General features: G+C 70.8%; 51 protein-coding genes and 1 pseudogene (2 of these 52 cut by a window edge). 22 read left to right on the forward strand and 30 right to left on the reverse strand.

Annotated elements, in window-relative coordinates:
- The 9 genes from QWU11_RS13035 to QWU11_RS13075 form a co-directional block, all read right to left on the reverse strand.
- Positions 1–856, reverse strand: partial view of an ABC transporter family substrate-binding protein gene (locus QWU11_RS13035; protein ID WP_290105468.1) — the 5' portion only. The gene continues 875 nt to the left of window position 1, outside the view; 856 of the gene's 1,731 nt are visible here — the first part of the coding sequence; the start codon lies at positions 854–856; its stop codon lies off the left edge, out of view.
- A gap of 386 nt (positions 857–1,242) precedes the next feature.
- Complete coding sequence (locus QWU11_RS13040; protein WP_290105469.1) at positions 1,243–3,498, reverse strand: ABC transporter ATP-binding protein; 2,256 nt, start codon at positions 3,496–3,498, stop codon at positions 1,243–1,245.
- Positions 3,495–4,280, reverse strand: coding sequence for an ABC transporter permease (locus QWU11_RS13045; RefSeq protein WP_290105470.1), 786 nt, complete (start codon positions 4,278–4,280; stop codon positions 3,495–3,497). Before QWU11_RS13045 ends, QWU11_RS13040 begins: the two co-directional genes overlap by 4 nt.
- On the reverse strand, positions 4,277–5,215 hold the full coding sequence (locus QWU11_RS13050) for an ABC transporter permease (RefSeq protein WP_290105471.1): 939 nt from the start codon (positions 5,213–5,215) through the stop codon (positions 4,277–4,279). Before QWU11_RS13050 ends, QWU11_RS13045 begins: the two co-directional genes overlap by 4 nt.
- Positions 5,216–5,444: 229 nt before the next feature.
- The gene (locus QWU11_RS13055) at positions 5,445–5,675 is read right to left on the reverse strand and encodes a leucine zipper domain-containing protein (RefSeq protein WP_290105472.1); all 231 of its coding nucleotides are present in this window, start codon (positions 5,673–5,675) and stop codon (positions 5,445–5,447) included.
- A gap of 58 nt (positions 5,676–5,733) precedes the next feature.
- Complete coding sequence (locus tag QWU11_RS13060) at positions 5,734–6,762, reverse strand: acyl-CoA dehydrogenase family protein (protein ID WP_290105473.1); 1,029 nt, start codon at positions 6,760–6,762, stop codon at positions 5,734–5,736.
- 4 nt (positions 6,763–6,766) lie between these two features.
- Complete coding sequence (locus QWU11_RS13065) at positions 6,767–7,936, reverse strand: acyl-CoA dehydrogenase family protein (protein ID WP_290105474.1); 1,170 nt, start codon at positions 7,934–7,936, stop codon at positions 6,767–6,769.
- A gap of 25 nt (positions 7,937–7,961) precedes the next feature.
- Positions 7,962–8,555: a TetR/AcrR family transcriptional regulator gene (locus QWU11_RS13070; RefSeq protein WP_290105475.1), complete on the reverse strand. Its 594-nt coding sequence runs from the start codon at positions 8,553–8,555 to the stop codon at positions 7,962–7,964.
- Positions 8,556–8,598: 43 nt separating this feature from the next.
- A complete protein-coding gene (locus QWU11_RS13075; RefSeq protein ID WP_290105476.1) occupies positions 8,599–10,050 on the reverse strand; it encodes an MFS transporter in 1,452 nt (483 codons plus the stop codon).
- A gap of 101 nt (positions 10,051–10,151) precedes the next feature.
- Here QWU11_RS13075 and QWU11_RS13080 point away from each other — a divergent pair, with 101 nt between their 5' ends.
- On the forward strand, positions 10,152–10,745 hold the full coding sequence (locus QWU11_RS13080) for a TetR/AcrR family transcriptional regulator (protein ID WP_290105477.1): 594 nt from the start codon (positions 10,152–10,154) through the stop codon (positions 10,743–10,745).
- A 3-nt stretch (positions 10,746–10,748) separates the two neighbouring features.
- On the opposite strand, the gene dapF is transcribed toward QWU11_RS13080, so the two are convergent.
- Positions 10,749–11,543: a diaminopimelate epimerase gene (gene dapF / locus QWU11_RS13085; protein ID WP_290105478.1), complete on the reverse strand. Its 795-nt coding sequence runs from the start codon at positions 11,541–11,543 to the stop codon at positions 10,749–10,751.
- Positions 11,531–12,433, reverse strand: coding sequence for a tRNA (adenosine(37)-N6)-dimethylallyltransferase MiaA (gene miaA / locus QWU11_RS13090; protein WP_290105664.1), 903 nt, complete (start codon positions 12,431–12,433; stop codon positions 11,531–11,533). The genes dapF and miaA overlap by 13 nt, the downstream gene beginning before the upstream one ends.
- A 122-nt stretch (positions 12,434–12,555) precedes the next feature.
- Here miaA and QWU11_RS13095 point away from each other — a divergent pair, with 122 nt between their 5' ends.
- Entirely contained in the window at positions 12,556–12,744 is a 189-nt protein-coding gene (locus QWU11_RS13095; protein ID WP_290105479.1) for an antitoxin, read from the forward strand.
- Here QWU11_RS13095 and QWU11_RS13100 read toward each other — a convergent pair.
- On the reverse strand, positions 12,741–13,415 hold the full coding sequence (locus QWU11_RS13100; RefSeq protein WP_290105480.1) for a class III extradiol dioxygenase subunit B-like domain-containing protein: 675 nt from the start codon (positions 13,413–13,415) through the stop codon (positions 12,741–12,743). The two genes, QWU11_RS13095 and QWU11_RS13100, sit on opposite strands and share 4 nt — an antisense overlap.
- A 10-nt stretch (positions 13,416–13,425) precedes the next feature.
- Positions 13,426–14,907 carry a tRNA (N6-isopentenyl adenosine(37)-C2)-methylthiotransferase MiaB gene (miaB, locus tag QWU11_RS13105; protein ID WP_290105488.1) on the reverse strand — a complete coding sequence of 494 codons (1,482 nt, stop codon included), beginning with the start codon at positions 14,905–14,907 and terminating at the stop codon, positions 13,426–13,428.
- 163 nt (positions 14,908–15,070) lie between these two features.
- On the opposite strand from miaB, the gene QWU11_RS13110 reads away from it, so the two are divergent.
- The 5 genes from QWU11_RS13110 to QWU11_RS13130 all read left to right on the forward strand — a co-directional run bounded on the left by QWU11_RS13110 (position 15,071) and on the right by QWU11_RS13130 (position 20,584).
- Complete coding sequence (locus QWU11_RS13110; protein ID WP_290105489.1) at positions 15,071–15,853, forward strand: amino acid ABC transporter ATP-binding protein; 783 nt, start codon at positions 15,071–15,073, stop codon at positions 15,851–15,853.
- A 55-nt stretch (positions 15,854–15,908) separates the two neighbouring features.
- Positions 15,909–16,766: a glutamate ABC transporter substrate-binding protein gene (locus QWU11_RS13115; RefSeq protein ID WP_290105490.1), complete on the forward strand. Its 858-nt coding sequence runs from the start codon at positions 15,909–15,911 to the stop codon at positions 16,764–16,766.
- A 128-nt stretch (positions 16,767–16,894) separates the two neighbouring features.
- Positions 16,895–17,527 carry an amino acid ABC transporter permease gene (locus QWU11_RS13120; RefSeq protein WP_290105667.1) on the forward strand — a complete coding sequence of 211 codons (633 nt, stop codon included), beginning with the start codon at positions 16,895–16,897 and terminating at the stop codon, positions 17,525–17,527.
- On the forward strand, positions 17,524–18,465 hold the full coding sequence (locus QWU11_RS13125) for an amino acid ABC transporter permease (protein ID WP_290105491.1): 942 nt from the start codon (positions 17,524–17,526) through the stop codon (positions 18,463–18,465). Before QWU11_RS13120 ends, QWU11_RS13125 begins: the two co-directional genes overlap by 4 nt.
- 103 nt (positions 18,466–18,568) lie before the next feature.
- A complete protein-coding gene (locus tag QWU11_RS13130) occupies positions 18,569–20,584 on the forward strand; it encodes a prolyl oligopeptidase family serine peptidase (protein WP_290105492.1) in 2,016 nt (671 codons plus the stop codon).
- A gap of 58 nt (positions 20,585–20,642) precedes the next feature.
- Here the strand turns inward: QWU11_RS13130 and rny are convergent, their stop codons facing one another.
- From rny to recA, 3 genes are all read right to left on the reverse strand, one after another.
- Positions 20,643–22,238 (reverse strand): ribonuclease Y, encoded by a 1,596-nt coding sequence (gene rny, locus QWU11_RS13135; RefSeq protein WP_290105493.1) that lies wholly within the window; start codon positions 22,236–22,238, stop codon positions 20,643–20,645.
- Positions 22,239–22,852: 614 nt separating this feature from the next.
- Positions 22,853–23,326 carry a regulatory protein RecX gene (locus tag QWU11_RS13140; protein WP_290105671.1) on the reverse strand — a complete coding sequence of 158 codons (474 nt, stop codon included), beginning with the start codon at positions 23,324–23,326 and terminating at the stop codon, positions 22,853–22,855.
- Between the two features lie 494 nt (positions 23,327–23,820).
- Positions 23,821–24,939 carry a recombinase RecA gene (recA, locus tag QWU11_RS13145; protein ID WP_290105494.1) on the reverse strand — a complete coding sequence of 373 codons (1,119 nt, stop codon included), beginning with the start codon at positions 24,937–24,939 and terminating at the stop codon, positions 23,821–23,823.
- 196 nt (positions 24,940–25,135) lie between these two features.
- On the opposite strand from recA, the gene QWU11_RS13150 reads away from it, so the two are divergent.
- The 4 genes from QWU11_RS13150 (at position 25,136) to QWU11_RS13165 (ending at position 28,029) form a co-directional block, all read left to right on the forward strand.
- Positions 25,136–25,996: an ATP-grasp domain-containing protein gene (locus tag QWU11_RS13150; protein ID WP_290105495.1), complete on the forward strand. Its 861-nt coding sequence runs from the start codon at positions 25,136–25,138 to the stop codon at positions 25,994–25,996.
- A gap of 98 nt (positions 25,997–26,094) precedes the next feature.
- Entirely contained in the window at positions 26,095–26,412 is a 318-nt protein-coding gene (locus tag QWU11_RS13155) for a hypothetical protein (RefSeq protein WP_290105496.1), read from the forward strand.
- A gap of 4 nt (positions 26,413–26,416) precedes the next feature.
- On the forward strand, positions 26,417–27,559 hold the full coding sequence (locus tag QWU11_RS13160) for a glutathionylspermidine synthase family protein (protein ID WP_290105497.1): 1,143 nt from the start codon (positions 26,417–26,419) through the stop codon (positions 27,557–27,559).
- Positions 27,560–27,585: 26 nt separating this feature from the next.
- Entirely contained in the window at positions 27,586–28,029 is a 444-nt protein-coding gene (locus tag QWU11_RS13165) for a DUF350 domain-containing protein (RefSeq protein ID WP_290105498.1), read from the forward strand.
- Here the strand turns inward: QWU11_RS13165 and QWU11_RS13170 are convergent.
- Both QWU11_RS13170 and QWU11_RS13175 read right to left on the reverse strand, forming a co-directional pair.
- Positions 28,022–28,435: a rhodanese-like domain-containing protein gene (locus QWU11_RS13170; protein ID WP_290105499.1), complete on the reverse strand. Its 414-nt coding sequence runs from the start codon at positions 28,433–28,435 to the stop codon at positions 28,022–28,024. The two genes, QWU11_RS13165 and QWU11_RS13170, sit on opposite strands and share 8 nt — an antisense overlap.
- Positions 28,432–28,626, reverse strand: a complete 195-nt coding sequence (locus tag QWU11_RS13175) for a DUF3046 domain-containing protein (protein ID WP_290105500.1) — start codon at positions 28,624–28,626, stop codon at positions 28,432–28,434. The genes QWU11_RS13170 and QWU11_RS13175 overlap by 4 nt, the downstream gene beginning before the upstream one ends.
- A 56-nt stretch (positions 28,627–28,682) precedes the next feature.
- On the opposite strand from QWU11_RS13175, the gene QWU11_RS13180 reads away from it, so the two are divergent.
- Entirely contained in the window at positions 28,683–33,158 is a 4,476-nt protein-coding gene (locus QWU11_RS13180) for an ATP-dependent helicase (RefSeq protein ID WP_290105501.1), read from the forward strand.
- A gap of 762 nt (positions 33,159–33,920) precedes the next feature.
- On the opposite strand, the gene QWU11_RS13185 is transcribed toward QWU11_RS13180, so the two are convergent.
- Positions 33,921–34,223, reverse strand: coding sequence for a hypothetical protein (locus QWU11_RS13185; protein ID WP_290105502.1), 303 nt, complete (start codon positions 34,221–34,223; stop codon positions 33,921–33,923).
- Positions 34,224–34,679: 456 nt separating this feature from the next.
- On the opposite strand from QWU11_RS13185, the pseudogene QWU11_RS13190 reads away from it, so the two are divergent.
- From QWU11_RS13190 to QWU11_RS13205, 4 genes and pseudogenes are all read left to right on the forward strand, one after another.
- Positions 34,680–34,754 (forward strand): annotated as a pseudogene (locus tag QWU11_RS13190) (hypothetical protein); the annotation flags it as partial.
- A gap of 77 nt (positions 34,755–34,831) precedes the next feature.
- On the forward strand, positions 34,832–35,146 hold the full coding sequence (locus QWU11_RS13195; protein WP_290105503.1) for a MerR family DNA-binding protein: 315 nt from the start codon (positions 34,832–34,834) through the stop codon (positions 35,144–35,146).
- Between the two features lie 983 nt (positions 35,147–36,129).
- Positions 36,130–38,598, forward strand: coding sequence for a serine/threonine-protein kinase (locus QWU11_RS13200; RefSeq protein WP_290105512.1), 2,469 nt, complete (start codon positions 36,130–36,132; stop codon positions 38,596–38,598).
- 117 nt (positions 38,599–38,715) lie between these two features.
- Positions 38,716–38,865 carry a hypothetical protein gene (locus QWU11_RS13205; RefSeq protein WP_290105525.1) on the forward strand — a complete coding sequence of 50 codons (150 nt, stop codon included), beginning with the start codon at positions 38,716–38,718 and terminating at the stop codon, positions 38,863–38,865.
- A gap of 212 nt (positions 38,866–39,077) precedes the next feature.
- Here QWU11_RS13205 and QWU11_RS13210 read toward each other — a convergent pair whose 3' ends face one another.
- The 3 genes from QWU11_RS13210 to QWU11_RS13220 form a co-directional block, all read right to left on the reverse strand.
- Entirely contained in the window at positions 39,078–41,090 is a 2,013-nt protein-coding gene (locus QWU11_RS13210) for a hypothetical protein (RefSeq protein WP_290105552.1), read from the reverse strand.
- Positions 41,091–41,158: 68 nt separating this feature from the next.
- A complete protein-coding gene (locus QWU11_RS13215) occupies positions 41,159–41,479 on the reverse strand; it encodes a hypothetical protein (protein ID WP_290105563.1) in 321 nt (106 codons plus the stop codon).
- 118 nt (positions 41,480–41,597) lie between these two features.
- Positions 41,598–42,785: an ROK family transcriptional regulator gene (locus tag QWU11_RS13220; RefSeq protein WP_290105565.1), complete on the reverse strand. Its 1,188-nt coding sequence runs from the start codon at positions 42,783–42,785 to the stop codon at positions 41,598–41,600.
- Between the two features lie 192 nt (positions 42,786–42,977).
- Here QWU11_RS13220 and QWU11_RS13225 point away from each other — a divergent pair, with 192 nt between their 5' ends.
- The 6 genes from QWU11_RS13225 (at position 42,978) to QWU11_RS13250 (ending at position 48,910) form a co-directional block, all read left to right on the forward strand.
- Positions 42,978–44,267, forward strand: a complete 1,290-nt coding sequence (locus QWU11_RS13225; protein ID WP_290105568.1) for an extracellular solute-binding protein — start codon at positions 42,978–42,980, stop codon at positions 44,265–44,267.
- Between the two features lie 13 nt (positions 44,268–44,280).
- Positions 44,281–45,255 (forward strand): sugar ABC transporter permease, encoded by a 975-nt coding sequence (locus QWU11_RS13230; RefSeq protein WP_290105571.1) that lies wholly within the window; start codon positions 44,281–44,283, stop codon positions 45,253–45,255.
- Positions 45,252–46,094 carry a carbohydrate ABC transporter permease gene (locus QWU11_RS13235; RefSeq protein WP_290105574.1) on the forward strand — a complete coding sequence of 281 codons (843 nt, stop codon included), beginning with the start codon at positions 45,252–45,254 and terminating at the stop codon, positions 46,092–46,094. The genes QWU11_RS13230 and QWU11_RS13235 overlap by 4 nt, the downstream gene beginning before the upstream one ends.
- Before the next feature lie 76 nt (positions 46,095–46,170).
- Entirely contained in the window at positions 46,171–47,652 is a 1,482-nt protein-coding gene (locus QWU11_RS13240) for a glycoside hydrolase family 3 protein (protein WP_290105577.1), read from the forward strand.
- 7 nt (positions 47,653–47,659) lie between these two features.
- A complete protein-coding gene (locus QWU11_RS13245; protein WP_290105580.1) occupies positions 47,660–48,127 on the forward strand; it encodes an Rrf2 family transcriptional regulator in 468 nt (155 codons plus the stop codon).
- A 3-nt stretch (positions 48,128–48,130) separates the two neighbouring features.
- Positions 48,131–48,910, forward strand: a complete 780-nt coding sequence (locus tag QWU11_RS13250; protein WP_290105584.1) for a DNA-formamidopyrimidine glycosylase family protein — start codon at positions 48,131–48,133, stop codon at positions 48,908–48,910.
- Positions 48,911–48,913: 3 nt separating this feature from the next.
- Here QWU11_RS13250 and QWU11_RS13255 read toward each other — a convergent pair whose 3' ends face one another.
- The 8 genes from QWU11_RS13255 to QWU11_RS13290 all read right to left on the reverse strand — a co-directional run.
- Positions 48,914–49,381 carry a DNA starvation/stationary phase protection protein gene (locus QWU11_RS13255; RefSeq protein WP_290105586.1) on the reverse strand — a complete coding sequence of 156 codons (468 nt, stop codon included), beginning with the start codon at positions 49,379–49,381 and terminating at the stop codon, positions 48,914–48,916.
- Between the two features lie 169 nt (positions 49,382–49,550).
- Complete coding sequence (locus QWU11_RS13260; protein WP_290105590.1) at positions 49,551–49,919, reverse strand: helix-turn-helix transcriptional regulator; 369 nt, start codon at positions 49,917–49,919, stop codon at positions 49,551–49,553.
- A 112-nt stretch (positions 49,920–50,031) separates the two neighbouring features.
- On the reverse strand, positions 50,032–51,312 hold the full coding sequence (locus QWU11_RS13265; RefSeq protein WP_290105592.1) for a CinA family nicotinamide mononucleotide deamidase-related protein: 1,281 nt from the start codon (positions 51,310–51,312) through the stop codon (positions 50,032–50,034).
- The gene (gene pgsA / locus QWU11_RS13270; protein WP_290105673.1) at positions 51,278–51,880 is read right to left on the reverse strand and encodes a CDP-diacylglycerol--glycerol-3-phosphate 3-phosphatidyltransferase; all 603 of its coding nucleotides are present in this window, start codon (positions 51,878–51,880) and stop codon (positions 51,278–51,280) included. The genes QWU11_RS13265 and pgsA overlap by 35 nt, the downstream gene beginning before the upstream one ends.
- A gap of 17 nt (positions 51,881–51,897) precedes the next feature.
- Positions 51,898–53,322: a 30S ribosomal protein S12 methylthiotransferase RimO gene (gene rimO, locus QWU11_RS13275; protein ID WP_290105595.1), complete on the reverse strand. Its 1,425-nt coding sequence runs from the start codon at positions 53,320–53,322 to the stop codon at positions 51,898–51,900.
- An 88-nt stretch (positions 53,323–53,410) separates the two neighbouring features.
- Positions 53,411–54,205, reverse strand: a complete 795-nt coding sequence (locus QWU11_RS13280) for a helix-turn-helix domain-containing protein (RefSeq protein ID WP_290105597.1) — start codon at positions 54,203–54,205, stop codon at positions 53,411–53,413.
- Between the two features lie 139 nt (positions 54,206–54,344).
- Positions 54,345–56,894 carry a DNA translocase FtsK gene (locus QWU11_RS13285; protein WP_290105600.1) on the reverse strand — a complete coding sequence of 850 codons (2,550 nt, stop codon included), beginning with the start codon at positions 56,892–56,894 and terminating at the stop codon, positions 54,345–54,347.
- Positions 56,895–56,988: 94 nt separating this feature from the next.
- On the reverse strand, positions 56,989–57,671 hold the 3' portion of the coding sequence (locus QWU11_RS13290; RefSeq protein WP_290105603.1) for a ribonuclease J. It continues 997 nt past the right edge of the window; the window shows 683 of its 1,680 coding nt (coding positions 998–1,680); the start codon falls outside the window, past its right edge — the gene reads right to left on this strand; its stop codon occupies positions 56,989–56,991.

The following is a 57,671-nucleotide window of genomic DNA, read 5'->3' on the forward strand; positions in this document are numbered from 1 at the left end:
GCCGCGCCCGCCGGTACGCGGCGGCGTCGGCCCCCGTGTCGAAGGAGTCGATCTCCCCGCTGGCGAACGCCCCGGGCATGGCGTCGCGAGCGAGGTACCGGAACACGACGCGGTCGAGCCTGGCAGGCCGCCCCCACCAGCGCGGATCCCTGACGATCGCGACCGTACGCGCGGTCCGGTCGATCCGCTCGGGCCGGAACGGGCCTGCCGTGATCGGGATGCGGCCCACCCAGGCGTGACTCCACGCGGCCGGGCCGCCGATCCCCTTCGCCGGGTACAGCGGGCTGAACAGGCCGCGCCATTCGCCGAACGGCCGGGCGAAGGTCACGACGACCTGCCGGTCGCTGGTGCCTCGCCGTACGCTCTCGATGCGCTCGTACCCGGCCGACGTGGTGATCGGGTACGCGGGGTCGCGGCCACGGCAGGCGCGCCAGAGGGCCTGGAAGTCGCGGAAACCGAGCGGCGTGCCGTCGGACCAGCGGGCCTTCGGGTGGAGGTCGTACGTGATGACCTGCCGGGAACCGGCCCGGGTGACCGCGGCGCGGGTGAGGTAGGCGGGGTCGCGAGTGACTCTGCCGTTCTGGTCGCTGCGGAACAGCCACGGCATCATCGCGCCGAGGATCCGGGCGGTGTCCAGGTCGGCGCCGCCCAGGTACCAGTAGTTCCACTGCGTACGGAACTCCGTGGTCGCGAGCCTCAGCGTGCCGCCGTCTCGCACCCGCTCGTACGGTATGGGCGCGATGTCGTACGCGGCGATGGTCTGTGCCGTCGCGTCGCGATGTGGTGTCTCGTTTTTCGGCCCGGCGCATCCGCTCAGGAGCGACAGCACCGCCAGCAGGGCGACGTAGAGCCTCATCAGCGACTCTTTCGGGGGACGACGTCCCGATCGGGAGGCGCCTCGTTTGCCCGGTGACCGGCGGACGCCGGGTATCGGGCGCCTCACTGCCAACGACGCCGCGACCGTCCGTCGCCAACGACACAGCCACGTCAGAACCGCCCGCAGCAACGTCACGTACGCCCTCATCAGGGATCCGTCGCGGGGACGGTCCGCTCTGGGCACGAGGGACGCGGTTCGCCCGCGCAGCCGACTGACGCCGGGTATCGCGAGTAATGCGGCGAACAACCTCATCAGGGACTCCTTGGGAGGGAAGCGGCGGTCTCAGGGGCTCACCGGAGTTCGGGTCGGCCGTCCGTAACAGGGCGGCGTGGTCGCACCGGCCGGTGACACGGTGTGCGGCCTCATCAGGGGCTCCTCAGGGTGAAGTGGCAGGCGACGGCCTGGTCGGGGCCGACGGGGTGGAGTTCGGGTTGCTCGTCCGTGCAGCGGTGGCGGTCCCGGGCGGGGCGGGTGGCGAACACCGGGCAGCGAGTGCGGAACTGACAGCCGGGCCGGTCCTGGGCGTCCAGGACCTCCCGGGGTGGGGACGGGAGCGGTGTGGCGGGACGGGGTCCGATCGATACCGCCGTGCGGCGCCGCGGCGCCGCCGCCTGTCGGCAGCCCGGCGGGGTTCGTTCGTGGTGGTCGAGCAGGGGGACGGCGGCGAGCAGCGTCTCGGTGTAGGGGTGGGCGGGTGTCTCGTAGACGGCGTCGGCGTCACCGATCTCCACGATCCGGCCGAGGCGCATGACGGCGACGCGGTCGGCGAGTCGCCGTACCGCCGCGAGGTCGTGCGCGGCGAGCAGGTACGACAGGCCCAGGCGTGTCTTCAGCTCCTGGAGCAGGGCGATGATGCCCGCCTGGACCGAGACGTCGAGTGCGGAGAAGGGTTCGTCCATCAGGAGGAGCCTGGGTTCGAGCGCCAGCGCGCGGGCGATGCCGACTCGCTGGCGCTGGCCGCCGGACAGCTCGCCCGGGCGGCGGTTCGTGTGTGCGGGTTCCAGGCCGGTGAGGCGCAGCAGCTCCTGCACGCGGGCGGCGATGCCGGGCCGGCGGTGGGCACGCAGGGGTTCGGCGATGAGGGCGCCGGCCGTCATACGCGGGTCGAGCGCGGCGAGCGGGTCCTGGAAGACGAACTGCAGGTCGCGACGGAGCCTGCGGCGTTCGGCTCCGGACAGCGTCGCGGTGTCCCGGCCGAACACGGTGATCCGCCCGCCCTGGACACTTCCGAGCCGGAGGATCTCCATCAGCAGAGTGGTCTTGCCACATCCGGACTCACCGACGAGCCCCAACGTCTCGCCCGCGCGGATGTCGAGGCCGGCCCCGTCGACGGCCTTCACCACACCGCGCCGACGCGGGACCGGCCTTCCCCCGCGCAGCGGGTAGTGCTTGACGAGCCCGCCCACCTCCAGCACCACCGCCCGGCCCGAACGCGCATCGGGCGGGAGGTCACCCGCCACCTCCGGCAACCCGATCCCGGCAACGTGCCCCTCAGCCGCCCGTGTGGAAGGACACGCGACGCAGCGACCTGGGACGCCGGAACGCTCGTCGGCACGACGCCCACCGGCGATGGGCGGGCGATCGGGCGCTGGGAGGGGGCTGACCGGAGCGTCGCCGGTCCCGGCCGGCCGCGTGCAAGGGGAGGTGGCACGGCGTTCAGGGTCTCTGGGGGACTCGCCGCCGTGGGACCTTCCGGCGACGGTCGGGCGTCCGGATGAAAGCAGAGGGCCGGCCGAGGAATCGGTCCGCCCCGCCCCGAGCGCCGGAGGACGCGTGGCATCGAGACTCGGGCCGCCTGCGGATTCGCCGGGTTGGCGCGCTTCGGCCGCCGGCGGACGGTCGGGTGGGCGGGGGCGCGTCAGAGTTGGGGCGGCGGTGAGCAGGGCTCGGGTGTACGGCTCGTTCGGGTGGGTGAAGACCTCCTCGGTGCGGCCGGTCTCCACGAGACGGCCTTCGCGCATCACCAGCACGCGGTCGGCGTAGTTGACGGCCATGCCCAGGTCGTGGGTGATCAGCAGGAGGGCCGCGCCTGTGCGGCTTCGGTAGGACCTCAGGGACTCAAGAACATTCGCCTGGGTCGGGGGGTCCAGGCCGGCGGTGGGCTCGTCGGCGAGGATGACCGCCGGGGTTCCGGCGATGGCCATGGCGATCATCGCTCTTCGCAGGAGGCCGCCAGAGAGCTCGTGGGGGAAGGCGCGGGCGACGCGAGGGGCGTCCGGGATCTCGGTGGCGCGTAGCACGCCGATCGCGCGTCCGGTGGCCTCGCGGCGCGACATCTTGGCTCGCAGGCGGATCGCCTCGGCGATCTGGGGGCCGATTCGGTAGACCGGGGTGAACTCCTGGTCCTGGCAGATCAGGGCGAGGTCTCCGCCGCGGATCTTCGCGAGTGCCCGGTCGCCAAGGCCGAGGAGCTCGCGGCCCCGGAGCCTCACCGATCCCTCGACCCGCACACCCCCGGGCAGCAGGCCGACCATGGCCAGGGCCGTGGCCGACTTTCCGGCGCCGGACTCGCCCACGACCGCGAGCGCCTCCCCCGGCTCCAAGGCCAGGTCCAGACCCCGGACGGCTCGCACTCCGCCCGGGAAGGTCACGTGCAGGCCCGATACCTCCAGAACGTTCATGCGGCCGGACCCAGCACGTCGCGCAGGCCCTCGCCCAGCAGGTTGGCGGCGACGACGACCGCGGCCAGGGCTGCCACGGGTGGCGCGAACAACCACGGGAACGTCGTCGCGGAGGACGCGCCGTCCGCGATGACCGTGCCCAGGGACACGTCCGGGGGGCGGACGCCCAGGCCGAGATACGACAGGCTGGTCTCGCCGATCACTGCCGTGCTCACGTTGAGCGTCGCGTCGACGGCCAGCAGCGAGGCCAGGTGCGGGACGATGTGCCGGACCACGATCGCCGGCGGCCGTACTCCCAGGTGGCGCGCCGCCACGACGAACTCCCGCTCCCGCAAGGACGCCGTCATCGCCCGGACGACCCGCGCGGTGACCATCCACAGGAACGCCGCGAGCACCAGGACCCCGCGCAGGGCGGGCGACACGGTCGCCACGGCGAGGAGCGGCGGGAGGACCAGCAGGACGTCCGCCAGGAACATCAGTGAACGGTCGGTCCGGCCGCCGAGGTAGCCCGCGACCGTGCCGGTGACCGCCGCCAGGCCGGTGGCGCACACCGCGACCACCAGACCGCTCACGAGCGAGAATCGCAGACCGCGCAGCGTCAGCGCGTACACGTCGCGCCCGGTCGGCGTTGTGCCGAGCCAGTGACCCGCGGACGGTGGCTGCCGGAAGGCGCTCAGGTCGACCCCCGCCCAGCTCCACCGTGCGCACAACGGCCCGGCGTACGCCAGGACCAGCAGCGACACGAGACCTCCGGTCCCCACGGCGAGACGGGCCCGGGTCACGACCGCACCCGCGGGTCGAGCACGACGCGGCACAGGTCGGCCAGCAGGCCGGCCAGGGCGATCGCGATCGCGGCGGCGCAGCCGCAGGCCGCCACGGCGTTCACGTCGTCGGCCTGGATCGAGTCGATCAGCCACTCCCCCAGCCCGTGCCAGGCGAAGGCCTTCTCCGTGATGGCCGCGCCCGCCAGCAGGCCCGCCAGGGAGTACGCCGCGAACATGGGCATCGGCAGGACGGCGACCCGCAGGCCGTGCCGCAGTAACGCCTGCCGTCGCCGCAGGCCCTTGGCCATCGCCGTGCGCACGTAGCCCGCGTTCAGCACGTCGAGCATCACGCCGCGCTGGTAGCGGGCGCAGACCGCCGCCTGCCCGAGCGCCAGCGTCGCGGTCGGCAGCACCAGATGCCGCAGCCGCCCGCCGAGGCCGGGCGGTGCGCCCGGGGTGTATTCGCCCGTCCAGTCGAAGACCCGCATGCCCGCGCGGGCGTTCGCCCACTGGGCGGCGGCCTGGAGCAGGACGGCGAGGGCGAAGACCGGCATCGACACCAGGGCCAGCGTCGCGGCGGTGAGCAGGCGGTCGCCCGGACCGTGCCGTGCGACCGCCGCCGCCGACCCCAGCAGCACTCCCCCGGCGGTGCCGAGCGCGAAACCGCACGCCACCAGCCGCAGGCTCACCCCGGCCCGCCGCCACAGCTCGTCACCGGCCGGAGCGCCCGAGAGCGTCTCGCCGAAGTCGCCCCGCGCCACGCCCGAGACCCAGCGCGCGTAACGCCGCGGGACGGAGCCCGCGAGCCCCAGCTCACGCAGCCGGGCGTCGACGGCGGCCCGGGGCGGGCGCGGGCTCCGATCCGACAACGCCGCGCGCGGGTCGAGCGCCACGGCGGCCAGCAGGTAGGCGAGACTCGCCCCCGCCACCACGAGCAGCAACCGCAGAACCATGCGATCAACCTCCAGCAACCGACTGCGGAAAGTTATCGCAAAGTCACGTCAGGTAACCAGATCCGGAAGCACTCTGTGGAAAACCTGACGCCTGGTCTCCGTGGCGAGCGGTGTCGCTGAGGAGCGGTGACGGTGTACGCGTCGGGGCCGGTGACCGGGATGCGGCGCGCGTTCGCGGCGGATATAGCGGAGGCGGCATGGGGTTCGAGCCGAGGCGTTTGAGGATGTTTCAGACCGCGGAGTGGCCGATGTGGTGGCGCTCGGCGTGGGTGGCGTTCGGGCTGTGGCGGGGTCGGCTGGAGCGGTCACGCAGCCCGTCGATGCCGTCGTCTTGAGAGCGGCTGATCCCGTCGTAGCGGCAGGTCAGCCCAACGTTGCCGGTGACTTCCCCAGCGTGGTGAAGGACCGCCAGGCGTCGCCGTGCCTGGCGGTCGAGCCGCTGTGCAGATGACGGCGGCATGGCAGATCTCCGTAGTGATCGGAGACCCGAGTGCCAACAACGTCCGCCGGTTTCATCCCTAATCCAAGAGGAACGCCGCGACCTCCGCGCGCTGGCTACGAGAGGGCCCGTCGAACGCCGCCAGCCACTGCGCGCGCTTGTAGTAGCGGTGCAGCACGTGCTCCCAGGTGAACCCGATCCCGCCGTGTCCCTGGATGGCGTTCTCGCAGGCGAAGACGGCCGCGTCGCCCGCGAAGGACTTGGCGGCCAGGCACGCCTGGCGCACCATCTCATCGTCCGACGACACGCACCACGCCGCCCAGTACGCCAGCGACCGCGCCTCCTGCAGCCGTACGTAGACGTTCGACGCCTTGTGCGAGACCGCCTGGTACACGCCGATCGGCTTGCCGAACTGCTCCCGCTCCTTCGCGTACGCGACGAGCAGGTCCAGCGCCCGCTGGGCGACGCCGACGCCCTCCAGCGCCAGTGCCGCGTACGCGCGGTCACGGATGCGGCCCAGAAGCGCTCGCGCCTCCTCGCCGGAGACCAGGAGCCGCGCCGGCGCGTCCGGGAAACGAACGTCCGCGACCCGCCGCGTGCCGTCCAGCGTCGAGCGGGGTGTCACGACCGCGTCCGCCGCCTCGACCGCGTACAGCCCGGAGTCCGCGACGACCACGAACAGGTCGGCCGACGCCCCCTCGGGCACGAGGACCTTGTCCCCGCGCAGCCGCCCATCGGAGAACGACGTGGCCACCGGGTCCAGGATGCCCTGCGGCCGTCCGGCCTCGGCCCACGCGAGCGTCGCCTTCAGCGAACCCGAGGCGACGCGCTTGGCCGCCTCTTCGTCCAGCGCCGGGGCCGCGAGGGCGAGCGTGGAGAAGAACGGCGCCGGCAGCGGCCGGTAGCCGGTCTCCTCGAACAGCACGGCCTGGTCGAGGAAGGTCAGCTCGGCGTCGAGCCAGCCCATCTCGGCGAGCTTGGGCCACACCGAGGGGTCGCCGCCGGCGTCGGCGTACGACGCCAGGGCCGCGTCGTCATAGCGCGAGGCGAGGAACGAACGCGCGAAACCGCGCAGTTCGGACTGTTCTTCGGAGAACGCGAAGTCCATGGGGTCAACGTCCCTTCGGCAGGCCGAGGACGCGCTCGGCGATGATGTTGCGCAGGATCTCCGACGTCCCCGCCTCGATCGTGTTGCCGCGCGACCGCAGCTGCCAGTACTGCCAGAAGCCGTTCCACGGCGCCTCGTCGCCGGTGACCTGCGCGTGCAGGCCGAACACCGACTGGGCCAGTGAGGTCAGCCGCTGGTTCGCCTCGCTCCAGGCGAGCTTCACGCCCGAACCCTCCGGGCCCGGGATGCCCGTCTCCAGCAGCGCGGTCAGCGACCGGTAGTTGGTGAAGCGCAGCGACTGCATCTCGATCCACTCGCTCGCGACGGCGTCGCGGATCACCGGGTCGTCGGCGGGGCGGCGCCCGTCGGGCCCGGGCTGCTTGACCAGCGCGATCAGCTGGTTGACCATGCGCTCCAGCTCGGCGGAGAGCGCGAAACCGAGCGTGCCGCGCTCGTGCAGCAGCGTGGTCATCGCGACCTTCCACCCGTCGCCCGGCTCGCCCAGGATCGAGTCGCGCGGCACGCGTACGTCGTCGAAGAAGATCTCGTTGAACTCCGGGTCGCCGGTGATCTGGTGCAGCGGCCGTACGGTCACACCCGGGGCGTGCATGTCGACGATGAGGTAGGAGAGCCCGGCGTGTTTGGGCACCGACGGGTCCGTGCGGACCACGAGGATGCAGAAGTCGGCCTTGTGCGCGTAAGAGGACCAGACCTTCTGCCCGTTCACCACCCATTGGTCGCCGTCGAGGACCGCGCTCGTACGGCCCGCGGCCAGGTCGGAGCCCGAGCCGGGCTCGGAGAAGCCCTGGCACCAGATCTCCGTGCCGTCCAGCAGCGGCTTGAGGTAACGCTGCTTCTGCTCGTCGGTGCCCCACGCGATGATCGTCGGCCCGGCCATGTTGAGGCCGATGACGCCGGGGTGGCCCGGGGCGTTCACACGCGACATCTCCTCCAGGAAGATCGCCTGGAACGTCGGCGACAGCCCGCGGCCACCGTACGCGGCCGGCCAGGTCAGCCCGACGTACCCGGCGTCGTACAGCTCACCGCCCCAGCGGCGCAGCGCGTCGAAGTCGCCGCGGCCCCCTTCGAGCGGCCGGCCGGACCAGTGTTCCGAGAGCCAGGAGCGAAGCTCCGTACGGAACACGGCCTCCTCCGGTGTGTCGTGAAAGTCCACACTGACCTCCCATAAGAGAACCCGACTAGATCCCGATCGCCCGGCAGTAGAGCCGGGTGAGTTGCTCCACGTCGCCGTCGTCATGCGGCCGGCCGAGCACGAACCAGGTGTACGCGGTGCGCCCGATCATCGTGGAGAGGGCCACCGCCGCCATGCGGGGGTCGACGTCGGCCGGGACGAGCCCGGCCTCCTGCCAGCCGCGGATCGCCCGTTCCTGGCGGTCGTAGAAGACTCCCCAGGCCCGCAGGTAGGTCTCCCGCATGGCCGGTGAGAACGTCGCGACCTGCTCGAACACCGCCATCAGGCGGGCACTCCGCTCGTACGCGCGCAGGTAGGCGCGGTTGGCGCTCGCGATGAGCGCCCGCGGCCCGTCGCCGTGCAGCGGCTCGGCGCGCATCACGGCGAGCAGCCCCCGCAGCATCTCGTCGATCAGCTCGGCGAAGACCGCGTCCTTGTCGGCGAAGTGCGTGTAGAAGCTGCCGTACGCGACGCCGGCCCGGTCGCAGATCTCGCTGATCTTGGCGTCGAGGAAACCGCGCTCCTCGAACACCTCGCGGGCGCCGCGAAGGAGCGCACCTCGGGTGCGCTCCGCTCGCGCCTGGCGCCTGACCTCGGTCACCGGGACATCGTAACCGAAACCGATTCGGTCATCAGCCAGGGGATCAGCCCCGCTCCGGGCGGCCGGTGTTCATCACCACCCCGACGACGACCGCGCCCACCGCGAGGATCACCGCCGCCGTGGCGAACCCGTGCGTGAACCCCCGTACGAGCCCCTCCTTGAGAGCGGACCGCTGCCGCGTGGCCATGTATCCGGCGGTCGCGCCGGTGGCGATCGTGTTGAGCAGGGCGACGCCGATCGAGCCGCCGATCTGCTGGGCGGTGTTGGCCATGGCCGAGGCGACGCCCGCGTCGCGCCGGTCCACCTCGTGCGTCGCGTAGCTCATCGCCGGCGCCATCACCACACCCATACCGAGACCGATCAGGATCTGGGCGGGCAGCACGCCCGAGGCGTACGAGGAGCCGGCGTCCAGCCGTACCAGCCAGGCCAGGCCGGCGGCGGCCACGAGCAGGCCGGGCGCCACGAGGACGCGCGGCGGCACGCGAGGCAGCAGCCGGGCGGCGATGCCGCCGCCCGAGACCAGCACGCACGCGGTCAGCGGCAGGAACGCCGCCCCGGTGCGCACCGGGGAGTATCCCTTCACCACCTGCAGGTCGTACGTGAGCAGCAGGAGCAGCCCGAACATCGCGATGATCGCGATGGCCACGGCGAGGTACGCGCCGCCGCGCGTGCGGTTCAGCACCACGCGCAGCGGGAGCAGCGGGCTCGCGATGCGGCTCTCGACCGCGGCGAACACCGCGAGCAGGACGACGCCCCCGACGAGCAGGCCGAGGACCGGCCCCGAGCTCCAGCCGTCGGACTCGGCCCGGCTGCACCCGTACACGATCGCGACGAGCCCGCCCCCGCCCAGGATCACGCCGGCGAAATCGAACCGCGCCCGGGTCCCGGTGCGGTGGTCGGCGGGCAGGAAGTACCAGCCGAGCGCGGAGATCACCGCGATCGGCACGTTGACGTACAGGCACCAGCGCCAGTCGAGGTACTCCGTCAGCAGCCCGCCGAGGATCAGCCCGATCGCGCCGCCACCGGCGGCGATGGCCCCGAACACGCCGAACGCCTTGGCGCGGTCGGCCGGCCGGACGAAGGTCACCGAGAGCAGCGACAGCGCCGCCGGGGCGAGCAGCGCGCCGAACGCGCCCTGCAGCGCCCGCGCCGCGAGCAGCACTCCGAAGCCCGGCGCCGCGCCGCCCAGGGCGGAGGCGCCGGCGAAACCGAACAGGCCGACGAGGAAGGCGCGGCGGCGCCCGGTGTAGTCGGCGATCCGCCCGCCCAGCAGGAGCAGGCCGCCGAACGCCAGCGTGTACGCGGTGATCACCCACTGGCGGCCGCCGTCGGAGACGTCGAGGGCGCGCTGGGCCGAGGGCAGCGCGATGTTCACGATCGTGGCGTCCAGGACGATCATGAGCTGGGCCAGGCAGATGAAGACGAGGGCGATCCAGGGGCGGCGGACGGCCGGTTCGGCCGGGGCCTTCTCCAGGGTGGGGCTCGTGGGTTCCACGAGGACCTCCGTAAATCGGATGTTCGTTCTATTTATTGTCCCTCACGCTCGCACCGGCCCGCCGACTTGTCAAGAACGAACATCCGTTTTAGCTTGAGGTCATGCCTCGAGTCACCGATGACCACCTGGAACGCCGCCGGCAGCAGATCCTCGACGCCGCACGGATCTGCTTCCTCCGCAAGGGCTTCCACCGGACGTCGATGCAGGACGTCTTCGCGGAGTCGGGGCTGTCGGCGGGCGCCGTGTACCGCTACTTCAAGAGCAAGAACGAGATCATCCACGCGATCGCCACCGAGCGGCAGAGCGGCGCGATCAAGCTCCTGGAGACGATCGTCAAGGAGGACCCCCTCCCGCCGTTCGAGGAGATCATCGAGCGGTTCTTCGGGTTCGTCCAGACGATCCTCGACGAGGACGGCGCGCTCCGCGTGGCGCCGCAGGTCTGGGCCGAGGCCCTGCACGACCCGGTCTACCAGGCGATCGTCGCCGACCTGTTCAAGGGCGTACGCGGCTCGTGGGCCGCGCTCGCCACCCGCATGCGCGACGCCGGGCGGCTGCCCGAGGACGCCGACCCGGAGGCCGTGGGCGTGACCCTGATGTGCACGATGCCCGGCTTCGTCCTGCAGCGGATGCTGAACGGCGACATCGACGCCCGCACGATCCGCGCGGGGTTCCACGCGCTCGGCGGCGCGCGCTGACGCTCAGAGGCGCAGCTCTCCCTCGGCGACCAGCACCGCCGGGCCGCGCAGGAAGCTCGTCCGGCCGTCCAGGATCACCGTGACGACGCCTCCGGGCACGGCGATCTCCCAGGTGCCCCCGGTCCGTCCCTCGGCGTGCGCCGCGGCGACCGCGGTCGCGACCGCCCCCGTGCCGCACGAACGGGTCTCGCCGACCCCGCGTTCGTGCACCCGCATCTCGACCCGGCCCTCGCCGACGGCGCGGAACAGCTCGAGGTTGACGCCGTCGGGGAACACGCCCGCGTCGATCTCCGGCGCGCGGGTCAGGTCGAGCCCGGTCACGGGCTCGGTGATCACGCAGGCCAGGTGCGGGTTGCCCATGGAGATGCCCAGCCCCTCGTACGTCCGCCCGCCCAGGACCGCCCGGCTCTCGCCCAGCACCGCCGGCGCGCCCATGTCGACCGTGACGTCGCCGCTCGGACCGAGGTGGACGTCGCGCACGCCGCCGCGCGTGGCGATCGGCAGGTCGCCGGGGGCGGCCAGCCCGGCCTCGACGAGGTAGCGGGCGAACACCCGCGCCCCGTTGCCGCACATCTCGGCGACGCTGCCGTCGGCGTTGCGGTAGTCCATGAACCACTCCGGGGCGCCGTCGTGCCCGAGCGCCTTGGACCGTACGACGCGCAGGACACCGTCCGCGCCGATGCCGGCGCGCCGGTCGCAGATCACGGCGACCATGGCCGGGGTCAGCTCCAGCGACCCCTCGGGGTCGGGCAGGATCACGAAGTCGTTCTCGGTGCCGTGCCCCTTCACGAATCGCATGGACCGATCGTATCCAGGGCCTGGTCCGCGGTCGCGCGATAATCGATCCAGCGTACGCGCGGGTCGCGGCGGAACCACGACTCCTGGCGGCGGGCGAACCTCCGCGTCAGCCGTACGGTCTCCTCGCGGGCCCGGTCCTCGGTCCACTCCCCCGACAGGAATCTCAGCACCTGGGCGTAGCCGAGCGCGCGGCTCGCGGTCAGGCCGTCGCGCAGCCCCTGCGACTCCAGCCGCCGCACCTCCTCCACCAGCCCCGCCGACCACATCCGCTCCACCCGCAGCGCGATCCGCTCGTCGAGCTCGGGGCGCGGGACGGTGAGACCGAGCTGCGTGGCGTACTCCTTCGCGTCCTCATAGGAGGGCATCGACGCGCTGAACGGCCGCCCCGTCATCTCGATCACCTCCAGCGCGCGGACGATCCGCCGCCCGTTGCCGGGCAGGATCGTGGCGGCCGCCACCGGGTCGAGGCCGGCGAGCCGCTCGTGCAGCACCGCGGAGCCCGCCTCGCCGAGCTCGGCCTCCAGGCGCGCCCGCACCTCCGGGTCGGTGCCGGGAAAGTCCAGATCGTCGATGACGGCGCGGATGTAGAGCCCCGAGCCGCCGACCAGCAGCGGCATCCGGCCACGCCCATGGATCTCCGCGATCGTCTCCCGCGCCGCGCGCTGGTAGTCGGCGACGCTCGCGGTCTGCGTGATGTCCCAGACGTCCAGCAGATGGTGCGGAACGCTCCGGCGCCCGGCGAGGTCGATCTTCGCCGTGCCGACGTCCATGCCCCGGTAGAGCTGCATGGAATCGGCGTTGACGATCTCGCCGCCGAGGCGCAGCGCGAGCTCGACCGCCAGGTCGGACTTTCCCGCCGCGGTCGGCCCGACGACCGCGACGATGGCCATGCCGGCCAGGTCGCCATGCCTGATCGTTGCGCTCACAGGCTTAATTCTGGCCCCACCCCGGGTATGGCTTCGCACAACGGGCACCGGTGCCCGGTGCCCGTGTGGCCCGATTGGGGAGTCCGATGTCCATTGTGGACAAGATGAAGGAATTCCTCGGCCAGCACGGCGACAAGGTCGACAAGGTCGTCGAGAAGGCCGGGGACATGGTCGACGAGAAGACCGGCGGCAAGTACGCCGACAAGGTCGACAAGGCCCAGGAGCAGGCCAAGAGGTCCGCCGACAAGTGGGGCGAGGAGGGCCGCCACCCCTAGGGGCGCGTCCAGCTCGCGACGAGGTAGCCCACGCCGTACGGGGCCTCGTCGGCGAGGAGCTCTCCGGCGAAGCGACCGTCGCGGGCGGCGCCCGCGAGCACCTGCCAGGGGGCCCGGCCGGCGGCCAGCAGTTCGGCCGCGAGGGCCGGGTCCAGCCGGGCCAGCGCGTTCGCGTCGGCCCCGGCCAGCGCGCGCGCCACCTCGGCGTCGAAGCCGGCCGACCGCTCGTCGAGGTAGCCCGGCGCCCGCTCGGTCCGGCAGGCGCTGCCATCGCCCATGACCAGAAGCCCCAGGCGGCCGGCCGACGCGCCGAGCTCGGCTCCGAGCCGGCCGCACGACTCCGCCGGGGCGTCCTGCGCGACGGCCCGGTAGCCGGCCGGGCTCGTGCCGAGCAGCCAGCGCCCGATCGTCAGGGACAGCGGAAGCACCGCGGGACCGTCCCCGACCACGACGTCCACGCCGTACGGCAGCAGGCCGCCCGCGGCGTCCGGGCCGTACTCGCGGGTCTCGGGCCCCGAGCCCACCACCACGATCGCGTCACAGGCCCCGGCCAGGCGGCGTACGGCCTCCGCGCACGCCGCGCGCAGGGAGTCGAGCTCCGGCGCCGCGCCACAGGCGACCTCGGGGACGAGCAGCGGCGGATGCGGGCAGACGGCCGCCGCGCTCAGCACGGCGCGGGGCTCACCGGCAGGACGGCGCGGCCGGCGCCGCGACCGGCCGGCCGATGCCGGGCATGCCCAGGGAGACTCCCTTGGCGGACGCGGCTGGTTCGGCGGCACGCCGCTCCCACGCGTCGCCCGCCGCCGTACGCCGTACGCCGCGCACCGGGCCGTCTGCCACCAGGTGGTGCGGCGCGGCGTAGGTGACGTCGACGGTGACGACGTCGCCGGGGCGCGCGGTCTCGGCGGCGGTGAAGTGGACGAGGCGGTTGTCGGGCGCCCGCCCGGACATCCGGTGGGTACGCCCGTCCTTGCGGCCCTCGCCCTCGGCGACCAGGACGTCGAGCGTACGGCCGAGCTGGCGTTTGTTCTCCGCCCAGGAGATCTCCTCCTGCAGCTCCACCAGCCGTTCGTACCGCTCCTGCACGACCGGCTTGGGCACCTGCCCCTCCATGTCGGCCGCCGGCGTGCCGGGGCGCTTGGAGTACTGGAAGGTGAACGCGCCGGAGAACCGCGCCTCGCGTACGACGTGGAGGGTCTGCTCGAAGTCCTCCTCGGTCTCGCCGGGGAAGCCCACGATGATGTCGGTGGTGATCGCCGCCTCCGGGATGGCGGCGCGGACCCGCTCGATGATGCCGAGGTAGCGCTCCTGGCGGTAGGAGCGGCGCATCGCCTTCAGCACGGTGTCCGAACCGGACTGCAGCGGCATGTGCAGCGACGGCATGACGTTGGGCGTCTCGGCCATCGCGGCGATCACGTCGTCGGTGAAGTCGCGCGGGTGCGGCGAGGTGAAGCGCACCCGCTCCAGGCCCTCGATCCGGCCGCACGCGCGCAGGAGGTCCGCGAACGCCCCCCGGTCGCCGAACTCAGCGCCGTAGGAGTTGACGTTCTGGCCGAGGAGGGTGACCTCCAGGACGCCCTCGCCGACGAGCGCCTCGACCTCGGCGAGAATCTCCCCCGGGCGGCGGTCGGTCTCCTTGCCGCGCAGCGACGGGACGATGCAGAAGGTGCAGGTGTTGTTGCAGCCCACCGATACCGAGACCCACGCGGCGTACGGGGACTCCCGGCGCGTCGGCAGTGTGCTGGGGAACGTCTCCAGCGACTCCTTGATCTCGACCTGGGCTGCCTCCTGCACCCGCGCGCGTTCGAGCAGGACCGGCAGCGAGCCGATGTTGTGGGTGCCGAACACCACGTCCACCCAGGGCGCGCGCTTCACGATCGTGTCGCGGTCCTTCTGGGCGAGGCAGCCGCCGACGGCGATCTGCATGCCGGCGTGGCCCTCCTTGACGGGCCGCAGGTGCCCCAGGTTGCCGTACAGCCGGTTGTCGGCGTTCTCGCGCACCGCGCAGGTGTTGAACACCACGACGTCGGGCGTCGCGTCGTCGCCGGCGCGGGCGTAACCGGCGTCTTCGAGCAGGCCGGCGAGTCGTTCGGAGTCGTGGACGTTCATCTGGCACCCGTACGTGCGTATCTCATAGGTACGGGCGGCGGCGTCGAATGTCATGGGCGCGTTCATCTCAAGAAGAAAGGGTACGCGCGCCCGGCGCCCGTACGGCCATCGCCGATCCGGCAATCACCCCATCAGGCCTTAGACCTGAGCGCAACGTGATCGGATCGGTATACCAGATGACTGTTTGTGTTCTTCGGATGACGTACGCTTTGCGGGCATGACCGACAGCGGCAAGGCGGCCCAGGAGGCCGAGGTGAGTGGCGGCGGACCGCTCGTGGTGCTTGAGAACGTCAACAAGTACTTCGGTGAATTGCATGTCCTCAAGGACATCGATCTGACCATCCACCGCGGCGAGGTCGTGGTTGTGATCGGCCCGTCGGGCGGCGGCAAGTCGACCTTGTGCCGCACGATCAACCGGCTCGAGCCGATCGACGACGGCAGCATCCGCATCGACGGGCAGCCGCTCCCGGAAGACGGTAAGGAACTCGCGAAGCTCAGAGCCGACGTCGGCATGGTCTTCCAGTCGTTCAATCTGTTCGCGCACAAGACGATTCTCCAGAATGTCACCCTCGGCCCGACAAAGGTGAACAAGGTCGGCGCCGCGGAGGCGGAGCAGCACGCGATGGAGCTCCTCGAGCGCGTCGGGATCGCCAGCCAGGCGGAGAAGTACCCGGCGCAGCTCTCCGGCGGACAGCAGCAGCGGGCCGCGATCGCACGCGCGCTCGCGATGCGGCCGAAGGTGATGCTCTTCGACGAGCCCACCTCCGCGCTCGACCCCGAAATGATCAAAGAAGTGCTCGATGTCATGACCAATCTGGCCGCCGAGGGAATGACCATGGTCGTGGTCACCCACGAAATGGGATTCGCCCGGGCGTCGGCCAACAAGGTCGTCTTCATGGCCGACGGTCAGATCATCGAGGAGAACACCCCGGAAGAGTTCTTCACAAACGCCCGAAGTGATCGCGCGAAGGATTTCCTTTCCAAGATCCTGACGCACTGAATGTAATGAACTCGCCGGCTTTTTCTCGGTGCCGGCTTGATAGCAGAGGAAGATCATGCGAGTACGTCATTTCGGCGTTGCCGTCGCCGCTCTGGCCGTCGCCACGATGGGCCTTTCAGGCTGTGGCGCCAAAAAGGCCGATTCTGTCGTCGACAAGGCCAAGAACGACAAGAAGCTCACGATCGGCGTGAAGTTCGACCAGCCGGGAATCGGCCTGAAGAAGCCGGACGGCACCGTCGAGGGCTTCGACGTCGACGTCGCCAAGTACATCGCCGGCAAGCTCGGCGTGACGGAGAAGAACATCACCTGGAAGGAAACGATCTCCGCGAACCGCGAGTCGTTCCTGAAGAACGGCAGCGACGACCTGGTGCTCGCCAGCTACTCGATCACCGCGGCGCGCCTCCCCCTGGTCACCTTCGGCGGCCCGTACATCATCCCTCACCAGGACATCCTCGTCCGCGGCAACGACACGTCGATCAAGACGTTCGCGGACCTCAAGGGCAAGCGGGTGTGCCAGGTCTCCGGGTCCAACTCCTGGAAGAACCTCACCGAGGGCACCAACAAGTTCAACCAGAAGATCGCGGTCAAGCTCGTGCCGGCCAACGCGTACGAGGAGTGCATCACCAAGCTCAAGGGCGGCTCGCTCGACGCGGTCTCCACCGACAGCACCATTCTCGCCGGTTACGCCGCCCGTGAGGGCAGCGCGGTGAAGGTCGACAACGTGCCGTTCACCGACGAGAAGTACGGCGTCGGCATCAAGAAGGGCGACACGAAGACCTGCGAGGCCGTCAACAAGGCGATCACCGAGATGTACACCGACGGCACCGCCAAGAAGCTCATCGACAAATGGTTCACGCCGGAACACCTGACGTTCGACACCAGCAAGCCCCCGGCTTTCCAGGGCTGCAGCTGAGCCGAAGCCCGCTGATAGCGCGCCGGTGAGCCTCCGGGCTCACCGGCGCCGTCTCGATCCGGTGGAGACCCATGAATTTCCACGCGCTGTTGGACTTCAGTCCGCTGCAGCAAGAATTCGGCACGATCATGAAGGCGTTCTGGGGGACGATCCGGCTGTCCCTCGTGACCGCCGTCGGCGCGCTGATCTTCGGCACCGTGCTCGCCGCGATGCGGGTGTCGCCGACCCCGGTGCTGCGCGCGGCCGGCGCCTTGTACGTCTACATCTTCCGTAACACCCCGCTGACGCTGATCCTGCTGTTCTGCAGCCTCGGCCTGAGCGACACGCTCCACCTGCAGATCTCCCAGGATCCGGGGACCAACGGCTTCTGGCTGGCGGCCATCGGCATGACGGTCTACACGGCGTCCTTCGTCTGCGAGTCGCTGCGGGCGGGCATCAACACCGTCCCGATCGGACAGGCGGAGGCGGCCCGGTCGATCGGCCTGACCTTCACCCAGACTCTGCGGCTGGTCGTGCTGCCCCAGGCGTTCCGCGCGGTCGTGGCGCCGCTCGGCAGCGTCTACATCGCGATGATCAAGAACACCACGATCGCGCTCGCCGCGGGTTACTTCGAGGCGTCGGCCCAGATGAAGCAGATGTTCGACACGTACGGCGGCACCATCCCGATCTTCGTCGGGTTCGCGGTCGGGTTCATGGTGCTGACCCTCCCGACCGGCTTCTTCTTCGGCTGGCTCTCCAAGCGACTGGCGGTGGCGCGATGACGATGACGGACACCCAGGACGCTCCGGCGCGGCGGCCCACCAAGAACAAGCCCTCGGTCCTGTTCGACGCCCCCGGCCCGCGTGCCCGGCTGCGCAACAACATCCTCACGCTCGCCGCGGCCGTCGTACTGCTGGTCGTCGCCTACCTGCTGATCGCGCGGCTGAGCCAGCAGCACCAGTTCGCCGGCAAGCTGTGGGAGCCGTTCACCAGGAAGATCGTCTGGACCAGACTGATCATCCCCGGCCTCGGGGGCACCCTCAAGGCCGCCGCGGTCGCCGCGGTGTTCGCCCTGATCATGGGCGTGATCCTCGGCCTCGGCCGGCTGTCGGAACACAAGTGGATCAGCGTTCCCGCCGGGGCCGTCGTGGAGTTCTTCCGTGCCATCCCGCTGCTGATCATGATCTTCTTCGCCCAGGCGGGCCCACCGGCGATCATGGACTCGTTCGGACGGGTCCTGCCACCGGTGTCGGCGTTCCTGGCCCTCGTCATCGGGCTCACGCTGTACAACGGGTCGGTGCTGGCGGAGATCTTCCGTTCGGGCATCAACTCGATCCCGAAGGGCCAGTCGGAGGCGGGCTACTCGATCGGCATGCGCCGGAGCGGCGTCATGCTGCGCATCCTGGTGCCGCAGGCGGTCACCGCGATGATGCCGGCGGTCATCAGCCAGCTCGTCGTCCTGCTCAAGGACACCGCGCTGGGCTACATCATCGCCTACTCCGACCTGCTCAACGCGGGTCTGCGCGTGATCCCGGGCAACTTCGGCAACATCATCCCGTCGGCGATCGTGATCGCTGTGATCTACATCATCATCAACATCCTGCTCGGCCTGGCCGCGACGTGGCTGGAGAAGCGCAGCCGGCGAAGCCGCAAGACTTCGGCTCGCACTCTGAGTACGGGCGCGGGCGCTCCCCCGGCCGTCGGCATGGGCTCTTTGTGATCCGCGAGGCCGGGGACCGGAGGGTTCCCGGCCTCACATCTTTTGCGACCTCAAGTGACGGTTCGTGGCCCCATTGTCCCCCGGTATGCGAGACGATTCCGATATGACCGCTCGTGCGACCGCTCCCTATGGCTCCTGGCCCTCTCCCATCTCCGCCGCCGACGTCGCGAGGGCACGCCTCCGCCTCAGCTATCCGACCATCCACGGCGATCAGGTGTGGTGGCAGGAGACGCGACCAGAGAGGGGCGGGCGCACCACGATCGTGCGGTCCGGTACCGACCTGCTGCCCGCGCCGTGGAACGCCCGTACGCGGGTGCACGAGTACGGCGGGCGGGCCTACCTCCCGCTGCCCGACGGCGACCTCGTCTTCGCCAACTACGCCGACCAGCGGCTCTACCGGCTCACCGAGGGGCAGACGCCGCTCCCGCTGACCCCGGAGCCCGCCGAGCCGGCGGGCCTGCGCTACGCCGATCTCACGCTGTCCCCTGACGGGCAGCACCTGTGGTGTGTCCAGGAGGCACACGCGGGCGGCGCCGTACGGCGCGCGATCGTCGCGATCCCGGTCACCGGCGCCGCCGCGCAGGACCCCGGCGCGATCCGCGAGCTGGTCAGCGGCGCCGACTTCTACGCGTTCCCGACGCCGTCCCCCGGGGGCGGCCATCTCGCCTGGGTGCAGTGGAGCCATCCCCGGATGCCCTGGGACGGCACGGAGCTGCGCGTGGCCAACTTCGACCCGGCGGGCACGATCGAACGCCCCCGTACGGTCAAGGGCGGCCTGAGCGAGTCGGCGCTGGCGCCCACGTGGATCGACGACTCCAGCCTGTACGTCGTCTCGGACTGGCCCGGCTGGTGGAACCTCTATGAGGTCGGGCTGGCCGGCGGGTCGCCGCAGGCGCTCTACCCTGCCGAGGAGGAGTTCGCCGGGCCGCTGTGGCAGCTCGGCGGCCGGCCGTACGCCGTGCTGGACGACGGGCGCATCGCGGTGCTGCACGGGCAGGGCGACCAGCGGCTGGGCCTGTACGACCCCGAGACCGCCGAGCTGACCGACTTCGAGCTGCCCTACACCGACTGGAAACTGGAGCTGTCCGCCGACGGGACGACGATCGTCGGGGTCGCGGGCGCACCGGACATCCCCTGGTCCGTCGTCGCGGTCGACGCCGACAGCGGCGAGGCCAAGGTGCTGCGCAGCGAGATGGAGTCCCTGCCCGACTCGGCGTACCTGCCTCTGCCGCGCGCCCAGGAGCTGGAGGGGCCGTTCGGGCGGCCGGTGCACGCGTTCGTGTACCCGCCGTCCAACCCGTCCGCCCAGGCGCCCGAGGGCGAGCTGCCGCCGTACATCGTGTTCGTGCACGGCGGGCCGACCGGGCACTCGACCAGCGTCCTCGACATGGAGATCGCCTACTTCACCAGCCGGGGCCTCGGCGTCATCGACGTCAACTACGGAGGTTCGACCGGCTACGGCCGCTCCTACCGCGAGCGGCTCCGGCGGCAGTGGGGCATCGTCGACGTCGAGGACACCGTGGCGGCGGCCGAGGCGCTCGTACGCGGTGGCGTGGCCGATCCCGGGCGCCTGGCCATCCGCGGGGGCAGCGCGGGCGGCTGGACGACTCTGTGCGCGATCACGGGGAGCACGCTGTTCAAGGCGGGCACGTCCTACTACGGCATCGCCGACCCGCAGAACTGGCTGAAGGAGACCCACGACTTCGAGTCCCGGTACCTCTACGGGCTGATCGGGCCGATGCCGGGGTTCGAGCGGGCCTACGAGGAGCGGTCCCCGGTCGCGCGGGCCTCCTCGACGGCCTGCCCCGTACTCCTCCTGCAGGGCCTGGACGACCCGATCGTCTCCCCGCCGCAGTCCGAGCGCTTCGCCGACGCGGTGGCCGGCAAGAACATCCCGTACGCCTATCTGACGTTCGAGGGCGAGTCGCACGGCTTCCGGCGGGCCGAGACGGTCATCGCCTGCCTGGAGGCCGAGCTGGCGTTCTACGGGCAGACGCTGGGGTTCGACCCCAAGGACGTGGCGCCGGTCCAGCTGACCGTGGAGCGCCGGCGGATACCGCCGCCTCCGCCGCCCGCCCCGCCTGCCGCTCCGCAGCCGGCCGCCGCTCCCGAGGAGTGATCTCATGGCACGGTACGGCCGGGCGGCCGTACCGTGCTGCCGATCCGCAGGCTGCCGGTCAGCGGGCGAACTCGGTGGCGCGCGACTCCCGTACGACGGTGATGCGGATCTGACCGGGGTAGGTCAGCTCCTCCTCCACCTGCTTGGCGATGTCGTGCGCGATGACCTGGGCCTGGATGTCGTCCACCGAGTCGGGCCGGACCATGACGCGGATCTCGCGCCCGGCCTGCATCGCGAAGACCTTCTCCACGCCCTCGCGCTCGGTGGCGATCTCCTCCAGCCGCTCCAGCCGCTTGACGTACGCCTCCAGCGACTCGCGCCGGGCGCCCGGCCGACCGCCGCTGATGGAGTCGGCGGCCTGGGTGAGGACGGCCTCGACCGTACGGACCTCGACCTCGTTGTGGTGCGCCTCGATGGCGTGGACGACGTCCTCCTCCTCTCCGTACCTGCGGGCGATCTCCGCGCCGATCAGCGCGTGGCTGCCCTCGACCTCGTGGGTCAGGGCCTTGCCGATGTCGTGCAGGAGGGTGCAACGCTTGAGGAGAACGGTCGGCAGGCGCAGCTCGGCCGCCATGATCCCGGCGATGTGGGCGGACTCGATGAGGTGCTTCAGGACGTTCTGCCCGTAACTTGTGCGATACCTCAGCTGGCCGAGGAGGGCGATCAGCTCGGGGTGCATCTCGGTTATGCCGAGCTCGACGAGAGCGTCCTCGCCGGCCCGTACGCACAGCTGCTCGACCTCGGTCTTGCTGTGCTCGTAGATCTCCTCGATGCGCTGCGGGTGGATCCGGCCGTCGAGGACGAGCTTCTCGAGCGTGAGCCGGCCGACCTCGCGGCGTACGGGGTCGAAGCAGCTCAGGAGCACCGCTTCGGGGGTGTCGTCGATGATCAGGTTGACGCCGGTGGCCGTCTCGAACGCCCGGATGTTGCGGCCCTCGCGGCCGATGATCCGGCCCTTCATCTCGTCGCTCGGCAGATGCAGCACGGACACGACGGACTCGGCGGTCTGCTCGGTCGCCACGCGCTGGATGGCCAGCGTCACGATCTTCCGGGCGCGCTTCTCGCCCTGCTCGCGGGCCTCGGTCTCGATGTCTCGTACGATCAGCGCGGCCTCGCGCTTGGCCTGGTTCTCGATGACGGCGACGAGCTCGGTCTTGGCCTGGTCGGCGGTGAGCCCGGCGGTCTGTTCGAGGACCTGCTGGCGCTCCTCGTCCACGCGCTCCAGCTCGGCCTTGCGCTCCTTCAGCGATTGCTTGACCTCGTCGAGCTTCTGGCTGCGCTCCTCGAGCCGCCGCACCTCGTCGTCCAGCCGCTGCTCACGCTCGGCGAGCCTGATCTCCCGGCGCTCCAGATCCTCACGTACCGGGCGGAGGTCGTCCTTGAGCGCCTTGACCTCCCGCTCGGCATCGGCACGTGCGTTCGTGGAGACGTCCTTGGCCTTGCCCTCGGCTTCGAGAACGATCTCCTGCGCCTGGGCCTTCGCCCGCGCTACGATCTCGTCCGCGTCCCGATGAGCGTTGGTCTCCTCTTCGCTCCGCACGGTGCTCTTGGTCGCCGCGACCACCCGGCCGAGAATCCGCCGGAGCGCGACGATCCCGAGGATGACCAGCGCGACGATGATGAGCAGTGCCGCTCCAATGACAACCAAGATCACGGCACTGACCCCTTTCCTCGACGCGTAGACCGCCGCCCAACACCAAGGCAGCGCGCGAGGGGCTACGACGCGCCACGATCCCACCGGACCGCCGACGGATGCCAGCCGGGGCACAACCATCCAGGGCTCCGGACTTCCCCGAAACCCTGCATTCCGAACCGACCGGCCTATGGGGGAGCCGGTCAGGACACCTTTCAGGTCGTCAAAGTCTGCGGTCGTATGGCAATCCGCACTGCGCGGAGTAACTCCTCACTGCCGTAACCGTAAGCGTCGGGGAGGTAATGGGCAAGGAAAGACTCCGCGTTCCGGACGATTCGTTGCATGCGGCAAGCAGATACTCATTTCACCCCTGCCGCAGGTGGGAGCCAAGCCGCCATGTGCTATGGAACGGTGTGGCCGATGTCACAGCGAACCGGTACCGGGACCGCACACGCCGACCCGCCCTGCGGCGACCGCCAAGGTGGTCGCCGCAGGGCGCATGGCTCGGGTGCCGGTCGGGGACGCGCGCGGCTCTGCGGCCCGGACCCCGCGCCACCTTGACCCCGTCCCGCGCCGGGCGGCAGAGACGGTCGGCTGTTCGCCGGGGTGGTGGCGTCGGGCCGTCGGGGTGGTCGTCAGTCGTCCACGGGGATGTCGGGGAGTTCTTCGGTGCCTTCGGCTTCAAGGGCTTCGCGGACGAGGCGGTAGGAGAGGCTGCCGGGGTAGCCCTTGCGGGCGAGTACGCCCACGATGCGGCGGGTGCGTTTGGTCGGGTCGAGGCCGCGGGTGGCGGCCATGCGTTTCGCGATGAGTTCGCGGGCGGCGGACTCCTCCTGTTCGGGGGCGAGTTCTTCTACCGCGTCCTTGACGGTCTCGTCCGCCACTCCGCGCTGGCGCAGCTCGGCGGCGAGGGCGCGGCGAGCGAGCCCGCGGCCGTTGTGCCGTGACTGCACCCACGCCCGGGCGAAGGCCTCGTCGTCGATCAGGCCGACCTCGGTGTACCGCCCCAGCACCTGCTCGGCCACCTCGTCATCCACCCCTTTACGACGCAGCGCGTCGGCGAGCTGGGCGCGTGTGCGGGGCGAGAAGCTGAGCAGACGCAGGCAGATGTCCCGTGCCGCCGCCTCCGGATCGGCCGGCGGTCCCTCCGGCTCCCGAACGCCCCCGGATTCCCGAGATCGTCGGCGGCCCTCTCCGGCCGAGCCGGTACCTCCGAATCCGCCGGCACTCCTACGCCTCGTCATCACACCTCCGAACTCCCGCCGAAACCGGCGGATCGAGATCAACGACCAGGACCAACAAGGCAGGCCACAGGCCTGAAGCAACCAGATACCCGGCTCCGCAGCGCCAAGCTCAGACGAACCGCTTCCCGGCCGGACCAAGGCCAAGGCCAAGGCAGCCCGTGAACGCGGCGATCGCACCGTACGGTGCCGTGAACGGCCGCCCGGACCGGCCGCTCGGACCGGCCGCTCGGCCGGCGGACCCGTCGGCCGGATGACTCCTGGGCGGGGGCGACGCCACCGGGGAAGGTTCCCGCGCCGGTCTCGGTCCGGCGCGGGATGCGGCGCCGCCGCCCGCCAGGAGGGCTCGATGAGGAAAGAGGTCAGACGTCGCCCGGCTTCGGGGTCTTGGCTCCGCGCTTGGCCGACGTCGACTTGCCCGATGCCGCTGCCGCGGCCACCGGCTCGGCCGGCGGGGCGGCCGGGGACGTCGGGTCGGCGTCGAGCTTCGGGCCCACCCCGAGCTTTTCCTTGATCTTCTTTTCCAGCTCGTTGGCCATGTCCGGGTTTTCCTTGAGGAACGTGCGGGCGTTCTCCTTGCCCTGCCCGAGCTGGTCGTTCTCGTAGGTGTACCAGGCGCCGGACTTGCGGACGAAGCCGTGCTCGACGCCCATGTCGATGAGGCCGCCCTCGCGGCTGATGCCCACGCCGTACAGGATGTCGAAGTCGGCGACCTTGAACGGCGGCGCCATCTTGTTCTTCACGACCTTGACGCGGGTGCGGTTGCCGACCGCGTCCGTGCCGTCCTTCATCGTCTCGATGCGGCGGATGTCGAGGCGGACCGAGGCGTAGAACTTCAGCGCCTTGCCGCCCGTGGTCGTCTCGGGCGAGCCGAACATGACGCCGACCTTTTCCCGCAGCTGGTTGATGAAGATCGCGGTGGTCTTGGTCTGGTTGATGGCGCCGGTGAGCTTACGGAGGGCCTGCGACATGAGGCGCGCCTGGAGGCCGACATGGCTGTCGCCCATCTCGCCCTCGATCTCCGCACGGGGCACGAGGGCCGCGACGGAGTCGATGACCACGACGTCGATCGCGCCGGAGCGGATCAGCATGTCGGTGATCTCCAGTGCCTGCTCCCCCGTGTCCGGCTGGGAGACGAGGAGCGCGTCGACGTCGACGCCGATCTTCTTCGCGTACTCCGGGTCGAGCGCGTGCTCGGCGTCGACGAACGCCGCGATGCCGCCGTTCTTCTGCGCGCTCGCGACCGCGTGGAGCGCGAGGGAGGTCTTACCGGAGGACTCCGGTCCGTAGATCTCGACGACTCGGCCGCGCGGGAGACCGCCGATGCCGAGGGCCACGTCGAGGGCGATCGAACCGGTCGGGATCACCTCGACCGGGGGGCGCCCCTCCTGGCCCAGCCGCATGACGGAACCCTTGCCGAACTGCCGCTCGATCTGGGCGAGCGCCGCCTCGAGGGCCTTCTCGCGATCGTTTGCTGCCATGTGAGGTGTCCCTGTGAAATCGGTGACTGTTGCTATCGGGTGCGACGTTACGGGGCTGCACTGACAGTTTTCGAGAGCCCGGGCCACCGTTGTGGATTACGCCGCTCGTTGCGTCCAACTCTAGCCGAACACGTGTTCGATCATGCTAAGACACTCCGAAACCTCGAGCGACTTGGCTTACGCTGAGCGCAGGATCATGCCGGTGACCATTCTCATGTGCGCCGACCCGCTCAGTCCCCGGCGGGTCGATGAGCACTTCACGCGGGAGGCCGAGGCCGTACGCGCGCTCGGCGGCTCCATCGCGCTCGTCGACCATGATGCCCTCCAGCGCGGTGAGGCCGCCATGGCCGTCCACCGCGTGCCCCGCGACCTCGGCACGGTCTGGTACCGCGGCTGGATGCTCACGGCCGCGGAGTACGCCGCGCTGACCTCCGCGCTCGACGCCCGGCGGGTAACGATGGCCGTGCCGCCGGACGGCTACCAGAAGGCCCACGAGCTGCCGGGCTGGTACGAGACGTTCGCCGGCGTCACTCCCGCGAGCGTGTGGCTGCCGCTCATCCCCGGCACGCCCCCGAGCGAGAAGCGGCTGACCCAGCTCGTACGCCCCCTGCCCAAGGGGCCGGTCATCGTGAAGGACTACGTCAAGTCGCGCAAGCACGAGTGGGACGAGGCGTGCTTCGTGCCGGACGTCACCGACACCGAGCGCCTGCACGCCGTCGTCTCGCGCTTCGTCGAGCTGCAGGGCGACTCCCTGACCGGCGGAATCGTCATCCGCGAGTACGAGACGTACGAGGGCGGCGAGGCGCGCGTGTGGTGGGTCGACGGCGAGCCCGTGCTGGTCGGGCCCCATCCGGACACCCCCGACCGGCACCCGCGCCCGCGTACCGAGCCCACCGCGCCCTGCGTGCGCGCGCTGGGCTGCCGGTTCATCACGACCGACCTCGCGCGCCGCGCCGACGGGACCTGGCGCGTGGTCGAGATCGGCGACGGACAGGTGAGCGACCTCCCCGCCGGCGCCGAGCCCGCCGACCTCTACCTGAGTTTCCCCATACGATAGGGCTGCTGACCTGATCGTTTACCCTCTACACTGACCGGGCATCTACCCCGGAATCGGAGGGCGTCGGGACAATGCACCCCCAGAAGGCCAGACGCCGAATGCGTTCCAGCGCCGTACAGCTCAGCGCGATGAGCGTGTTGTCACTGAGCCTCGTTTCCTGCTCCTCGAGCACCAGCGCGTCCTGCGTGGACGGCCAGGCCCCACGCTCCGGTTCGTACCGCGTCGTACCCGACTACTACTGCGACAACGGCGGTTCGTACGGCCGTTATTACTGGTACTACGGCGGCCGCACTCACGGCGGGTACATCTCGCGGGGCAGCACGATCCGCCCGCGAGGCAGCAAGATCACCTCCAGAGGTGGCCGGGTGATCTCCCGCGGCGGTTTCGGCGGTCACTCCGGCTCGCACGGGGGCTGAGCGCGTGCGCCGGGAGTTCTCCGACCCTCGGGGGGACTGGCCCCAGATCATCGAGTCCCAGGGCCTCGCGTACCACCGCACCTCCCACCCCGAGCACCTGACCCGCCCGTACTGGGACGAGTCGGTGCACTACGTCTTCAGCATGGACGAGGTCCTCGCGCTGGAGACGGTCGTCGAGGAACTCCATCGGATGTGCCTGTCCGCGGTCGAGCACGTCGTGACGACCGGCCGGTACGACGTGTTCGGCATCCCGCCCTGGGTGCGCCCGCTGATCGAGGCGTCCTGGCGGCGGCGCGACCCGCACCTGTACGGGCGGTTCGACCTCTGGTACGACGGCGAGGGCCCGGCCAAACTGCTGGAGTACAACGCCGACACCCCGACCGCCCTGGTCGAGAGCTCCATCGTGCAGTGGTACTGGCTGCAGGACGTCTATCCCGATGACGACCAGTGGAACTCCGTGCACGAGCGGCTCGTGGACCGCTGGAAGGAGATCTCCCCGCCCGGCCCGGTGCACTTCGCCTGGACCACCGAGGACGAGAGCGGCGAAGAGCTGATGACCGTCGCGTACCTCCAGGAGACCGCCGAGCAGGCCGGCTTCCGCGGCACCGCGATCGCGATGGAGGACGTCGGCTGGCACGCGCGGGACGAACGGTTCGTCGACCTGGACGAGGCGGAGATCCGCACGCTCTGCAAGCTCTACCCGTGGGAGTGGCTCGTCGCCGAGCCGTTCGGCCGGTACGTCTCGCGCGCGTCCTGGATCGAGCCGATCTGGAAGATGCTGCTGTCGAACAAGGCGCTCCTCGTCGTGCTGTGGGAGCTGTACCCGAACCACCCCAACCTGCTGCCGACCTTCTTGGGCACGCCGGCCTCGCTGACGTCGTACGTGAGCAAGCCGCTGCTCGGCCGCGAGGGGGCGAGCATGAGCATCGTGACGCCCGACGGCGTGCAGACCAGGACGTCCGGTGAGTACGGGGCCGAGGGGTTCGTCTTCCAGGAGTTCTGCCCGCTGCCGGACTTCGACGGCGAGCACCCCGTCCTCGGCGCCTGGGTCGTCGGCGACGAGTCGGCGGGGCTGGGCATCCGTGAGACCACCGGTCTCATCACCGATGACACCTCATCCTTCGTACCCCATCGCATCGACGACTGAGTCATCACAGGGAGACCGATATGTACATGGCGTTCTCGCAAGGCTTCGGCACGGCTCTGGGCAAGGGCGCCGGCGCGATCGCCGCGTACACGGCCCTGGGCCTGGTCCTGCTGATCATCGGTTTCTTCGCGGTCGACCTGGCCACGCCGGGCCGGCTCACGGCGATCATCCGGACGAACCGCAACGGCAACGCGACGCTGCTGGCCGTCTGCGGCATGGTCGGGGTGGGCCTCGTGGTGGCCTCCTCGATCTTCGCCTCCGGCGGGAAGCTCCTCGAAGGGCTCATCGCGACACTCGTGTGGGGCCTGGTCGGCATCGTGGCCCAGCAGATCGCCACGATGATCGTCCGCTACCTGCTGAGCATCGACGTGGCCGGGCTGATGGCCAAGGAGAAGCTCGAGCCCTCGGCGATCCTGCTGGGCGCGACGCAGGTCACGGTCGGCCTGATCACCGCCGTCGCCGTCATCTGAGGTCGTACGGGGCGAGCCGCGGGCGTACGCCGCCGGGCGTCACGGGAAGGCCCGCCGCCCGCCACTCCTGGAAGCCGCCCACGACGTCCGTGGCGTTGACCAGCCCGATCGCCCGCAGCGACGCGGCGGCCAGCGACGAGGAGTAGCCCTCGTCGCAGATCACGATCCAGTGGACCCGCTCGTGCGCGGCCTCGGGGACACGGGAGCCGCTGCGGGGGTCGAGCCGCCATTCGAGGTGGTTGCGCTCGACGACGATGGCGCCGGGGATGTCGCCGTCGGCGCGCCGCTGGTATTCGGGCCGCGTGTCCACCAGGAACCCTCCGGCGCGTACGGCCTCGGCGGCGTCGTGGGGCTTGAGCCGCAAGAGGCCGGACCGCGCCCCGGCCAGCAGCCGGTCGACGCTCACCGCAGTTTCTGGGGAACGTCGAAGGTGGCGCAGACCGCCTGCCAGACGGTCTTGGCGGCGGCGCCCTCGGCGAGCGCCTGGTCGATGGTACGGCCGCCGAGCTCGGCCAGGACGTAGTCCTTGGCCACACTCTCGGCGTAACCCTCGCCGAACTGCTCGTTCATCCGAGCCCAGAACACGGTCAGTCGCACCCCCCAACGCTACCGGCCCACGGGTTCTGTCAGTGCCGCGAGGCATGATGGTCGGCATGAGGCCGCTGGACCGTTTCTCCGACGCCGCCCGGGCGTGGTTCGCCGGGGCGTTCGCCGCGCCCACGGCGGCGCAGGAGGGCGCGTGGGAGGCCATCGCCCAGGGCGACAACACCCTGGTCGTGGCCCCGACCGGTTCGGGCAAGACCCTGGCCGCGTTCTTCTGGTCGCTGGACCGGCTCGCCACCGCTCCCCCGCCCGAAGATCCCAAACGGCGCTGCCGGGTCCTCTACGTCTCCCCGCTGAAGGCCCTGGCCGTCGACATCGAGCGCAACCTGCGCGCCCCGCTGACCGGTCTGCGGCAGACCTCGCAGCGCCTCGGCCTGCCCGAGCCCGACGTGGGCGTGGCCGTACGCTCCGGCGACACGCCCGCCGACGAGCGCCGCCGGTTCGCCGCACACCCGTCCGACATCCTGATCACGACGCCCGAGTCGCTGTTCCTGATGCTGACCTCGCAGGCGCGCGACGCGCTGCGCGGCGTCGAGACCGTGATCATCGACGAGGTGCACGCGGTCGCGGCGACCAAGCGCGGCGCGCATCTCGCGCTGTCCCTGGAGCGGCTCGACGCCCTCTTGGAGCGGCCGGCCCAGCGCATCGGGCTCTCGGCGACCGTACGGCCGGTGACGGAGGTCGCGACGTTCCTCGGCGGCACCCGTCCGGCGACGGTGGTCCAGCCGCCGCACCAGAAGGAGGTCGACCTTGAGATCGTCGTCCCGCTGGAGGACATGACCGAGCTCGGCCGGCCGACCGACGACCTGTCCGGGGCGGCCGCCGGAGAGCCCAACCGGGCCTCGATCTGGCCGCACGTCGAGGCGCGGGTCCTCGACCTGGTCGAGGCGCACCGTTCCACGATCGTCTTCGCCAACTCGCGGCGCCTGGCCGAGCGGCTGAGCGGCCGGCTCAACGAGCTGTCCCGCGAGCGTGCCGAGGAGGAGCTTCCCGAGGACCACGCGCCCGCCGAGACGATGGCCCAGGCCGGGGCCTCGCGCGGGGCGCCCGCCGACGTCGTACGCGCGCATCACGGGTCCGTCTCCAAGGAGGAGCGGGCCGCGATCGAGGAGTCGCTCAAGGCCGGGCGGCTGCCCGGCGTGGTCGCCACCTCCAGCCTGGAGCTCGGCATCGACATGGGCGCGGTCGACCTCGTCGTCCAGGTCGAGTCGCCGCCGTCCGTCGCGGGCGGCCTGCAGCGCATCGGCCGCGCCGGGCACCAGGTCGGCGCGGTCTCCAAGGGCGTCATCTTCCCCAAATACCGGGGAGACCTGGTGCAGACCGCGATCGTGGCCGAGCGCATGCGCGACGGCGAGATCGAGGAGCTGCGTTACCCGCGCAACCCGCTCGACGTGCTCGCCCAGCAGGTCATCGCGATGGTCGCCATGGACGAGTGGCCGGTCGACGAGCTGGAGACGCTCGTACGCCGGGCGGCGCCGTTCGCGACGCTGCCGCGCTCGGTGCTGGAGGCCACGCTCGACATGCTCGCCGGTCGCTATCCGAGCGACGAGTTCGGCGAGCTGCGCCCACGGCTGGTGTGGGATCGCGTCGCCGGGATCCTGCGGGGGCGCCCCGGGGCGCAGCGGCTCGCCGTGACCAGCGGCGGCACCATCCCCGATCGCGGCCTGTTCGGCGTCTTCCTCGTGGGCGAGAAGTCCTCGCGGGTCGGCGAGCTGGACGAGGAGATGGTGTACGAGTCGCGGGTCGGCGACGTGTTCGTGCTCGGCGCGAGCTCGTGGCGCATCGAGGACATCACGCCCGACCGGGTGCTGGTCTCCCCGGCGCCGGGCCGGCCGGGCAAGCTGCCGTTCTGGCACGGCGACGCGCCCGGGCGGCCGGCCGAGCTGGGCCGTGCCCTCGGCGCGTTCAGCCGCGAGCTGTCCGCGCTGCCGCCGGAGGAGGCGCGCACGCGTGTACGGGCCGCGGGGCTGGACGAGTGGGCGGCGGGCAACCTGCTCGCCTACCTCACCGAGCAGCGTGAGGCGACGGGTTACGTGCCCGACGACCGCACGCTGGTGGTCGAGCGGTTCCGCGACGAGCTGGGCGACTGGCGGATCGTCGTGCACTCCCCGTACGGGGCGCTCGTGCACGCGCCGTGGGCGCTGGCGATGACCGCCCGGTTGCGCGAGCGCTATGGCGTCGACGCGCAGGCCGCCCACTCCGACGACGGCATCGTCCTGCGCGTTCCCGACACCGGCGAGTCCGACGTGGCTCCGCCGGCGAGCGATCTGGCGCTGTTCGACCCCGAGGAGATCGCCCAAATCGTCACCGACGAGCTGGGCGGGTCGGCGCTGTTCGCCTCACGGTTCCGCGAGTGCGCGGCGCGCGCGCTGCTGCTGCCACGCGCCCGTCCGGGCAAGCGCATGCCGCTGTGGCAGCAGCGTCAGCGGGCCGCGCAGCTGCTGGCGGTGGCCGGCAAATATCCCTCGTTCCCGATCGTGCTGGAGACCGTGCGCGAGTGCCTGCAGGACGTCTTCGACGTGCCCGGGCTGGTCACGCTGATGCGCGACCTGGCGGGCCGCAAGGCGCGGCTGGTCGAGGTCGAGACGCCGGTGCCCTCGCCGTACGCCCGGTCGCTGCTGTTCAGCTACGTCGGCGCGTTCATGTACGAGGGCGACGCGCCGCTCGCCGAGCGGCGGGCGCAGGCGCTCGCGCTCGACTCCACGCTGCTCGCCGAGCTGCTCGGCCAGGCCGACCTCCGCGAGCTCCTCGATCCCGAGGTGGTCGCCGAGGCCTCACGCGAGCTGCAGCGGCTGCCCGCCGACCGGCACGCCCGCTCTGTCGAAGGAGCGGCGGACCTGCTGCGCGAGCTGGGTCCGCTGACGACGCCCGAGCTGACCGCGCGGGGCGCGACGGCCCGCTGGCTGGCCGAGCTGGAGGAGACGCACCGGGCCATCCGGGTGCGCGTCTCCGGTGAGGAGCGCTGGGCGGCGATCGAGGACGCCGGGCGGCTCCGCGACGCGCTCGGCGTGCCGTTGCCGGTCGGCGTGCCGGAGGCGTTCCTTGAGCTGGTCGCCGATCCGCTCGCCGACCTGCTGAGCCGTCACGCCCGCACGCACGGGCCGTTCCACGCTTCGGACGTCGCCGCGCGGTTCGGCCTCGGGGTGGCGGTGGTGAACGAGGGCCTGCGCCGGCTCGCGGCGGAGGGCCGGATGTCGGAGGGCGAGTTCACGCCGGGCGAGCGGGGCACGGAGTGGTGCGACGCCGGGGTGCTGCGGATGCTGCGCCGCCGGTCGCTGGCCCGCTTGCGCGCCGAGGTGGAGCCGGCCTCCCGCGATGCCCTGGCGCGCTTCCTGCCGGCCTGGCACGGGATCGGCTCGACCCGGCTACGCGGTCTCGACGCGCTGGTCCAGGCGATCGAGCAGTTGCAGGGCGCCGCCGTGCCGGCGTCGGCGCTGGAGTCACTGGTGCTGCCCGTGCGGGTGCCCGGCTACTCCCCCACGATGCTGGACGAACTGACCGCCTCTGGTGAGGTCGTGTGGGCGGGCCAGGGCGGCCTGCCGGGCGGCGACGGGTGGGTGTCGTTGTACCTCGCCGACACCGCTCCCCTGCTCATGCCCGAGCCGGCGGACATCACCCTGACCCCGCTGCACGAACAGATCCTGGCGGCGCTGGGCGACGGCGGCGCGGTGTTCTTCCGCACGCTGTCCGACCGGGTGGGCTCGCTGAACGACCAGGAACTGGTCACGGCACTGTGGGACCTGGTCTGGGCCGGCCGGCTCACCAACGACACGCTCGCCCCGCTGCGTTCCAAGCTCGGCTCCAGCCGCACCACCCATCGCCCGCGCACCCACCGCCGCCGTCCGGTCATGCCGTCCCGCACGGGCCCCCCGACGGTCGCGGGCCGCTGGTGGCTCCTGCCCGCGCGGGATTCGGACACCACCCGCCGAAGCCACGCGCTGGCGGAGACACTGCTCGACCGCCACGGCGTGGTGATCCGCGGCGCCGTCATGGCCGAACGCACCCCGGGCGGCTTCGCCGGGGTGTATCCGGTGCTGCGAGCCTTCGAGGAGACCGGCCGATGCCGACGGGGCTATTTCGTGGAGGGCCTGGGCGCGGCCCAGTTCGCCCTACCGGGCGCCGTGGACCGCCTGCGCGCGACGGAACGCACTGATGCCGGACGGGCCCTGGTGCTCGCGGCCACGGACCCGGCCAACCCGTATGGCGCGGCCCTCCCCTGGCCCGAACGCCCTGGAGAGGCGGCCAGCGGTCATAAGCCGGGCCGAAAGGCGGGCGCGCTCGTGGTGCTGGTGGAGGGCGAGCTGGTGGTGTACGTGGAACGCGGCGGGAAGACGTTGCTGTCGTGGGGAGAGACGGACCTCCAGCCGGCTGTGGACGCGCTGGCACTCGCGGTCCGGGAGGGCGCACTGGGCCGCCTCACGGTCGAACGAGCAGACGGCGGCGCGATCGTCGACTCGCCCATGGCGGCGGCCCTGGAGGCGGCAGGCTTCCACCCAACCCCCCGCGGCCTGCGGCTGCGATCGTAGATGGGTTGAGCGGACGGATCGCAGACGCTGTCGACGTCCGCCCGCGGGCCGCCGGACGCCCTCCTTGCGAGCTGAGGTGAACGGACAACGGTGCCACCATCGACGCACCGGCTCCATCGCAAAGTCCCGCACCGCACAGACCACCACGGCCCGTCGCCGCGGCCGGTCGCCCGGTCATAGCCGTCCAGCCACGGGCCCCCGCTGGCGCCGGTGGTGGGCCGGCACGCCCTCGCCGATCGGGTCGATGGACGACCGTGCCGTTCGACGCCCCAGCCGGCCCGGCCGACGAACACCGGTGCGACCATCGACACACCGGCTCACCACAGGCCCGCTGACCTGCGGACTCCGTGTGGACTGCGGTTGCGTTCCGAGGGGACCGAGCGGACGGATAGCGGTACCACTGCCGCCGCTCCGGCTCCCGCACAAGCTTCGACCCGGCTCCGAACGACCTACGCCCGCACGCGCGGCGAGCGGACTGAAAGCACACCACCGGCCCTCACAAGCCGCCAGACGGCTGGTGCCGATCGGCTGCGAAAGCTCCCGGCCTGGTGGAATCCGGTCCCCCGGTACAGGCTTACCGTCGAGTCACCAACGCCGCTGGAGGTGTTCGATGACCGAACCGACCTGGGTGCCCAGGGCGTGCACCCTGCCTTCCAGGGAACGCCCGCTACGCGTGGCAGAGTTCGACGCGTTGTTCACCAGAGCGTTGCGCTCCTGGCAACGACCTGGCGCGCGGCGCCTGCGACTGTCCCTTGACCCGGGTCACGAGGCCGAACTCCGCGACCTGACCACGCGCGAGACGACCTGCTGCTCGTTCTTCACGTTCACCATCGGTACGGAGAAGGACCTTCTGACCCTGGAAATCTCCGTCCCGACAGCGCACAAGCCGGTGCTGGACGCGCTCGCCACCAGACTCACGGACGGAACGAGCCCACGACGGGTGACCGGCAGGCCCTCGGCCGCGTCCTCCAGCGCGCCGGTCACGTCGGTGCCGTCGCGCGGCGTGACGTAGTCGACCTCGGCCATGCCGTTGCGGACCAGGCCCTGGACGGCGGCGGTCAGCACCGGCGCCGAGCGCCCGCGCGGAGCGGAATCGGCCGAACCGGAGCGCGGGGACAGCCCGCCGCCAACGACTGCCGTCGCACTCTCCGACGTCAACTCCGGTACGCATGGCGCAGGCCGGGACGTATGACGGCAACGGCCGGGCGGCACCGAGACTTCCCGCACGCCGCCGGCTCTCCCGTCCGGAAACAACGCCACCCATCCCGGAGCGCATCACGCAGGTTGGGACCCTACGACCGGAACGGCCGCGGCTTCCTGCACGCCGCGGGCCCCCCTTCGGACACGACGACGCCCTCTTCGACGTACAACCGAGACGACCTCGCATCACCGGGCAGGGTGCTTCTGGAACGTCCTCCAGCCTCCCCTCTCGCGACGGTGAAGCGGCGCGTGACGGTTGGCTGATCTCGGACGCCGCCCGCGTGCTGTGTCGATCCAACCCTTCTCTGAAATGGGGCAATAGTGGCAGAACGGACTCTGCGTACCGAAGAGGTTGCCAGGTTGGCTGGGGTTAACGTCCAGACCCTGCGATACTACGAGCGGCAGAAATTGTTGCCTCGGCCGGAGCGGAGTTCCGAGGGCATCGGGCGTACCCGCAGGACGCGGTCACGCTCGTGCGGACGATCAAGGGGGCTCAGCGGCTCGGGTTCAGTCTTGGAGAGATCAGGGCCCTGCTCGCCGCGGGTCACCGGCGCGCGGGGTTGCGCTCCCAGGCCGTCGCCAAAATGGCCGAGGTGGACGCGGAGATCGTGGGTCTCGCCGCCGTTCGTACCGCGCTCGCGGCCGTCGTGGCCGCCGGATGCGATGATCTGGCGAACTGCACCTCCGCGGACTGTCCGGCCGGGCCCGGCTCGCCGCTGATGGTCAGCCGACCGGGCCCGAACTTCTCCGCGGCGCGCTCGCCCAGTCGGCGTACCGCGTCCTCGTAGTTACCCCGGGAGGGGAAACGATCGGCGCGCCGCGGTCCTCGTAGTCGCCCGGGTAGGGCCCCCGCGACCGGCTCTCCGCCGCCTCCGGACTGTCAGTGGTCCTGGTTACGGTGAGGTTGTCAGCATCTTCACCCAGGTCAAGGTGTACTCAAGGGTCCTCACATCGGTTCCGCGACCGCGAGTCCGTCAATCGACCCCAAGAGGGGCGACTTACCCTCACCGTCGGGTCCAGCGACACGTCCCACGCCGCCCCAGTGCGGTGGCCCTCCTCCAGATGGCAAAGCCCGGCACGGCCGTACGGCGCCATGGAGGGTGGACAGATGATCCTCGCCCGAAGGACACGTAAGGCGCGCCGCAGCAGTTGGTGTCCCCTGTGCCGTGCTCCGGTACTCATCGGCCAGTACATCGCCCGCCTCGGTCTCACCTGGGTCCACACCAAATGCGCGGTGGCGCGCATGTAGACCGCCCGCGTCCTGGAGGACGCTGCTTTGGTACGGCCGCGCGTACGGGCCTGGGACACGGCCGCCCGCCACGCAGTCGAATCCGGTGCAGCAGACGGGGAGCTCCCCTCCGATACCGCCGGGCGAGCGTGCCCGGGACAGGGCACGCCTACCGCACGGTCGGCATCGGAGCAGTGGGCAGGAGCCTCCCTTCCGGCACGACCGCGCGAGCGGGCCCGAGACAGGGCACGCCCTCAGCACGGCCGAGTCCGGCATCGCGGACGGAGTCCCCCTCCGGCACGGCTGCGTGAGCGGGTCCGAGACGGGCACGCTCGTCGTGTGGTCGAGTTCGGCGTAGCCCGTGAGGTCTTCCCTTGGACCGCTGCTCCGCCTATGGGCGCGGCAGTGGTTCGCCCGCCGTGCCGAGTCGCAGCATGGGTCGTCCTGGGCCTGACATGCGTGGCGTGCCTCGTCGAAGGTGGCGGATTCCTCCTGCGTTGATAGGTTCTGCGGCGTCCGCTGTCATGTGATCGGGAGGCCGCCGTGGTGAACGTCCAGCCGCTCAGTGACGGGGATCCCCGTCGGCTGGGGGACTACGACGTGACCGGACGGCTGGGCGAGGGCGGGCAGGGCGTCGTCTATCTGGGCAGCGGTTCTGGCGGCTCGGCCGCCATCAAACTGCTGCACGCCCAGCTGATCGAGGACGAGCCGGCCCGCGCACGCTTCGTACGGGAGGTGGAGGTCACCAAGCGGGTCGCGCGGTTCTGCACCGCCCAGGTGCTCTCCGCCGGGACAGCTCAGGGGCGGCCGTACATCGTCAGTGAGTACGTCCCGGGGCCTTCGCTGCACCAGCAGCTCCGTGAGGAGGGACCGCGGCACGGCTCGGCGTTGGACCGCCTGGCGATCAATACCGCGACGGCGCTGGCAGCGATCCACCAGGCGGGCGTCGTGCACCGCGACTTCAAGCCCGGCAACGTGCTGATGGGGCCGGACGGCCCGGTGGTGATCGACTTCGGCATCGCCCGGGCCCTCGACACGACCGGGGCCATGGCGAGCGCGGTGAGCCAGGTGGTCGGGACGCCGGCGTTCATGGCGCCCGAGCAGCTTTCGGAGGGCCCGATCGGGCCCCCGACGGACATGTTCGCGTGGGCCGTGACCATGGTCTTCGCCGCCAGCGGCGTGCCGGCCTTCGGCCACCGCTCCATCCAGCAGGTGATCAACCGGATCCTGCACGAGGAGCCCGACCTCGGCGCCCTGGACGGCCGCCTGCGCCCGGTGGTCGCCGCATGCCTGAACAAGGACCCGTCTCGCCGGCCGACGGCACGCAGCCTGATGGACGAGCTGATGGGCCACCACGAGGCGGCCATCTCACCCGCCGCTCACCCCCCGAGCGCACCGGCTGCTCCGGCCGGTCCGGCCGCCGGTGCCTCCTCAGCATGGCCCGGCAGGTCCGGCAGGTCCGGCTTGGCCGCCGCAGCTGCGGCAGCAAGGCCGGCGGACACTGACGGCGCGCCGGACGCGAGCAGGTCCGACGATCCGTCTTCGTCGGCGGAGAGCGCAAGCCCAGTCGGCATGCCGGGCTCGGACGGCTGGGGGGCCGCGGCCGGTTCGAACAGCGCGGCGGGCGTGAGCCGACCCGATGGTTCATATCTCAGCGACGCGCCGCAAGGCGGAGAAGGGGGTCGGCCCGATTCGGCCGGCGACCGACGACAACGCGGCGAGGCGCCGTCCCGGCGTCGCGCAGCCGGACGGCGGGACCTCGAGACAGGCTCTGGTGAGCGGGACGTCACCGCCACGGGCGCGTCCTCGCTCCCGGGCCGATCGCCTTCTGGCGAGGCCGGTTTTGGGACGGGCGGGAGCCCACCCGGCGGTTCGCTGCTCAGCGACGTACCCGGTCCGTACGGGGCGGGGAACTCGGCTGGTGCGGCGGCGCACCCGTCTGCGGGGTATCCGGCGGGCTGGGGCGCGGGATCGGGCGCTCGTGCAGGAGCCGGTACGGCGGAGGCGGCGACGGCGCACATTCCGGCGGGTATGGCGGCCGGTGGGTGGGGGGCGCCGGGTTCCCCGGATACTGCGACTACCCATCCGCCTGCCGGCAGGGCATCGGTGAATTCGGCCGGCGGAGCGGGGCGCTCCGACGCGTCGGGCTCCAATACACGGGAGACCGCGACCACACGGCTGCCACTGGACGGCTCGGCATCCGCCCACCCACCTGCCGGCACGGCATCGGCGAACTCGCCCAGCGGAGCGGGACGCTCCGACGCAACGGGCTCCGGTACGCGGGAGGCCGCGACCATGCGGCTGCCTCTGGACGGCTCGGCCTCGTTCGCCGGGTTGCCGGACTCGGCTGCGTCTGGGGAGGCGGGCACCAGGCGTATGCCCGTATCAGGCCCGCCCTCCTTCGGTGGATATCCAGGCTCGCCGGCCCCTGGGCCGATGGCCGGACCGCCGGCGCGGCGAAAGGGTCGTGCGGTGTTGATCGTCGCGGTCGTGGCCGCCGTACTCGTTGCCCTGGTCGCGGGAATCTCCGTGCTCGCCGCGTCGAAGGATGACGGAAAGGGCGGAAAGGGCGGAACGGCAGCCGCCCCACCGCCTTCGCCAAAGCGTGCGCACCATCCGGTCGAGCACCGCACGCCGTCGGCGTCGCACCACCCGGCAGCGTCGATGCCGGTCAAGACCAACCCGTACACGCCGCAGCGCCTCTGCGGCGGCGGCTACCGCGTCGTCGACCGGCACGGCTTGGGTGGGGCCAGGGTCTACCTGCTCTACAACAGCAAGGCGGGCGCCAACTGCGTTGTCACGATGGTCCCCAGGTCGAGCGGAAAGGTTCCCCTGAGCACGTCCCTCGCGGTCAAAGGCGGCGGCCGGGGGAGCCGCTCCGGCGCATATCCGTTCTACGCGGGCCCGATACGCCTCCCCGCGAGGGGCAAGTGCGTGATGTGGGGCGGCTCATCGAGAACAGCCAGGTGGACGAGCGGCTGGAGCCACTGTGCAAGTGACCGTACGGCCTGAGTTCTCGGCCCGGTCAACGAGCAGGCCACGGACCTGAGCCCCGGGGCAAAGACCTCGTCCCGAACGTGGTGGTGACCATCTTGACCCTGCCGGGTGGCTCGCCGAGCAGATCGGGGCGTGTCTGCTCAGGAACGCATCACCTGCGAGAACCTTCTGGCCAAGGTGCCCGAGTCCGCTCACCGGCGGGTCGCCACGCCGGCCCGGACGATCTTCGACCAGCCCGCTGCCGAGGAAGCCCGGCACGCCCGTGCGCGGAAGGACAGCTGACGCGGCGTGCGGCCGGAAAGACCCCCGCAACCACGGCGCGGACCGGAGCTGTCGCCTGCCGTGGATGCGCCGGCGTCGGCCGTCCGCATGGAGGGCCGTCTTACGGCCGAGCGAGCGGGCGGCGGCGTAATCATCGACGAGCGGCGCATCGACCCTCACCCGTGAGTGACCCCGAGCCCAGCTCAGGAACGGCATCCCGCGCAGGCTGGGTTTCAGCGTTCAGGACGGTGGGTCTGGCGGTCCGGCGCCTTTCCAGGGACGGCCGGGACATAGATGGGTTCGCCCTGGTCGATACGGTCGATGGCGCCCGGGTCGCCGTTGAACAGCGCCGCGTTGCGTGGATCGTTGACGATGTAGGGGTACAGATCTGGATCGCCGTAGACCGTGCGGGCGATGTCCGACAGCGAGTCATAGACGCCGTCGTGCCACTTCGTCGTGATGATCGGTTTCTCGGCTCGCGCTGGATCCCAGCCGCCGATGTAGTGGGTGGCCGGAGGCGGAGGCGGTGGTGGCGGCGGAGGTGAGGCCGGCGTGACCGGCAGCGGAGGCGTCACCGGCGAATCGAACGGCATCGTCTGCCGGCCGGCCGGATGGCCGGGTGGCAGGTTGCCCGGCAGACCTCCCGGCGGTCCGTACAGCGACGTCGTGGCGGGTGGCGTGAACTGCTGAGGCGGAACCACGCTGACGGCGTGATCCTGCGGGAACGGGTAGAACGCCCGGTAGGCAGTGGTGTGGCCGATGTCCAGAAAGGAAACCTTGGTATAGCCATCAAAGTTCTTCACCATCTGCACGAACTGACCGACCCCCGGAACGCTCTGCACCGCGTCGATGGATTTCGCCACCAACGGCGGGGCCTGCGACTTCACCCAGAGACCGGACTCCGCTCGTTGGTAACCCGCCGCCGCCGGGTCGCTGATGACCTCGAGTCTGCGCGGGGTGTACACCGTCCCGTTCTGAGAGGTCTTACGCCAGCCGAATGAGTCTGACGGCACCACGGAGCCGTCCGGCGCCTTCGCCACGCGCATCGGATCGGCGGCCCGCCATTGCCTGGGATCGACCTTGACCGGGACCAGCTCCCCGGTCAGCGGATTGTGCCACACGCCGAACTTCTGCGGATTCTCCATCGCTCGGGCAGCGACGACGTCGTCTCGCGGAAGGATTTTTCCGAGGCCGCCCAGATAACCGCCAAGGGTGACGACGTCGACGCCGGCGGCTGCCAGCGACTGGCCCCATGACTTGCCATCCCAATAATGGTTCGCGTAGAGCACCGGAGCGCCGATCGTGGCCGGAACGACCACGCCGACGTCCCAAGCCGTGCTGAGCCGAGTGCCCAGGAAGTACTTGGTCGGATCAGAGAAGGGCTTGGTCCATGCGGCATCGGCGACTGGAACGTTGAGCCCGGCGCCCATTACGGATATGGCCACGGTGTCCACGAGGGCGGCCGGTGAATTCTCGAAGGGGTTTATACCTTCATGGTGGATCAAATTGCTGGAGACCTCTTTGGCTGCGGTGGTGCCCCACATGACCCCGCCGATGGCCCAGCTGGAGGACCGCGCCTGACTGACTCCCAGCCGCGCCATTGCCTTCAAGAAGGTGGGCTGACCTGCCACGTCCTCGACGACGAACGGCTTGAACGCCGGCCGGGCGAGGCGCAACATCCGTATGCACCGATCGCAGAACCATTTCCATGCCTGCATGATGCGGCCGCCGGCGCGAAGCGCGGCAGCGATGGCCTCCCGCCGGGCGAGCATGCCCTCGAAGGCGTTGATCATCATCATCGCGGAAAGGAGTGCGAGGTAGGCGATGAGGAACTGAATGAGGTGCCGCAGCGCCTCTTGGGTTTCCTTGGACTGCTTGATGGCCAGGTCCAGGAACTCGGCCATTGCCTCGCATCGGGCGGTCAGATATTTCTTGTATTCGGCACCGAGATTATGCCGATTGAACCAGTCCTGAAAGGTCCGCGCCGTAAGTCCATCCCATGTGTCCTGCTGCACGAGTTTCGCGTAGGCCCCGTCAATGGGCGACCACAACGTCTCGAGCTGCTGTTGCAGACCGGCCGGCGCGTCACCGGATTTCGTCGCGAAGCCGGTGGCCAGGCGCATCTGCGTCAGCTTGTTGATGTCCACGGTCGCGCTGCGGTGGGCACGCCACAGCATCTCGATGGAGTCCCAGTCTTCGTAGATGAAGAGGCCATACGTCAGCCCCCCCAAGGCCAAGCTACTCATGGCGGGGGCTCTGATGACCGGGGGGACGCCCATTAGTTACTCCTCACGGTGAGCCGGGGCATCACGCGTCAATGGTTGGCGAGTAGCGACTGCCATTCGGCATCCTCGTACGTAGCATGATTGGCCGCGAAGGCCTCAGACGCGTATCCCAGGGTCTGGTGGAGCGTGGCCACCGCCTGACGCATGGCGTCATAGAAGGCCTCGTACTCCTTATAAAGCTCATCGGAGGCGCCCGAGACCAGCCCGAAACAGCCCTGGGCGTCTTTGGCGTCCGCGCCCTCATAGGCCTTCTCGGCATCCTTCATATCGGCCGCCGCCCCGGCGAAGATCTTACTCGCATCAAGGAGCGCATCGCGCCTGACCTGCAAGAATGCTGGATCCGGACTCATGGACGGAGTATAGGACTCAAAGGATTGGAATGGCAAACACCAAAACCCCAAGAAACGCCGCCGAAATCTACCGGACACATTGGGGTATTCACCGGAGGCGGTCCGGCGTCCGGACAGGTCAGCTTGAGCTGGAGAATACCTCGTCGCGGGCGTGGTCCAAGGCCGCGAACAATGCCCCCCTCAGCACCGGATTGCCCACCACCTCGCTCAAGGCGACCCGAGGGCGGGTCGGGCAGATCCGGCCCACCGCCTCCTGGATGCGGCGGATCAAGCGCTCTCCCCCCGCTCTCCCCAGCTCACCCGAGATCAAGACCAGTTCGGGGTCCAGCACGATCGTCACCGACGCCACCCCGTACGCCAGCCGCGTCGCCAGTTCGTCCAGGAACGGCCCGCCCGACTTGCCCGAGGACGCCGCCGCGCGTACGCACTCCGTCGCCGTCGGCTCGTCGAAGCCGTGCGCGCGGGCCAGGTCGCGGACCGCGTCCGCGCCCGCCAGTGCTCCCAGGCCGCCCGCCAGCGCCGGCATTCCCCACGTCACCGACTCGGTGTCCTTCTCCGGCAGCGCGGCGCCCGGCACCGGCAGGTAGCCGATCTCGCCCGCGCCACCGGAGGCGCCGCGGTGCAGCCGGCCGCCGAGAACCACCGCCAGGCCTAGGCCCCGGTCGGCCCACAGCAGGGCGAAGTCGGACACGTCCCGGGCGGCTCCGCACTCCTTCTCCGCCAAAGCGCCCAGGTTCACGTCGTTCTCTATCGTGACCGGCATCCGCAGGTCGCGGCGGAGGGCCTCCAGGATGCCGGCGTGCCAGTGCGGCAGGTCGTAGATGAACTCCACGTCGCCGCTGCGCGGGTCGACCACGCCCGGGGTGCCGATCACCAGGGCGCGCAGCCGGGACAGCGGTACCTTCGCCGACCTGCACGCCTTCACGACCGCGTTGTGCACCAGGGTGACGGCGTCCTCGGTGTCGCCGGGCGAGACCGTGATCTCGGCGGCGATGTGCCCCGTGATGTCGGCGATGCCGGCCGTCACGGAGTTGGGGCCGACGTCGAGACCGGCGACGTACGCACTGGAGGGCACCACGGCGTACAGCGCGGCGTTCGGGCCCCTTCCGCCCGCCTGCTCCCCCACGACGGCGACCAGGCCGCGGTCCTCCAGACGCGCCAGCAACTGCGACGCCGTCACCTTCGACAGGCCCGTGCGCTCGCCGATCTGCGTACGCGTCAGCGGGCCCGAACTCACCAAAAGATCAAGTGCGGATCGGTCGTTCAGCTCGCGCAGGAGTCTTGGCGTCCCCGGGCGACTCGCCATCTCCGGCCACCTTCCATCTCGATCCGCTAACGGGTCTTCTTGGTTAGGAAACTTTCCTGTTAGTTTAGTCCAAGCAGTCCGCCACCCCATAATCCACAGCCCCGACTGTAGGCAGGCGCCCAGCGACCGTGCTTACGACATGCCGCATCAATACCAGTAAGCCGGTCGGGCGGTACCGAAGGGAGTTCCATTGTGAGGTACACCAGGGCCGCCGCGGCGGCCGTCGCACTCGCTGTGGCCGTTACCGGCTGTGGCAGCAATGACAAGAAGAAGAGCGACTCCGCGAAGGCGGCCGACCCCGCGAAGATCGTTGTCTGGCAGATGGGCGACGGCAGTCCCGAGCAGACCAAGTTCCTTGACGGGGTGACCGCGGAGTTCCGCCAGAAGCACCCGAACACCGCGGTGCAGGTCCAGTACATCCCCTGGCCGCAGGCCACCCAGAAGTTCCAGACCGCGATCGCCAGCGGATCGGGCCCGGACGTGACCGAGGTCGGCAACACCGATGTGCAGTCCTGGGCCGAGCAGGGCGCCTTCGCCGACATCTCCGCCAAGATGAGCTCCTGGGCCGAGGGCAAGACCCTGAGTAAGGGCGCCCTCGCCAACGACCAGCTCGACGGCAAGACGTACGCCTCGCCGTGGTACGGCGGCGTACGGGCCGTCTGGTACCACAAGGACTGGTTCAAGGACCTGGGCATCCAGCCGCCGACCTCGTGGGCCGACCTGGAGGCCGCGGCAAAGAAGATCCAGGACAAGAAGGGCGTGCCGGGTATCGCCGCGCCTAGCGACTTCACGAACGGCATCCTCAGCTTCGTCTGGGCCAACGGTGGCGACGTCGCCACCAAGCAGGGCGGCAAGTGGGTCGGCACCCTCGACCAGCCGCAGGCCAAGGAGGCCATCCAGTTCTACGCCGGACTGGTGAACAAGGACAAGGTCGCGCCCGACAAGTACGTCGGCAAGAACGAGCTGCAGGGCCCGCAGCAGGACTTCGCCCTCGGCAAGGTCGGCATGTACATGGACGGCAGCTGGGCGCTCCCGCAGCTCACGAAGGTCAACAAGAAGGACGCGAAGAACTGGGGCGTCTTCCCGATCCCGGGCAAGACCGGCGGCATCGCACCGGTCTTCTCCGGCGGCTCGGACCTCGCCGTGTGGAAGGACAGCAAGTACCAGGACGTCGCGTTCGACTACCTGACCACCTTGGACAGCAAGAAGAACGCCAAGACCTTCGCGGACACCCTGAAGTTCCTGCCGCAGTTCACCGACGTACTGCAGGGCGGCTCGTACCAGAGCGACCCGATCATGGGCGCGTTCGCGCAGGCCGCGGCGTCGGGTGTGAAGTTCACCCCGACGAGCAAGGGCTGGGCCGACTACGAGGGCGCCAAGAAGATCCTGCCGAACGCCGTCAAGGCGATCATGCAGGGCAAGTCCGCCGACGATGAGCTGAAGAAGGCCGACGAGCAGGCCGGCACCCTCCTCAACCAGTAAGGGGACCGCCCGCATGCTCGACACCGCTCAGGCGGTGCGGCGTAAGCCGGGCCGGACGTCGTCCGGCCCGGCGAGGCCCGCCCGCCGCCGCCCGCGCCTCGGGCCGTACCTCCTGATACTGCCCGCGCTCGTGACCATCGGCGTGCTGCTCATCTGGCCGGTGGTCCAGATCGGCCAGATGTCGTTCCAGAAGGTCGGCCTGCGCCAGCTCCGCGGCGAACCCGCGGAGAACGTCGGCCTCGACAACTACCGCCAGATCTTCGCCGACGACGCGTTCTGGGCCGCGGTCCGGCACACCGTGCTGTTCGCGGTCGTCGCCGTCGCCGGGACCCTGCTGATCGGCACGCTGGTCGGCCTGCTGCTGGGCCAGCTCGGGCGGCGGATGTCCTCGTTCGTCGCGGGCGGCGTGCTCATCGCCTGGGCGACCCCGCCCGTCACCGCGGCGGTCATCTTCTCCTGGCTGTTCGGCACCACCGGCGGCCTCGTCGGGTGGCTGCTCGACCTGCTGCCGAACTGGCTCGTGGGCGGCGGCTGGCAGAATTACAACTGGTTCTCCTCGCCGCTGCCGGACTACACGGTCCTGACGATCTGCGTCGTCTGGATGTCCTTTCCCTTCATCGCCGTCTCGGTCCTGGCCGGGTTGCGCACCGTGCCCATCGAGCTGTACGAGGCGGCCAAGGTTGACGGCTCCAGCGCGTGGAACACCTTCTGGAAGATCACCTTCCCGATGCTGAAGCCCATCTTCAGCGTGGTGCTGGTGCTCTCGGTGATCTGGGACTTCCGCGTCTTCACCCAGCTGTTCATCATGTCCGGGCTCGCCAACAGTGACTCGTTCAACCTGTCGCTGTACGCGTACTCGACGGCGTTCGGCTCGCTCAACGCCAAGTACGGCCTCGGGTCGGCGATCGCGATGGTCCTCACGCTGATCGTCCTGGTCGTGACGGCGGTCTACACCCGGATGATGGTCCGGCAGCAGGAGGCGGCATGAACGCGCGCAGGCTCCGCAAGATCGCGCTGAACACGGCGGGCATCGCGGTCTTCGTCGTCTCGGCCTTCCCGGTCTTCTGGATGATCTCCACGGCGTTCAAGCCGAACCAGGAGATCTTCAGCTCGACCCCGCATCCGGTCCCGTTCCACCCGACGCTGCACCACTTCGACTACGTGATCAACGGCGGCATCGCCGGGGTCCCGTTCTGGCACTACTTCGTCAACAGCCTGGCCGTGGCCCTGGGCACCGTCGTCGTGTCCGGGCTGCTCGCGCTGCTCGCGGCCGTCGCGGTGGCGAGGTTCCGCTTCCGGTTCCGTACGACGTTCCTGGTCCTGCTGCTGGTCGTGCAGATGGTGCCGGCCGAGGCCCTGGTCATCCCGATGTTCGTCGACCTCAGGCACCTGGGCCTGCTGAACAGCCTCGTCGGGCTCACCGCCGTGTACGTGGGGTTCGCGCTGCCGTTCGGCACCTGGATGCTGCGCGGGTTCGTCGCGGCGGTGCCCAAGGACCTGGAGGACGCCGCCGCGATCGACGGCGCCGGGCCGATCCGGATCTTCTTCCGGATCCTCCTGCCGCTCGTCGCGCCCGGCCTGGTGGCGACGAGCATCTTCTCCTTCATCACGGCCTGGAACGAGCTGATCTTCGCGTACACGTTCCTCAAGGACCAGGACAAGGCCACGTTGCCGATCATGTTGCAGTTCTTCTTCGGGCGCTCCGGCAACGACTGGGGCCCGATCATGGCCGCATCCACGCTGCTCACCCTCCCGGTCATCGCCTTCTTCCTCCTCGTCCAGCGCCGCATGGTCTCCGGCCTGGTCGCGGGGGCGGTGAAGGGATGACCGGCCCCTGGGCTCCGGGCGATCCCCGGGCAGCACGTAAGCGATCAACGCCGAGCAGAGACCAGGTGAGACACCGATGACCGACCCATCCCTCGAACGGCTTGTGAACGCGACTCTGCTCGTGCCGTTCCCGGGCGCCGCGGCCCCCCGCTGGGTCCTGGAGGGGCTCGAACGGGGCGTCAGCGGCGTCACCCTCTTCGCCATCAACGGCAACGTCCCGGGCACCGGCCAGCTCACCGCGCTCACCGCGGAGCTGCGCGCGGTGTCGGAGGCGCTCGTCTCGATCGACGAGGAGGGCGGTGACGTCACGCGGCTGGCCCACGAGACCGGCAGCCCCTACCCGGGCAGCGCCGCCCTCGGCGCCCTCGACGATCCCGGTACGACGTGGCGGGTGCACCGCTCGCTCGGCGCCGAGCTGCGCGGCGCGGGGGTGAACCTGGACTTCGCGCCGTCCGCCGACGTGAACACCGCCGAGGACAACCCGATCATCGGCACGCGGGCGTTCGGCTCGGACCCCGAGCTGGTCGCGCGGCACATCACCGCGGCGGTGAACGGGCTCCAGGAGGCCGGCGTCGCCGCCTGCGCGAAGCACTTCCCCGGCCACGGCGCGACCTCTCAGGACTCCCACCTGGAGGTCCCGCTGGTCGACGCCGACCTGGCGCTGCTCGAACGCCGGGAGATGGTGCCGTTCCGCGCCGCCATCGCGGCCGGAGTGCAGTCGATCATGACGGCCCACATCCGTGTGCCGGCGCTCACGGGGGCGGCGCCGGCCACGCTGTCAGAGGCGGCGATCACCGGTCTCCTGCGGGGCACGCTCGGGTACGACGGGGTGGTCGTGACCGACGCGCTCGACATGCGCGCGGCGAGCGGCGCCATGGGCATCCCCGAGGCGGCCGTACGCGCCTTGTCCGCCGGCGCCGACCTGCTCTGCCTCGGCTCGAAGGAGTACGAGGACAGCGTGCGCGCCATCCGCGAGCGGATCATCGAGGCGGTTCGCGAGGGACGGCTGCCCGCCGAGCGGCTCGAACGGTCCGCGGAGCGCGTGGCCCGGCTCAAGGCGTGGCTCGCCGTACCGCGGACGGCCGAGGTCGACCGCGCGGTCGGGCTGGAGGCGGCGCGCCGGGCGGTCCGTGTCACCGGTTCGCCGTCCGTGTCCGCCACGCCGGTCGTGCTGGAGCTGCAGGCGCCGTCCAACATCGCGGTCGGGCCGGTGCCCTGGGGGTTCTCGCCGTGGGCGCCGGACGCGGTGCCGGTCGACGCCGAGACCGCCGACCCCGCCGGGCTCCTGCGTCGCGCCGCCGGGAAACCCCTGGTCATCGTCGTACGGGACGCCCACCGCTACCCCGATCACCAGGACCTCGTAGACGCGCTGCTGGCCGTACGGCCCGACGCCGTCCTCGTCGAGATGGGACTGCCGGTCTGGCGTCCGGCGGCCTCCGCGTACGTCGCGACCTACGGTGCGACCCGCGCGAACGCCCGCGCCGCCGCGGAGATCCTCGGCCTGATCGGAGAAGAATCGGAGGCCGGTGGCACGATCACGTCATCCGAGGCGGGATAATCAACCCATGAGACTGTCCGCCCGGGTCGACTACGCACTTCGCGCCGCCGCCGAGTTGGCCGTTGGTGGCGATCGTCCCATCACGGCGGTCCAGCTCGCCGAGGCCCAGCAGATCCCGCCGAAGTTCCTGGAGAACATCCTCAGCCAGCTGCGCCGCTCCGGCCTGATCCGGAGCCAGCGCGGCCCTGAGGGCGGCTACTGGCTGGCCCGCCCGGCATCGGAGATCTTCCTGGCCGACGTCATCCGGGCGATCGACGGGCCTCTCGTCGGCGTCCGCGGCGAGCGGCCGGAGGACCTGGGTTACTCCGGGCCGGCCAAGTCCCTGCAACTGGTCTGGATCGCGCTGCGCGCCAGTGAGCGGTTCATCCTGGAGCAGGTCAGCCTGGCCGACGTCGCCTCCGGCGAACTGCCCCCCAGCGTGCAGGTGCTGACCGAGGACCCCGCGGCCTGGGACTCCCCCGCGTTCCGCACATGAGCGATGCCCGAGGGTGACGTCGTCTGGGCGGCCGCGCGCCGCCTGAACGACGCGCTCGCCGGGCGTGTCCTCACCCGCAGCGACTTCCGGGTGCCGCGTGCCGCCACCGCCGACCTGACCGGCCGGGCCGTACGCGAGGTGGTCCCGCGTGGCAAACACATGCTGACCCGGGTCGACGGCGACGTCACCGTGCACACGCACCTGCGCATGGAGGGCAGCTGGCGCATCTCGCGGGCGAGCGCGCCGCTCCCCCGTAGCCACAAGATCCGGCTCGTACTGGCCAACGCCGAATGGCAGGCCGTCGGCTACTCCCTGGGCGTCGTGGAGATCGTCCGTACCTCTCAGGAGAGCCGCGTGGTCGGCCATCTCGGCCCCGACCTGCTCGGGCCCGGCTGGGACCCCGCGGAGGCGCTCCGGCGGCTGCGCGAGACGCCGGAACGGCCGATCGGCGAGGCCCTGCTCGACCAGACCCTCCTGGCGGGCATCGGCAACTACTACAAGGCCGAGACGCTCTTCCTGCGCGGCGTCGACCCCTGGCGCCCCGTCGGCGAGGTCGCCGACCTGGACGCGCTCGTCGAACTCGCCCGGTCGCTCCTGGACGCGAACAAGGAACGCGTCGACCAGAGCACCACGGGCTCGCGTCGTCCCGGCGAGACGGCCTGGGTGTACGGGCGGCACGTCTGCCGGCGTTGCGGAGGCCGAATCAGCCGCGCCGACCAGGGCGGGCAGACCCAGGAACGTGTCACCTTCTGGTGCCCGGCCTGCCAGCCCCGCGGATCGTAGAACTCAGCGCTGGACCGCGAACATCCAGTGCTGCTTGTCGATGTCCTGCGCCGCCGCGATCAGCAGATCCTGGGTGACCGGGTCGGTGTCCTCGGTGGTCTCGATGTGGTCGCGGAAGCGCCGGCTCACATCCGCCAGCATGTCCGTCACGGCGGCGACCACCTTGTCGTCGGGCAGGTCGCCGGTCTCGAGCTGGTGCAGCTTGCTGTGCTCGGCGACCGTACGCGCCCGGCCGTCCGGGTTGACGCCGATCGCGGCCGCCCTTTCGGCCACCTCGTCCGCGTGCTCACGCGCGAGGTCGACGACCTCGTCGAGCTGGAGGTGAATGGAGCGGAAGTTGCGGCCGGTGAGATTCCAGTGTGCCTGCTTGGCCAGCAGGTGCAGATCGATCAGATCTACCAGCGCCTCCTGCAACACCGTCCCGGTCGCCTTGCGCGCGTCGTCGGTGAGCGAAGTCTTGACCATCGTCATCGCCAGGTCTCCTTTCGAGGGTGATGAGCTCGCTACTGGCCAAAATTCCCCTCAAGGAAGCGGATAAGCGTGATCCGGGTAACGTAAACCGCAGGTCAAACGCAGAATGCCCCGCCTGCGGGGTTCCGCGGGCGAGGCATTCGCGAGGTGCCGTGGGCGGGCCTCGGACTCAGGCGGCCACCATGTCGGCGCGAAGTGCGCTCTCGATCGTCTCCGGAGTCGCCGGGATGCTGTCGGCGGAGATGCGCTCTCCGTCGAGGCGCTCGTGCTGCGGCGCTCCCGCCATCACCGGCTCCTGCTGCAGCTCGGCCAGCGCGAGCTGGTCGGAGACGTCGCGCAGGACGTGTGAGAGGGGGACCCCGAGCGCTTTGCATATCGAGGCGAGCAGCTCAGAGGAGGCCTCTTTCTGCCCACGCTCGACCTCGGACAGATAACCGAGCGACACTCTCGCCGCCGCCGAAACCTCCCGGAGGGTACGGCCTTGGCGCAGCCGCAGCTGCCGGAGTACGTCGCCGAGCAGCTGACGAAGCAGGACCATGTCTCGCTCCCTCCGATGAGTCCTGACCGTTCTTGTGGTTCCACCGTACCTGTCTTGACGAGGCAGGTGGCAGACCGAAGCTTTCGTGTTCGCTTCCGACGTAACGCTGTAATCACCCTGCTTCTTCCCGATCTTCCGCCCAGCCGGGCCACGGATCGTCCGTCTCGAGTCCGAGCAGGACACGCCGTAGCAGGTCAAGGGCATGAACGACGGTCATCTGGCGGACCGCGACGCGGGCGCGGGCACCGTCGGCGGGCACGGGAAGACCTGGAGAACGCGTCGTGGCGCCCCCGCCGGATTCGGCCACGGCGACATGAACGGTACCCACGGGATAGCCATCCTGGGGCTCCGGACCGGCCACACCGGTCACCGCGAGGCCGTAGGAGGCCCCCAGACGTTCGCGTACGCCACGTGCCATCGCGGCGGCCACTTCGGGATGGACGGCGCCGTGCGCGGCCAGGAGATCGTCCGGAACGCCCAGGAGTGTGTGCTTGAGCGGCGTGGCGTAGGCGATCACACCGCCCGCGAACGTCGCGGACGAACCCGGCATCGCGGTCAGCTCTCCACCGAGCAGGCCGCCGGTGAGCGACTCGGCCACCGCCACGGTCGCGTTCCGGTCGGCCAGCAGCCCGTGCACGACCCGGTCGAGGCTCAGCTCGCCCTCGCCGTAGCAGGCCGAGCCCAGGAGCTCACGCGCCGTCTCCCGCGCCTCGGCCAGCAGGCCGGCCCCCTCCGCCTCGATCCGTACGCGGACCTCGGCGGGCGAGGCGTAGTAGGCGAGCTTGACCCCCTCCATCGCCTCGACCGGCGCGAGCCGGTGGGCGACCACCGACTCCCAGACCGTCGCGGTGTGCAGCACGCAGGCGCAGACCCTGTCTCCGCGCAGCTCGGGGACCACCGACTCGTCGGTGATGGCCCGCATCTCCGAGGGCACGCCCGGCAGCGCGTACACCACGCCGTCCGGCAGGGTGAGCCGCAGCCCGGGCGCGCTCCCGGCCGGGTTGGGCAGCAGCGTCGCGCCCTCGGGCACGTCGGCCATGCGCAGGGCGTCCGGGCGCAGCGGCACGCTCCGCTCGGCGGCCCGTTCGCGGAGCCGGCGCTCGACCTCCGGGTCGCGCAGCAGACCCACGCCGGCCGCCTGGGCCAGCGCCTCACGCGTCATGTCATCGGAGGTGGGCCCGAGGCCCCCGGTCACGATCACCACGTCGGCACGCCGCAGGGCGTCGTGCAGCGCGCCGACCATGACGTCGAGCTCGTCGGGGACGACCGCACCGCGCGTGACCTCGACACCCGCCTCGGTCAGCCGCCGCCCCAGCCAGGTGGCATTGCCGTTGACGGTGTCGCCGCGCAGCAGCTCGTCACCGACCGTCAGAAGTTCGACCCGCACGCCCATCCGCCCACAGCCTCCACGCCTTGAGGACATAGTCCAGTCCGGTCACGACCGTGACGACCAGGGCGGCGCCCATCGTCACCCAGCGCAGGGGATCGATCGGGCCGGGCATCACGTAGAACCCGATGGCGATCACCTGGAGCATGGTCTTGAGTTTGCCGCCGCGGCTCGCCGCGATCACGCCGTACCGGATCACCACGAACCGCAGCAGAGTGATGCCGATCTCGCGGACCAGGATCACGACCGTGACCCACCACCACAGGTCGCCGAGCAGCGACAGGCCGACCAGGGCGGACCCGGTCAGCGCCTTGTCGGCGATCGGGTCGGCGATCTTGCCGAAGTCGGTGACGAGGTTGCGGCTGCGGGCGAGCTGCCCGTCGACGCGGTCGGTGAAGGAGGCCACCCCGAACACCAGGAGGGCCGCGATCCGCCACCCCGTCCCGTCGGTGAACAGCAGCCACAGGAAGACCGGGACGAGCAGGAGACGTACGACGGTCAGCAGGTTGGCGATGTTGAGCAGCCCGGCCTGCGCCACGGCAGGGGTCGCGATGGGATCACCGCTCGCCGGGATGGGTTCGCCCTCGGCGGTCACCGCTCGTCCACGACGGCGAGCAGGTCGACCCCCATCGACTCCACGACGCGGGCCGAGACGAACGCGCCGACCGGCGCGTCGCCCTTGAGGGTCACGATGCCGTCGATCTCCGGCGCCTGGTGGGCAGCGCGGCCCTCCCCCGGCTCCTCCACGAGGACCTCGACCGTGGAGCCCAGGCGTTCTTCGGCGCGCTGCGCGGTGAGCTCCTCGGCGAGCACGGACAGGTCGGCGACCCGGGCGGCCACCTCCTCGGCGTCGAGCTTGCCGTCGAAGCCCGCCGCCTCGGTGCCCTCCTCGTCGGAGTAGCCGAACACGCCGATCGCGTCGAGCCGGGCCGCGGTGAGGAAGCCGGCCAGTTCCTCGACGTCCTCCTCGGTCTCCCCGGGAAAGCCCACGATGAAGTTGGACCGTACGCCGGCCTCGGGCGCGAGGGCGCGCGCCTGCTCCAGCAGGCCGAGGAAGCGCTCGGTGTCGCCGAACCTGCGCATCCGGCGCAGCAGCGGCCCGCTGGAGTGCTGGAAGGACAGGTCGAAGTAGGGCGCCACGCCGGGCGTGGCGGCGATGGCCTCGATCAGGCCGGGCCGCAGCTCGGCGGGCTGGAGGTAGCTCACCCGCACCCGCTCGATGCCCTCCACCGCCGCGAGCTCGGGCAGCATGGTCTCCAGGAGCCGCAGGTCGCCCAGGTCCTTGCCGTACGAGGTGGAGTTCTCGCTGACGAGGATGATCTCCCGGACGCCCTGGCCGGCCAGCCAGCGCGCCTCGTCGAGCACCTCGTGCGGCCGCCGCGAGACGTACGCGCCGCGGAACGCCGGGATCGCGCAGAACGTGCAGCGCCGGTCGCAGCCGGAGGCCAGCTTGAGCGGCGCCGCCGGCCCGCCGCCGAGCCGGCGGCGCAGCACGCGCGGGCCGGACGCGGGCGCGATGCCCTCGGGGAGGTCGGGCGCCGAGCCGTGGCCGGGCACGTGCACGTGGGCGCCGGTCCGCTCGGCCGGGCTGAGCGGCAGCAGCTTGCGGCGGTCCTGCGGGGCGTGGGAGCGGTGCCCCCGGCCGGCCAGGACGTCGTCGAGCCGGTCGCCGATGGAGGAGTAGTCATCGAAGCTCAGGACCGCGTCGGCCTCGGGCAGCGACTCGGCCAGCTCCGAGCCGTACCGCTCGGCGAGGCAGCCGGCGGCCACGACCTTGGCGCCCGAGTCGGAGGCGGCCAGGAGCGTGTCGATGGAGTCCTTTTTGGCGGCGTCGATGAAACCACAGGTGTTGACGAGGACGACCGAGGCGTCTCCGGACTCGTCGAGCGTCCAGCCGGCACCTTCGAGCCGGGCCGCGAGCTCCTCGGAGTCGACCTCGTTGCGCGCGCACCCGAGGGTGACGAGCGAGACGGAACGGCGGTCCGCCGGCGTTGCGGAGTGGTCGGCGGCGGTCACGCGGAGCGCTCCCCTCGCGCGGGGCACGGCTCAGTACGGCGGGTGGGCATGCCCCATACGGTACTGGCCCGGGCGAGGAGGCCGGCGGTCAGCCTTTGAGCGGATCGTGCGGGCCGTAGCTGAGACGGATCACCTGTCCCGTCTCCCCAGGTGAGCCGATGTCCTTGCCGTTGACCGTCACGTGGACGCCGCCGCCGTTGCCGATGAGGAGCCGGATGCGCTTCTTGGACTTCCACTGCTCGGTCTGCCCGGCGCGGATGATCCCGCTGAAGAGCTGCTTGCCCTTGGCGTCACGGACGTTGAGCCAGCTCGCGCGCTTGGCCTTGACACGGACCGTGACGTCCTTGCGCGGCGCCGGCACCGCGGCGGCGCTGGGCGAGGGCGCGGGCCGGGCGGTCGCGGGTGCCGCGGCGCGGCGTACGGAACGGTGCTCGTCGTGGCCGGTCGCCACCCGGACGATGCCGTAGACGGCGACGAGGACGAGCGCCACGATCATGGCGGCGCTCCAGTTGGGCGCGCGTCTTTCCCGGAAACGGACCGGGGTCTCCGGTTCGAACGCCTGCCGCGCCGGGATCGCCTGCGGCGAACCGCCGTGCGCGTCGTCGTACTCGCCGATGAGTGGTTCGGGGTCGATCCCGGCCACCCGCGCGATGCTGCGGATGTGCCCGCGCGCGTAGAAGTTTCCGCCGCACAGTGAGTAGTCGTCGCGTTCGATGGCCTTGATCACGGTCTCGCGGATCCGGGTGCGGCCGGACACCTGTGTGACGGTGAGACCGGCCTCTTTGCGTGCCTTCGCGAGGGTGCCACCGATCGTCACGGCACCTCCTTCGTCGGCACCGTGCAGCAGGTGCTGTGTGCGGGTTCCCTCGCTACGCTCGGTCACAGCGCCTCCCGGAACCTCGTGGCGTCGAACACGTGCGACGCCGCCCGCCTCGTCTTCACTTCCGCGCTGAGTTTACGAAGGGCGATCGTGAGAAGCGACGTGCAACGCTGTATATGTCAGCTACCCAAGATCTCCGTCGCTACTCGCCGCGCAGCGATGCCAGCACTCCCGGCAGATCGTCGGGTTTGACCAACACATCGCGTGCCTTCGACCCTTCGCTGGGACCCACGATGGAACGGCTCTCCAGAAGGTCCATGAGGCGTCCCGCCTTGGCGAATCCGACCCGCAGCTTCCGCTGGAGCATCGAGGTCGAGCCGAACTGCGTCGAGACGATCAGCTCGGCCGCCTGGACGAGGAGCTCGAGGTCGTCGCCGATGTCCTCGTCGATCTCCTTCTTGCGCTGCTCGGCGACGGAGACGTCCTCGCGGTAGTCCGGTTCGCCCTGCTTCTTGCAGTGCTCGACGACGTCGTGGATCTCTTTTTCGGAGACGAAGGCGTTCTGCAGCCGCATGGGCTTGCTGGCGCCCATCGGCAGGAACAGCGCGTCACCCTGGCCGACGAGCTTCTCCGCGCCGGGCTGGTCGAGGATGACGCGGCTGTCGGCCAGGCTCGAGGTCGCGAACGCCAGCCGGGACGGGACGTTCGCCTTGATCAGGCCGGTCACGACGTCGACGCTCGGGCGCTGGGTGGCGAGCACGAGGTGGATGCCGGCGGCGCGGGCGAGCTGGGTGATGCGCACGACCGAGTCCTCGACGTCGCGCGGCGCGACCATCATCAGGTCGGCGAGCTCGTCCACGATCACGAGGAGGTACGGGTAGGGCCGGTAGACGCGCTCGCTGCCCGGCGGGGCGGTGAGCTTGCCGGCCACGACGCCCTTGTTGAAGTCGTCGATGTGGCGGTAGCCGGAGGCCGCCAGGTCGTCGTAGCGGCGGTCCATCTCCCCCACGACCCACTGCAGCGCCTCGGCCGCCCTCTTGGGGTTGGTGATGATCGGCGTGATCAGGTGCGGGATGCCCGCGTAGGAGGTCAGCTCGACGCGCTTGGGGTCGACCAGGACCATCCGCACCTCGTCCGGCGTGGACCGCATCAGGATCGAGGTGATCAGCCCGTTGATGCACGTCGACTTACCGGCGCCGGTGGCGCCCGCGATGAGCATGTGCGGCATCTTGGCGAGGTTGGCCACGACCGTACGGCCCTCGACGTCCTTGCCGAGGCCGACGACCATCGGGTGGTGGTCGTTGACCGCGACCGAGGCGCGGAGCGTGTCGCCGAGGCTGACGATGTCCTTGTCGGTGTTGGGGATCTCGACGCCGATCGCGGCCTTGCCGGGGATCGGCGAGATGATCCGCACGTCGGCGCTCTTGACCGCCAGAGCGATGTTCTTGGTCAGCGCGGTGATGCGCTCGACCTTGACGGCGGGCCCCAGCTCGATCTCGTACCGCGTGATCGTCGGGCCGCGCGTGAAGCCGGTGACCTGCGCGTCGACGCCGAACTGGTCGAGCACCTCCGACAGGGCGTTCACCACGATGTCGTTGGCCTTGGTGCGCGGCTTGACCACCGAGCCCGGCTTGAGCTTGCCGGCCGGCGGGAGGGCGTAGGTCCCGGCGGCGCCGGAGGAGGAGAGGGTGAGCTGCTCGGTCTTCTTCGGCGGCGGCGTGTGGTCCGGCGGCTCAGGCGGCTCGAGCTCCTCGGTGAAGTCCGGCGGCGACAGCAGCTCGTCCGCGAGGCTGGGACCGTCGTCCTCGGGGAGCGGGACGTCGGGGGCGGCCACGACCGGGGTGTCGTAGGGCTTCTTGTGCTCGCCGACCTCGACGTCGCCCTTGCGGCCGCGCTTCTTGCGCGCCGGGCCCTCGTCCTCGGCCGCCTCTTCGTCCGTCTCCGGGATCAGCGGTTCGCGGAGCAGGACGCGGTCACGGAACGCGGCGAGCCGCTCGGGCACCTGGTGCACCGGCGTCGCCGTGACGACCAGCAGCCCGAAGGAGGAGACCAGCAGCAGGAGCGGCACGGCCACCCAGGCGGTCACGGTGCTCGTCAGCGGAGCCGACAGCAGCCAGCCGACGAGGCCGCCGGAGGACTGCAGCGCGTGCTCGCCCAGGCTGGGGTACGGGGTGCCGTGCGCGATGTGGACGATGCCGAGGATGCCGCCGGTCAGCGCGCCGCAGCCGATGGCGAGACGGCCGCCGTCGCCCTCGCCGTTGTGCCCGGGGTGGCGCAGCATCCGCCAGGCGAGCAGCGCGAACATCACCGGCAGCAGACCGGCGAGCGTCCCGAAACCGTCTCTGACGAGGCGTCCGAAGACTCTGATGAAGAGGGCCTGCGGCTTCCACCAGGTTCCGGCGGCGAGCACGATGGCCAGCCCGAGGTAGGCCAGGCCGATGCCGTCGCGGCGGTGGTCCTCGTCGAGGTCGCGGGCGCTGTCACCGAACCTGCGCACCCCGCCGCCCAGACCGCGGGCCGAGAGCACCCACACTCCGCTGACGAGGCGGTAGACGCCGATGACGACCCGGCCGATCGGATCCGGCTTCTTGGGCGCGCTCCTGGCGGCGGTCCGCTTCGCCGGCGGGCGCCGGCCCGCCGGGGGCTTGCGGCCGGCCGACTTGGCGGGTGCGGGCCTGCGCGCGGAGGCCTTCCGGGTGTTGCCACGCGTGGTGGAGGAGCCTTTGGCGCCCCCCGGCGTACGTGTGGCCATGATGGCGAGACTAACGGCTATGTCGCACGGGTTACTTTTGCGCGCACGGCGTGTCGCGCCCGCGGCGGGGCGCGACACGGCCGGTGCGCGTCCGTCAGACTTCGACGATCACCGGGATGATCATGGGGCGGCGGCCGAACGACTCGTTCACCCAGCGGCCCGCCGCACGGCGTACGAGCTGGCGGAGCTGGTGGGCGTCGTTGATGCCGTCGGCGGCGGCCGTCTCCAGGACCTCTTCCAGGCGGGGGATGACGGCGTCGAAGCTCTCGATGCCGGCTCCGCGCGCGTGGATCTCGGGGCCGCCCAGCAGCTTGCCGCTGGAGGAGTCGACGACGATGACCACGGACACGAAGCCCTCGTCGCCGAGGATGCGCCGGTCCTTCAGCGAGGTCTCGGTGATCTCCCCGACCGAGAGCCCGTCCACGTAGACGTAGCCCGCGCGTACGGCGCCGACGATGGCGGCCTGGCCGTCGACGAGGTCGACGACGACGCCGTCCTCGGCGATCACGATGTTCTCGTCCGGCACGCCGGTGAGCGCGGCGAGCCGCGCGTGGGCGCTGAGGTGACGCCATTCGCCGTGGATCGGCATGAAGTTGCCGGGGCGGGTCATGTTCAGGACGTACAGCAGCTCACCGGCCGGCGCGTGGCCGGAGACGTGCACGAGCGCGTTGCCCTTGTGCACGACCTTCGCGCCCCACCGGGTCAGCCCGTTGATGACGCGGTTGACGGCGTTCTCGTTCCCGGGGATGAGCGACGAGGCGAGGATGACCGTGTCGT

This window comes from Actinomadura sp. DC4 (assembly GCF_030406325.1).
Classification (GTDB): domain Bacteria; phylum Actinomycetota; class Actinomycetes; order Streptosporangiales; family Streptosporangiaceae; genus Actinoallomurus.

Coding starts and splice junctions, on each gene's coding strand:
- QWU11_RS13240 (WP_290105577.1), top strand. CDS start 46,171: ATGACCGACCCATCCCTCGAACGGCTTGTGAACGCGACTCTGCTCGTG.
- QWU11_RS13115 (WP_290105490.1), top strand. CDS start 15,909: ATGCGAGTACGTCATTTCGGCGTTGCCGTCGCCGCTCTGGCCGTCGCC.
- QWU11_RS13130 (WP_290105492.1), top strand. CDS start 18,569: ATGACCGCTCGTGCGACCGCTCCCTATGGCTCCTGGCCCTCTCCCATC.
- QWU11_RS13215 (WP_290105563.1), bottom strand. CDS start 41,479: ATGAGTCCGGATCCAGCATTCTTGCAGGTCAGGCGCGATGCGCTCCTT.
- dapF (WP_290105478.1), bottom strand. CDS start 11,543: ATGCGATTCGTGAAGGGGCACGGCACCGAGAACGACTTCGTGATCCTG.
- QWU11_RS13150 (WP_290105495.1), top strand. CDS start 25,136: ATGCCGGTGACCATTCTCATGTGCGCCGACCCGCTCAGTCCCCGGCGG.
- QWU11_RS13120 (WP_290105667.1), top strand. CDS start 16,895: ATGAAGGCGTTCTGGGGGACGATCCGGCTGTCCCTCGTGACCGCCGTC.
- QWU11_RS13180 (WP_290105501.1), top strand. CDS start 28,683: ATGAGGCCGCTGGACCGTTTCTCCGACGCCGCCCGGGCGTGGTTCGCC.
- QWU11_RS13220 (WP_290105565.1), bottom strand. CDS start 42,785: ATGGCGAGTCGCCCGGGGACGCCAAGACTCCTGCGCGAGCTGAACGAC.
- QWU11_RS13245 (WP_290105580.1), top strand. CDS start 47,660: ATGAGACTGTCCGCCCGGGTCGACTACGCACTTCGCGCCGCCGCCGAG.
- miaB (WP_290105488.1), bottom strand. CDS start 14,907: ATGACATTCGACGCCGCCGCCCGTACCTATGAGATACGCACGTACGGG.
- QWU11_RS13265 (WP_290105592.1), bottom strand. CDS start 51,312: ATGGGCGTGCGGGTCGAACTTCTGACGGTCGGTGACGAGCTGCTGCGC.
- QWU11_RS13230 (WP_290105571.1), top strand. CDS start 44,281: ATGCTCGACACCGCTCAGGCGGTGCGGCGTAAGCCGGGCCGGACGTCG.
- QWU11_RS13080 (WP_290105477.1), top strand. CDS start 10,152: ATGCCTCGAGTCACCGATGACCACCTGGAACGCCGCCGGCAGCAGATC.
- QWU11_RS13255 (WP_290105586.1), bottom strand. CDS start 49,381: ATGACGATGGTCAAGACTTCGCTCACCGACGACGCGCGCAAGGCGACC.
- QWU11_RS13210 (WP_290105552.1), bottom strand. CDS start 41,090: ATGAGTAGCTTGGCCTTGGGGGGGCTGACGTATGGCCTCTTCATCTAC.
- miaA (WP_290105664.1), bottom strand. CDS start 12,433: ATGGCCATCGTCGCGGTCGTCGGGCCGACCGCGGCGGGAAAGTCCGAC.
- QWU11_RS13250 (WP_290105584.1), top strand. CDS start 48,131: ATGCCCGAGGGTGACGTCGTCTGGGCGGCCGCGCGCCGCCTGAACGAC.
- QWU11_RS13125 (WP_290105491.1), top strand. CDS start 17,524: ATGACGATGACGGACACCCAGGACGCTCCGGCGCGGCGGCCCACCAAG.
- QWU11_RS13095 (WP_290105479.1), top strand. CDS start 12,556: ATGTCCATTGTGGACAAGATGAAGGAATTCCTCGGCCAGCACGGCGAC.
- QWU11_RS13165 (WP_290105498.1), top strand. CDS start 27,586: ATGGCGTTCTCGCAAGGCTTCGGCACGGCTCTGGGCAAGGGCGCCGGC.
- QWU11_RS13110 (WP_290105489.1), top strand. CDS start 15,071: ATGACCGACAGCGGCAAGGCGGCCCAGGAGGCCGAGGTGAGTGGCGGC.
- QWU11_RS13060 (WP_290105473.1), bottom strand. CDS start 6,762: ATGGACTTCGCGTTCTCCGAAGAACAGTCCGAACTGCGCGGTTTCGCG.
- QWU11_RS13285 (WP_290105600.1), bottom strand. CDS start 56,894: ATGGCCACACGTACGCCGGGGGGCGCCAAAGGCTCCTCCACCACGCGT.
- QWU11_RS13055 (WP_290105472.1), bottom strand. CDS start 5,675: ATGCCGCCGTCATCTGCACAGCGGCTCGACCGCCAGGCACGGCGACGC.
- QWU11_RS13155 (WP_290105496.1), top strand. CDS start 26,095: ATGCGTTCCAGCGCCGTACAGCTCAGCGCGATGAGCGTGTTGTCACTG.
- recA (WP_290105494.1), bottom strand. CDS start 24,939: ATGGCAGCAAACGATCGCGAGAAGGCCCTCGAGGCGGCGCTCGCCCAG.
- QWU11_RS13040 (WP_290105469.1), bottom strand. CDS start 3,498: ATGAACGTTCTGGAGGTATCGGGCCTGCACGTGACCTTCCCGGGCGGA.
- QWU11_RS13050 (WP_290105471.1), bottom strand. CDS start 5,215: ATGGTTCTGCGGTTGCTGCTCGTGGTGGCGGGGGCGAGTCTCGCCTAC.
- QWU11_RS13235 (WP_290105574.1), top strand. CDS start 45,252: ATGAACGCGCGCAGGCTCCGCAAGATCGCGCTGAACACGGCGGGCATC.
- QWU11_RS13260 (WP_290105590.1), bottom strand. CDS start 49,919: ATGGTCCTGCTTCGTCAGCTGCTCGGCGACGTACTCCGGCAGCTGCGG.